Source organism: Aquabacterium sp. A7-Y (assembly GCF_026153205.1).
Classification (GTDB): Bacteria; Pseudomonadota; Gammaproteobacteria; order Burkholderiales; family Burkholderiaceae_C; genus Caldimonas.
In genome coordinates this window covers 56,483-114,153 of sequence record NZ_JAPFBW010000017.1, presented here as the reverse complement: position 1 = coordinate 114,153, position 57,671 = coordinate 56,483, and the positions used below count along the sequence as shown (strand labels likewise).

The following is a 57,671-nucleotide window of genomic DNA, read 5'->3' as shown; positions in this document are numbered from 1 at the left end:
CCAGCTCCGAGGTCGGCACCCGCTTGTGCGGATTGGACGGACCGGCCAGATTGCGCACCACCGTGGACAGGTCGAACCGGAGCACACGCTCGTACTCGGCCTGCTTCAGGCTGTCGGCCCAGAGGCCGGTGACCTTGGCATAGGTCTCCACCAGCTGGACCAGGCTGTCGTCGCGGCCCGTGAGCTTCAGGTAGTTGATAGTCTGCTCGTCGATGTAGAACATCGCCGCGGTCGCGCCGAACTCCGGCGCCATGTTGGAGATGGTGGCCCGGTCCCCCAAGGTCAGGGCCGACGCGCCCTCGCCGTAGAACTCAAGGTAGGCGGACACGACCTTTTCCTTGCGCAGGAACTCGGTCAGCGCCAGCACGACGTCGGTGGCGGTGATGCCCGGCCCCGGCCTGCCGGAGAGCTCCACACCGACGATGTCCGGCAGTCGCATCCAGGAGGCACGGCCCAGCATCACGGTTTCGGCTTCGAGACCGCCCACGCCGATCGCGATCACGCCCAGCGCGTCGACCATCGGCGTGTGGGAGTCGGTGCCGACCAGGGTGTCCGGGAAGGCCACACCGTCCTTCACCTGCACGACCGGCGACATGCGCTCGAGGTTGATCTGGTGGAGGATGCCGTTGCCCGGCGGGATCACGTCGACGTTCTTGAACGCCTTTTTGGTCCAGTTGATGAAATGGAAGCGGTCCTCGTTGCGGCGGTCTTCGATGGCGCGGTTCTTGGCGAATGCCTCCGGATCGAAGCCACCGCACTCCACCGCCAGCGAGTGGTCCACCACCAGCTGCGTCGGCACCACCGGATTGACCAGAGACGGGTCGCCGCCCTGGGCGGCGATCGCGTCCCGCAGCCCGGCGAGGTCGACCAGCGCGGTCTGGCCGAGGATGTCATGGCACACCACCCGGGCCGGGAACCACGGGAAGTCGAGATCGCGCTTGCGCTCGATCAGCTGCTTCAGCGAATCGGCCAGGGTCGCCGGATCGCAGCGGCGCACCAGGTTCTCCGCCAGCACGCGCGAGGTGTAGGGCAGCTTGTCGTAGGCGCCCGGCGTGATGGCGTCGACGGCGGCACGTGCATCGAAGTAGTCGAGCCGGGTGCCCGGAAGAGGTTTGCGGTTGGCGGTGTTCATCATGGTTGAGGAAACAACGGGGTCAGGATCCACCGGGGTCGCGGCCTTACGGGCGGTCCTTGATCGGCACGAAGCGGAGATCTTCCGGCCCGACGTAGTTCGCGGACGGGCGGATGATTTTGCCGTCGATGCGCTGCTCGATCACGTGGGCAGCCCAGCCGGATGTGCGGCTGATCACGAACAGGGGCGTGAACATCGCGGTCGGCACCCCCATCATGTGGTAACTCACCGCCGAGAACCAGTCGAGGTTGGGGAACATCTTCTTGATGTCCCACATCGTGCTTTCCAGCCGTTCGGCAATATTGAACATTTTCATGTTCTTCTGCTCGGCGCTGAGCTTGCGGGCCACTTCCTTGATGACCTTGTTGCGCGGGTCGCTCACGGTGTAGACGGGGTGGCCGAAGCCGATCACGACCTCCTTGTTCTCGACCCGGCGGCGGATGTCGGCCTCAGCCTCGTCGGGCGTCTCGTAGCGCTTCTGCACCTCGAAGGCCACCTCGTTGGCGCCGCCGTGCTTGGGACCACGCAGCGCGCCGATCGCGCCGGCGATGGCCGAGTACATGTCCGAGCCCGTGCCGGCGATGACACGGCCGGTGAAGGTGGAGGCGTTGAACTCGTGCTCGGCGTAGAGCACCAGCGAGGTGTGCATCGCCTGGACCCAGGCCTCGCTCGGCTTGCGGCCGTGCAGCAGGTGCAGGAAATGGCCGCCGATGGAGTCGTCGTCGGTCTCCACCTCGATGCGCCTGCCGTTGTGGCTCCAGTGGTACCAGTAGAGCAGCGCCGAGCCCAGGCTGGCCATCAGCTTGTCGGCGATGTCGCGCGCGCCGGGGTGGTTGTGGTCGTCCTTCTCCGGCGCGACGCAGCCGAGGGTGGAGACGGCGGTGCGCAGCACGTCCATCGGGTGGCTGGAGGCAGGCAGCTGCTCGAGCACGGTCTTCAGGGCCGCCGGCACGCCACGCAGGGACTGGAGCTTGGCCTTGTAGCTGGCGAGCTCGGCCTGGTTGGGCAGCTTGCCGTGCACCAGCAGATGGGCGATCTCTTCGAATTCGCAGGCGTCGGCGACATCGAGGATGTCGTAGCCGCGGTAATGCAAGTCGTTGCCGGTGCGGCCCACCGTGCACAGCGCGGTGTTGCCGGCGGCGGTGCCCGACAGGGCGACGGACTTCTTGGGCTTGAACGCGGGGGTTTCGGTCATGGTGTTCGTCTCCGGTGTCGTCTCACTTCTTGGCCGCGAACAGCGCGTCCAGGTGTTGTTCGTAGGCGTGGTAGCCGATGCGGTCGTACAGCTCCTCGCGGGTCTGCATCGTATCGAGCACGCCCTGTTGCGTGCCCTCGCGCCGGATCGCCTGGTAGACCGCTTCGGCGGCCTTGTTCATCGCGCGGAAGGCGCTCAGCGGATAGAGCACCATCGCGACGTTCACCGAGCGCAGCTCCTGCACGGTGAAGAGCGGGGTCTTGCCGAACTCGGTGATGTTGGCGAGCACCGGCACCTTCACGGCGTCGACGAAACGCCGGTAGGTGGGCAGGTCGTAGGCGGCCTCGGCGAAGATGCCGTCGGCGCCGGCCTCGACGCACTTCAAGGCGCGCTCGATGGCGGCATCCACACCCTCCACCGCGATCGCGTCGGTGCGGGCGATCAGGAAAAAGTCGGGATCGGTCTTGGCGTCGGCGGCGGCCTTGACGCGATCGGCCATCTCGGCGGCGGAGACGATTTCCTTGCCGGGCCGATGGCCGCAGCGTTTGGCGCCCACCTGGTCCTCGATGTGGCAGGCCGCGGCGCCGAACTTGATCAGGCTCTTGACGGTGCGCGCGATGTTGAACGCGCTGGGGCCGAAGCCCGTGTCGATGTCCACCATCAGGGGCAGATCGCAGACGTCGGTGATGCGGCGCACGTCGGTGAGCACATCGTCGAGGTTGTTGATGCCGAGGTCGGGCATGCCGAGGGAGCCGGCCGCGACGCCGCCGCCGGACAGGTAGATCGCCCGGTAGCCCGCTCGCTGGGCGAGCAGTGCGTGGTTGGCGTTGATCGCGCCGATCACCTGGAGCGGCGATTCGGCCTCGAGGGCAGCACGGAAGGCGGCGCCGGCACGGGTCATGGAAGTTCCTCGGTGTTCAAGAGAAGACACCTCGGCAGGCGCAAGGCACGTGCCAGCCGCGGATTCTCGCTCCGGGTGGATGCCAAGTGCTTGTCGGAATTCGCAAATCCGGACCTGCGGCAGGCGTGCCGGCAAGCAGCGTTGTTTCATTCATGAAACTTCCGTGTTCCAATTGGAAAACCATGGAACGCGTCACCAACCCCGCCCTCGTCCATCGGCAGCCCGGCATCGTGGCCGTCGGCCTGCACCGGCTCCGCAGCCTGCTGCGTGAACTCGCGCCCAGCTACGGCGACCGCGCCGCGGTGACGGTGCTCGACCTCGGTTTCGAGGAAGCCGTGCAGGCGATCGAGGCTTTGCGCCGCACCCAGCCGGTCGATGTGCTGGTTGCCGCGGGCTCCAACGGCGCCTTCCTGCGCCAGCACCTGGATATGCCGGTCGTGCTGGTGCGGGTCGGGGAGTTCGACGTGATGCGTGCGCTGGGCCGTGCGCGCGCGATCTCGTCGCGCATCGCGCTCGTCACCTATGGCGAGATCTCCGCCGAAGTGCAGCGCTTCAGCGAGCTGTTCCACCTGGGCATCGAGCAGCGCAGCTACCGGACCGAGCAGGAGGCCAGCGATGGCGTGCGCGAGCTGCGCGCCAAAGGCATCGAGGTGGTGGTCGCACCTGGCCTGGTGGCGGACCTGGCCGACCAGCTCGGCATGACCGGCGTTTTCCTCTATTCGCAGGACGCCGTGCGCGAAGCACTCGATGACGCGGTGGAGATCGCGCGCGTCGCCCGCATCGAGCTGAGCAAACGCGAGCGCCTCAACACCATCCTGGGCCAGTTGCGGGACGGCGTCGTCGCGGTCGACATGCAGGAGCGCATTGAGCTGTTGAATCCCTCCATGGCCAGGCTGCTCGATGCCGAAGCGGAGCCCCTGCTCGGCCGGCCCTTGAGCGAGGTCGCTCCCGAGCTGAGCCTGCGCGACACCTTGCGCGAGGCGCGGCCCGCGCTCGATGAAGCGCAGCGCTTCGGCACCCGCATGGTGGTCGTCAGCCGTCTGCCCATCGTCGAGCAGGGGGTGCAGACCGGCGCGGTCCTGACCTGCACGGACCCGGTCGCGATCGAGCGCATGGACCGCAGCCTGCGCACCCGGCAGCCGCGCCGGGCCGCCACCCGCTACCAGCTCGACCAGATCGTGGGCAGCAGCCCTGCCCTGCTCAAGACCAAGGCGCTCGCCGCACGCTGCGCTGCCGGTCACGCGACAGTGCTCATCATCGGCGAAAGCGGCACCGGCAAGGAGATGCTGGCGCAAGGCATCCACAATGCCGGGCCGCGACGACGCCAGCCTTTTATCGCCGTCAACTGCGCGGCCTTCCCGGAAGCCTTGCTCGAAAGCGAGCTGTTCGGTTACGAGGAAGGCGCTTTCACCGGTTCCCGGCGTGGCGGCAAGGCGGGACTGTTCGAGTCGGCCCACACCGGCACGATCTTTCTGGACGAAATCGGCGAGATGCCGCTGGCGCTGCAGACGCGGCTGCTGCGCGTGCTGCAGGAGCGTGAGGTTCAGCGCATCGGCGCCACCGAGCCGACGCCGATCGATGTGCGGGTCATTGCCGCCACCCACCGCAACCTGGCCGATGCCGTGGAAGCCGGCGAATTCCGGCGCGACCTCTACTACCGCCTGAACATCCTGCGGCTGGAAGTCCCGGCACTGCGTGAGCGGCTGGAGGACCTGCCTCTGCTGGTGGGCCACATGGTCGAGAGGCTGGCCTCCAGACCCGGCGGGCTGCCCCCCGCCATGACTCGTATGGTGGACGAGGTGCTGGCCCGCGGCCATCGCCATGCCTGGCCCGGCAATGTGCGCGAGCTGGACAACCTGATCGAGCGGCTTGCCGTCTACAGTGCGCAGGCTGAAGAGCCGGCGATGGCGCAACTGCGTCTGCGCGACCTGGCGCCGGAGCTGTACGGCGACGAAGAGCTGTCGCCCTCCGCGGGCTCACAGCCCGTGACGGCTCAGGACGCCGAACTGCAGCACATCGCCGCGGTGCTGCGCAGCTGCCAGGGCGATCGCGCCTTGGCCTGCGCCCGACTCGGCATCAGCCGCACCACGCTGTGGAGAAAGCTCAAGCAGCTTCGGCCCTGAGCGGTTGGAATCCCCTCAGGTTCGTATCCTCACCGTGCACGATCTGGCGTGTCCACAGCCCGAAGTCAAAACCCTACCGATCCGGGCGACGTCCGTAATTGAGCTGAGGACTTCGGCCCTCTGAAATGGAGGGTAGCGCCCTCCATTGATGGAAAATGGCAAACGTACAGGAATTAGAGGCAAAGCTCCGCTCTCACGGCTTTATGCCCCCGCAGGCAGGCGTCGTGCCAGGAGTCAATCCAAAGGTTTTCGCGGACTTCGAACAGGTGACGGGCAGCACGCTGCCGCTTGAGATCCAGAATTTTTATCTATACAGCTCTCGGCCGTTCCTCGACTGGCAGGATTCGCGTGGCGAGAGGATGCCCCACCTTATCGAGTCATACCACGCACCACTGCCATGGGATGAAGTCATCATCTATTGGGACATGCATCGCGAGTCCGAGAGGCACCAGTCAGACGCAGATTGGGGCGAAGAGGATTCGTCAAGCCTCTTTCGCGCTTGCTATTTCAATCGGCGCTGGCTGCCGATCGCGGCGGACATCAGTGGCTGTGCGACCTTCGTGGATCTTGACCCAGGACCTGCCGGCAAGGTGGGTCAGGTCTTCATTCACGTCAAGGGCATGGGGCCCACCACATTGCTGGGAAGCGCCCTCGGTGATTACTTCGATGATCTGATCTACTGCCTTGACTCGGGCATCATCTTCGCTGAGAACTCCGAGTGGATGAGCAGCCTGACAGGCGATCCTGCTTACCACCTGAAGGACGAGATCGAGAGGTTCAGGGCGCAGGCAGGTTGACTGCTGATCGACCCCGACCGCCGCAGCCGCAAGCTCCATCAACCGGTGTTGGACAGCTTTCGCTTGCTGCGCCAGGCGGGTCTCGTGCTTGCAGACTGACCCCCAGCGATCCAGCAAGGGTCGAAAGCGCCGGCAACGTTGTCCGTTTCCTTGGCGCGCAAGGCAAGCGGCATCGGCTTGTTTCACCCGTGAACAACTCGCCCCCCTAACTTTCAGGAAGGAGAAAAACGCGCGCCTGTCATACGCTCGCGCCCCGTGCAAGGCAAGCTTTCACCGAAAGGTGTAACAACATTCAAGTGCCTGTGCACACCACCTCGTTCGCTGATGTCTGCCTCTGTGTGAACGAACCCAGCGCCCGGGGCACGGGTGAAGATGCCAAGGAGTGTTGACATGAACCGCCTGCCGAAATGCTTCGGCGTCGTTCCCGCCGTCGTATCCATCGCGCTGCTCGCCGCCTGCGGCAATTTCGAAGCGCCGTACAGCACTCCCGCGCCGGTGCAAGCCGCGTCGGCCCCGACGCTGTACAGCACCGCCGACCCGGTGGCAGCTCCGCCCGCCGACCCCGCCCTGCCCGCCGAGGCCCGGCAGGTGCCCGAGGACCAGTTGCAGCCGCTGCACTTCGACGACGCGGTGGCACGCGCCGGCGAGCAGCTGTTCCGCGAAGCCCGACTGCGACTCGGCAAGGAGCCGCGCAAGCTCGTGGTGGATCCTTTGATCGATGCCAACACGGGTGCCCAGACCACCAGCACCGCGCGCATGGGCGCCCAGCTGGAGACGATCGCCAAGGCCGGCGAGCCGAGCTGGCAGGTGCAGCCCTTGACGCGCCAGGCGCTGGCCGACCAGCCCCTGCTGCTGATCGGTACCGTCACGCCGATCCACACGCGCGGCAGCGCCGACACCCCACCCGATGCCTTCCGCATCTGGGTCAGCCTGATCGACCTGCGCACCAAACGCATCATCGCCAAGCGGCTCGACCGGGCAAGCGCCGGATCGGTCAACGCCGAGCCCCTCGCCTACTACCGCGACAGCCCCACCTGGCACAAGGACAAGACGGTGCAGGCCTACATCAACTCCTGCCAGATGGACACCCGGGTGGGTGACCCGGCCGACCCCGAATACCTGGCGCGCCTGCCGGCAGCGGCGGTTCTCAATGAAGCCGCGATCGCCTACGGCGAGGGCCGCATCGACATCGCCAACGGCTTGTACAAGGAAGCCCGGCTGCTGGCCGAACCGGGCGACCTGCGGGTGCTGAACGGCCTCTACCTCACCAGCTGGAAGCTCGGCCACCGCGACGCCGCCGAGGCCGCCTTCTCCCGCCTCGTGGCCTCCGGCCTCGAGTCCAAGCGGCTGCCGATGAAACTGCTGTTCCAGCCGGGCCGCACGCAGTTCATCGAAGTGGGCGACCTGGTGCAGCAGTACCAGGTCTGGCTTGGCGCCTTGTCGAGCGAGGCGGCGTCGGTGCCGGCCTGCATCCAAGTCGTCGGGCATACCAGCCGCACCGGCAGCGCGCGGGTCAACGAAGAGCTGTCGCGGCGTCGCGCCGAGCAGATCGTGCGCCTGCTGGAGCAGCGCAATCGTGCGCTCGGTGCCCGGCTGAATGCCAAAGGCGCCGGCTCGCGCGAAGCCCTGGTGGGCCTGGGCACCGACGACCTGCGCGACGCGCTCGACCGCCGGGTCGAGTTCAGAGTGGTCGACTGCGTGTGAACCGGGCGGCCCGGGGGGCCGCGCTGAGGCGTCGCGAGCAAAAGAAGGGGCCGCTGAGGCCCCTTCTTTTGCTATCGCACATCCCGCTCGCGTCGCTCAGGGATAGCTGATCAGGTTCTGCGGGATGGTCTGCACACCCTGGGCGGTCCCGCCGACCTTGTTGACGATGTGCGTGATGCTGCCCACCCCGCCCAGCGAGACCGTGAACACGTTGTGCAGGCGCACGCCCGGCGTGTCCGGCACCTCGAAGCCATGGAACAGGTTCACGCTGGGATTGACGTTGAAGTAGCAGTACGAGCCCATGCCCCAGCCTTCGTGCGTCTTCACGTGATCGGCCACCTTGTACGCGGCATATCCGTTGCCGGCCGGGCTTCTCCACACCGACTGCTCCGGCACGTCGTACGGCTTCTCGTTCTGGAAAAAGATGGTCTTGCCGTTCTCGCCGTTCCAGATCACCTCGTACTTCTCGTAGTGCTCGACGAACAGGCCGGTGGCCAGCACGTGATCGCCGTTGACGATCACGCCGGTGTCCGCCGGATTCACGCTCCAGCCGGTCGGCGCGCTGCCATGGTCGGCGCGCCAGGCCCAGATGTGGTCGATGAGGGTGTCGTGGCTGTTGACGATCAGGCTGGTACTCGCTTTGCCGGCCACCGCGCCGCCGATCCGGAAAAACACGTCCTGGATGGTGGTGGGATTGCTCGCATGGCGCGTGGCTGCGCCCCGCGTGCCCACGGTGAGCAAGGAAGGGCTGTTGACCGTGCCGGCGTCGAACAGCAGGCCGGCGATCCTGACCCCGTCCACGTCCGCCACCGTCATCGCCGTCACCCCGTTTTCGGGCACCAGCGTCGCGAAGCCGATCCCCAGCACCACGGTGTTGGCGCGGGTCACCTTGATCGTCTCCTTGAGGCGGTAGGTGCCCGGCGTGAAAAACAGGTTCAGACCCTGGGCCAGGGCCTGGTTGAGCGTGGCCGCGCTGTCGCCCGGCTTGGCGACGTAAAACCGGCTCATCGGGATCGAACTGCCGGCGGTGGTGCCACTGGCCCAGCTGGCACCCGAGGCGTTGCTGCGCAGCGCGGGCACGAACACGCGGTACTTGCCAGCGCCGTCGACGTAGAGGAAGGGCTTCTCGCGCGACACCGGCGTGGTGGGCAGCGAGGTGTACGGAGGCGCCGAGCCCCACACCGCCGGGAAACTGGTGGCCGGCGCGCCAACCACTCCCGAGAACACCATGTTCCACACGCCGTCGTACCAGACGCCGATGTGGCTGTCGCGGGTGTACCACTGTTGCTGCGACCCGGAGGAAATCGAACCATCGACCTTGCTGTCCGCGAGATAACCCCCGCTGGAGTAGCCCTGGCCATGGTCCTGGTTGGAGGGCCCCAGGTGCAGGTTGCCGATGATGTGCACACGCCGCATCGGGGCGGCCTGCGACACCGCCCAGCGGTTCGTGCCGCCGGACGGCACCAGCGCGAAGTTCTCGGCCGAGCGCCAGAAGTTCTGGGTGGCATTGCCGGCATCGCCGTAGTTCCAGCCGCTGTCCACGTTGACACTACCCTGGATGGTCACGTCGTCCGGCTTTTGGCCCAGGCCCACGATGGAGGTGTAGAAACCCAGGTTGGCCCAGATGCCGCTGTACTTGCCCGGCTTGAACAGGAAGGCATGACGCTGGGCGCCGAACTGCGCGGTCGGGCTCAGGACCTGCGGGCTGAAGGCCGCGTCGAGACGCGACTGGATGGTGGAGGCCGGCGTGGAGGGGTCGAAGATGACCACGTTGGGACCGAAATCCGGCGTGTCGGAGGTGGGCAGGCCGGGCCCGCTCTTTTTCACCCGGAACGAGGAGACGACATTGTCGAAGTCGCCGAGGCTGCTGGCGTCCGCCGTCAACTTGCGGCTGCGGCCGCCGTAGTTGGCGTGCTCGAACAATTCGATCTCGTGGCCCGGCTGCAGCTTCAGCGAGGAGATTCTGTCGTTCCACGCAGCCCCGACAAAACCGCTGTCTGCGTCGGCGCAATAGGAGCCGCCGCCGTAAGACGCGTTGTCGTAAAAGCAGACCGTTCCGCTCGTCGTCGGCGGCGGCGGCTCGGCGGGATTGCTGCCGCCCACGGTGTAGCTCAAGGTCGGCGTGTCGTAGGCCGGGGTGCCATTGTTGTAGGTGAAGGAATAGCTGAGGACCTTGCCCGCCGAGACAGGCACCGCGTGCTCATAGCGCAGCGCCGAGGCGACGTAATTCATTCGCACGTTCTGCGGCACGCCGCCGCTCACCTGGTAGTGGGCATCGACCCAGCTGGTGTTGACCTTGGACTTGAACCAGATCGTGGCGGTGCTGCCGGACACTGCAACACCTTGCATGTAGTCGGCCGCTTGGAGCTGGGGGCTGGCAAAGGACAGGACGGCCAGCGCCCAGCCGCACAAGGGCGCGCGGAGTCGGGGGTAATGCATGAGTGCTCTGAAAGGTTGTGTTGTACGAATGTCTGCGTCTTTCCCCGCAAAAGCGCCGCACTGGAAACAGCCGGCCGGCACACGAAGGGGACGCCCGTAGAGTAAGCACCTTGAAAGCTCGCGCCAAACTCTCCTTAAGCGAGCGTTAAGGCTGGTGGATTTTCAAGGGGTCGATGAAACCGGCGACGGGGATCGAGTAACGAGCCTCTACGAGGCTGCTGCACAGCAACAGGGCCGACAATTGGTACCGGTTCCAAAGCGGATGCCACCGAGCGGGGCAGCGGCTCCGTTGCGACGCCGCAGAATTGCGGCGCCGCAGCGTTACGAAGCGCAAAGTCTTTACATCTGGTACCGCAGCCGGGCCTCAGGCCGCCAGCGCCTTGCTGCCCAGTTCGTACAGGTCCGCGTCCTTCAGGAAGGGGAACTGGCTGCGCACCTCTTCAAGCCGTCCCCGATCCAGCGTGGTCGTGTGGACCTCCTCGCCAGCTCGCCCGTGGTACAGGATCTCGCCCAAAGGATCGATGACGAGCGAGTCGCCGCTGTACTGAAGGCCGGTGCCGTCGACGCCGACACGGTTGACCCCCACCACATAACTCTGGTTCTCGATGGCGCGTGCCCGCAACAAGGCCTGCCAGTGCGCAGCGCGGCGTGCCGGCCAGCTGGCGATGTAGAGCGCGACGTCGTACTTGCCCTGCAGATTGCGCGACCACACCGGAAAACGCAGGTCGTAGCAGATAAAGGTGGCGATGCGCCAGCCGTTCAGGTGGACGATCAAGTCATCGCTGCCCGGGGTGTAGTGCTCGTGTTCCCCGGCGAAGGAGAACAGGTGCTTCTTGTCGTACAGATACAGGCTGCCGTCGGGCTTGGCCCAGACCAGCCGATTGAAATAACGTCCGCCGTCTTCGATGGCGACGCTCCCCACCACATCGGCCTGTCTCGCCGAGGCCGTCTCGCGCAGCCAGTTCACGGCCTTGCCGTCCATCGGTTCGGCAATGAGAGCCGGGCGCATGCTGAAGCCGGTCGTGAACATCTCCGGCAGCACGATCAGCTGGGTGTCGCCCACACGGCCCAGATGTTCCTGCATGCGGGCCAGGTTGTCGTCGATCGCCTCCCAGGCGACATCGGTCTGCACCAGGGTCAGCGTCAAATCATTCCGGTTCGTCATGTGTGTTCCCAATCGATCAGAAGAACTTCGTTCAAATCGCCCTTTTCCCGGCTCACTTCGCGCACCAGGACAAAGCCGCTGTCGTCCGGCACGTACCAGCCCCTGCCGGTGAGCCGGCGTTTTTTTGATTCGAAGGCCACGACACGCGTCGTGCGCTCGGTCCCGGCCACCGTGAGCGTCTCCCGGGGCAGCAGCCGGAATTGCAGCTCGTCGATGTCGAAATGGTCCAGGTCCAGCACCCGCAGGACGGACTGCGGTCGCTCGCTGCGCAGGAAGCAGGACACCGCATCCTCGCTGGTGGCGTCGATGTCGGTCAATGCGATGCGCTCGGTGTGAACGCGGTCCTCCTTGATATGCAGCATCAGCTGGCCGCCGTCGCGATCGATGGTGACGGCGACCTCGTCGCCGTCCTCGGTCGACACGCCGACATAGCGGCTCAGGCCTCGCCCGTCCAGGATCATTTCTTCTTCGGTGTCGAGCGCATAGTCCGACCAGAGACCGCGCGCTCGGATCGACATCTCGTTGCGGAGGATCAGGGCCGGTTCGTCTCCGCACTGGACCACCCGGCGTAACGCGAGGATGTGTCCGACTGCCTCCTCATCGCACAGCACGCGATACCGCAGCACCTGGCGGGCTTCGGCTTGCTCCTCGGCGAACATCTGAAAGGGGCCGGCCAACACGGTCGCCTCGGCTCATGCAGGCTGAGCGGTTTCGCTCAGGTTCGCGTCGTAGAGGCTTTCCATATAGCCGCCCCCCATGGCCGTGTCGCTGATCTCGGCCAGTGGACGCTGGGCCGACGGCGGCGGCAGGAAACCGACCTTCACGGCATAGTCCAGATAGCGCGACAACAAGGTCTGGTCCGATGCAGCACAGCGGATGCCGGTGTCGGCCAGCAGCGCCGTGATCTCGGTGGTGTCGTATCTTGCGTGTTCCTTGTAGTCGCTGCCGTCGTAGAAGACCGACATCAAGTCGGTGAAGGTCGATCGATAGGGTTTGCCGCCGCGCATCAGACGCCCTTCCTGCACCGCCTCGAAATAGCGCTGGGTCGGCTCTTCCCGCACCGTATAGCCGTGGCCGCGCACAGCCGCCACGATATCGTCGTAGGTGATCGGGTTCGGCTGGGTCAGGTTGAAGGTGCGCCGGTTGGTGACATGCAGGTTCATCACGGCGTTCAGTGCCGCCTTGGCGACGTAGTCCACCGGCGAGATGTCGAAGTCCTCGTTCGAGGGGAAGGTCATGCCGGTCTCCACCAGCGACTTGAGCATTTCGTAGTAGATGCCCTTCACCTTCGTCTGCTTGAGCGGATAGCAGCCGGTGACGCTGTCGCCCCAGATATTGCCCGGCCGCACGATCACCCAGTCCAGGCCACGCTGACCGGCTGCGTGGATCAGCCGTTCGGCCTCGAACTTGGATCGTTCGTAATCCATGTCCTCGAAGCCCTGGCCGACGTCCAGGTCGCATTCCTTCAGCACGAAGCCGTCGTGATAGAGCTTGTCGCCGACCATGCTGAAGCTGGAGGTGAACAGCAGCGGAATCTTGCCCTGGAGGCAGAACTCCACCATGTTGGCCACGCCACCGACGTTCACCGGCGCGATCTTGTTGTAAGACGCCACCAGGCTGACGTTGGCGGCGCAGTGCAATACCAGGTCGATGGAGCCGACCAGCTCGTCGTAGCTGTCCTCGCTCAATCCCAATCTGGGCTGGCTGACGTCGCCGAGCACCGGAACGATGCGCCAGGTCTCGTCCTTCAGCGTTTGCTGCTCGTCATAGCAGAACAGCACGTCCTCGATGCGGCGGCGTGCCGCATCGGGATTCTCCGCACGCACCACACAGTAGACCTGGGCGTCGGTGGCGCACAGGACTTCCTGCAACAGCCTGCCTCCCAGTACCCCGGTGGCGCCGGTCAATACGATATTGCCTACAGTCGACATGGCCCGGTAGTCCATCGCGAGCATCTCCTCAACAGAGTTCGTTCAACAACACAAAGCCGCCAGCCACAGCTACAGCGTCCCGACCCGCATGCCGCCGTCCATGGGAATCACGGTGGCATTCAGATAGTTGGTCTTGCAGGTGGCGAGGAAGGTCACCACTTCGGCAATGTCCTCCGGGACGCCCCAGCGCCCCACCGGCACGATCGACTTGACGATCTTCGCCTCGTCCACCGACATGGCGGCCTCCGAGTCGACAAACCGGTCCAGCATCTCGGTCTTGCAGATGCCGGGCGCGATCGCGGTCACGCTGATGTTCAGCGGCCCCAGTTCGCGCGCCCAGGACTCCGAGGCCTTGATCAGCCCGGCCTTGGAGGCCGCGTAGGCGGCACCGCCCGCGGCTCCCCACAGCCCCGCCACCGAGGCGATATTGATGATGCGGCCATACTTCAACCGCGCCATGTGGCGCGAGAACGCCGAAGTGCAGTTGAAAGCCCCGGTCAGGTTGACGTCGATCACCTGCCGCGACAGCAGCACGCTTTTCTCCGCCAGGCTGAAGCCGCGACCGATGATGCCGGCGTTGTTGACCAGCACCGTGATGTTCGGCCCCATCGACTCGGCGATGGCGGCAGCGCACTGTTCGACCTGATCCGGGTCGGTGACGTCCATCACGAAGGTCTTCAGGTCCTCGTGAGCGCCCAGTCGCTGGACCAGCCGCTCCAGCTTCGCGGCGTCCAGATCGGTGGCCGCCACCGCATACCCGACCTCCAGCAGAGATTTGCTGATGGCGGCACCAAAACCGCCGGCGGCCCCGGTGACGATGGCGATCTGGCGCTTCATGCCGCCTCCCCTTCCTTGAAGGTGATGTCGATCACCTTCTTCGCATTGGCCAGTGCATCGAAAATGCGCTCTTCGAAAAAGCGCACATCGTCCTGGCTCATCAGCAGGTTGGAGTAGATGCGCGACAAGGGCGAGAACTGGATGCCATACCGCTTGGCGATCTCACGGATGATGATGTCGCAGAATTTGACCTTGTCGGTGTAGCCCTCGGACCGGTCGACCATGGTGGTCTGGGAGTGATACACCAGGGCGGTCGGCATGCCCTGCACCACCAGCGGCAGATCGTTGGCATGAGCGGCGCGGATGAAGGCATCGGAGATCTGCGCGGTGAAGCCGGCCATGCGCTCGTAGCAGCCCGGATCCTTCTCGACCAGGTCGAAGGTGGCCTTCACGGCCGCCAGGCCCAGCGGGTAGCCGTTGAAGGTGCCGGCATGGATCACCTTGCCGCGGGTGTACATGTTCATGATGTCGCGACGGCCCGCGATGGCCGAGATCGGCATCGAGCCGCCGCCCAGCGCCTTGCCGAAGGTCGCCAGGTGCGGGGTGACGCCGAGAATGCCCTGCGCGCCGGACAGGCCCAGGCGAACACCGGTGATGATCTCGTCGAAGATCAGCACGATGTTGTGCTTCTCGCAGATCTCCTTGGCCCGCTCCAGATACCCTTCGCGCGGCAGGATGCCGCCGCCGTTGATGCAGATTGGCTCCATCAGCACCGCCGCGATCTCGCCGTGATAGCGTTCGATGGTCGCTTCAAGCACCTGGATGTCGTTCCAGGGCAGCACGAAGGACTGCGACTCCATCACGCCTTCGGCGCGGCCCAGGGTATCCAGCAGGTCACCCTTGAACTGCTCCGGCACCGGGAAGCTCAGGTCCTTCTTCTTGCGCCAGCCCATGATGTTGTCCGCGTTGCCGTGATAGTGGCCGTGGAAGCGGATGAAACGGTTCTTGCCGGTGAAACCGCGCGCCAGGCGCAGCGCGTTCTGAACCGCTTCGGTGCCGCTGAGGCAGAAGCGGATCATCTCGGCACACGGGATGTGGCTGATCAGCTGGCTGCAGACTTCGACCTCCAGGTCGCAGATGTCGACCGAGGTGACCTTCTGCATGTACTTGATCAAGGCTTCGTCGTAGGCCTCGTTGTGGTGGCCGACGAACAGGGCGCCGAACTTGCAGAACAGGTCCAGATGTTCGTTGCCGTCCAGGTCCCAGACGCGCGAGTTGCGACCGCGGTTGAACGGGATCACCAGCGGCCGCTCGGGATCGCCGAAGTTGTAGTGCGTCCCGCCCGGCATCAGCTCCCAGCATTGCTTGTAGAAATCCTTGGACTTGTTCAAGGGCAGTTTGGTGTCGGCTTCCATGATCTTGTGATCCTCTTGCTTGCGATGATGGGGTCGGTGTGAAGGTGATGGGGCTGCCGCCGGCTCGCCGTCGTCCGGATCGGCCTGGCGTGCGCTGCCGGGCGAATAGCGACGCCAGCGCTCGGGAACGGGCACGCCGAGTTGCTGCAAGGCGTTGACACGGTTGAGGTAGGCGGCTCCGGCCATCAGCTCGACGGCGATGTCCGCGACATGGCGCTGTTCCACGGGTTCGAGCGGGCTGCCTTTCAGCCACTCATTGGCCGCGCCCATGGCGGCGCCGCACCACACCTGGTACTCCACGGCGCGGTCCGGATCGCCGGCGATGGCCCAGCGGGACGACTGGCCCAGATACCACTGGAACAACAGCGCCATCTTCTTTTTGGGGCTGGAGCGGGCAGCAAGCGTGATGGCCTCGCTGTCCCGGGTCCTGAAAAACGCTTCGGTCTCGGCCCACACCTGGGCCAGCGGTCGTCTGAAGATGGACTGCTCGAGCTGCGCCACTTCGGCCGCTGGAATGGCCTCGATCGACTCGTACTGCTTGTAGAGGCTGTACAGCTTCTGGGCCCGCACGGCATACATGCTGCCGGCCGTCAGCACCTGCACCTTGGCGCCCAGCTCGAACATGTCGGCGGACGGAGCCATGGCCACGTCGCTCGTCTTCGCCTTGCCCAGCAGCTGCTTCACGCGCGGTGAGGTGCCGGCTTCGACGCACGCCTGGTTGATGGAGCCGGTGACGACATAGGCCGCACCCATTGCGAACGCGCCCAGCACCGCATGCGGGCTGCCCAGCCCGCCGGCGGCGCCGATACGCACCTTGAAAGGCGACGGGCAGGCCTCGGCCAGTTCGTCGCGCTGCTCGACGATGGAGCGGAAGATGCAGCTCAACACGCCGTTGTCGGTATGGCCGCCCGAGTCGCCTTCGACGGTGATGTCGTCCGCCATCGGCACGCGGGAGGCCAGCTGGGCCTGCTGCTCGGTGATGAGCCCCTCGGCCAACAGGCTGCGCACAATCTTGTCCGGCGCCGGGTTCAGAAAGTGCTGGGCCACCTCGCGACGCGACACCTTGGCGATGACACGGTGGCCGCGCAAGACGTTGCCGTCGACGTCCAGCGCCAGGCCTTTGACCCGGTAATAGACGATGGCCGGCGACAGCTTGATATAGGCCGAAGCCTCGACCACCTTCACGTCCTGCTCGATGAACAGCTTGACGCAAGCCATTTCCCAGTCCGGCCGGCTGGGGTTGTGCAGCAGATTGACGGCGTAGGGCCCGTTCGGCAGGGCCTCCTTGATGCGCCGCACCGCGGCGAGGATGCGCTCCGGCATCAGCCCGCCGGCCCCGAAGACGCCGAGGATGCGCCGGCTGCCGAGGGCAATGACCATCTCCTCGGAATTGATGCCGCCCGCCATCGCGCCCGCGCAATACGCAAAACGCACGCCATGGTCCTGCAGGAAGGAGGGATCGCCGAAACATTCAGGCAGGCACGCGGCAAGCACCGCCTGGCCGTCCGGCGCGGTCTGTCTGCCGGCCGCCTCCAGGACGATGCCGTCCTGCCGCCGCAGCACCTGCAGCGGCTGGGCCAGATCCAGCAGCAGGCCCTGGGCGCGCTCGAGCGGCTGGCCTATGCCGGGCCGGCCCTCGGGCGAACCGGGCAGGGACGCCGGACGCGCGACAACGCAGAGTTCTTCTCTGTTCACTTCACACCTCGATGGCTGGTTGAACCGTTTTCAATGACGGCGGGAGGCTGTCCTGGACGCTGTGGAACCCGGCCCCCAGGTTGTCGCAGAGGCCGATCACCTGGCCGCGGTAGAGGATCTCGGCGACGAACACCAGCGTCAGGCTGGCCAGCCCCTGGCCGTCGCTTCGCTCTCTGCGGTCGATGGACTTGCAGGTCAGGCGGTAGCGCAGCGTCTCCGGCTCGCACTTGACCTCGCCGCGGAACTTCGCGCTGTAGTGGTGGTTGACCAGCGAGTGCGGCACCAGATCGTTCTGGTGGTAGAGACCCAGGTAACACAGGTAGAACTTCACCAGCTGCTCGCAGCCTTCCACCAGCAGCGTGCCGGGCATCACCGGATCGTTCTTGAAGTGGGCCTTGAAGGCCCAGTGCGACGGGTCGATGTCGCGTTCGCCGACCACCTCGCCCAGGCCGAAGGCGCCACCGTCGGCACTGATGGACACGACACGGTCCACCATGCGGGCTGCCGGCGCGTACAGGCGCCCTGCCCGGACCCGGTGGTAGGCCGGGCCGAAGCAGCGTTCGAAGTCGCCGTTCTGCAGGGCGTCGATGTCCGCCGAGCTGAACGCCTGTTTGGTGCAGCGCAGCGGCGGCACGAAGGGCCGCTCCGGCCGCGGGCCTTTCAGGTGGGACTTGGATTCGATGCCTTTGGACTTCTCGATGTCCCTGGGCAGGAAAAAGCCGGAATTGGCCTCAAGCTTGAAGCAAAGCCGGTCGCCGACATAGCACAGATACTCGTAGGCGATCAGCACGTTCTTGCCGACCTTGAGGAAGGACTTGATGTTGACCCGGCCGCGCAAGACATCGCCGGCTTTCGGCATCTCGCTGTAGACCGTCGTCTGGCTGTCCACCGCGCGGTAGCGCAACTGCCCCTTGAACAGCTGGTCGCAGCCGATATAGGTGAAGGCCACGATCATTGCGTGAGACGATTCCAGCGACACGAAGGATCCCACCCGGCCGTCCGCGACAAACCAGGCGTCCTCCGGCAGGTCGCATTCCCATTCGACAAAACACGGCTCGAGCTTGCCCTTCTGTGCCGACATCGCGGTAATGCGCGACACGAACAGATAGGGCGGCGACGGCATGCGGGTGCGGATCGGGTAGGTGTCGGCCTCCGCGTAGTCAGGCCCCAGCACCTTGGCGACCGACCCGTCCGTCAGCTCGATCAGCTGGGTTTCGTCCAGCAGCACCGGGCGACGGGGAGCCGCCGGCGGCTTCGCCACCACAGCTTGCAGCACCGGGAGCGGCAAGGTGGGTACCGGCAGCCCGGCACCGGGCGCCTGTGCGTGCGCGTCGATCAGGCCCTGCATGCGGCGATAGAACTGCTGCTCCACCTGCAGGAAACGCAGCTGCGCCCGGATCGCGCGCAGGTACTGGCGCGCCAGCGGATCGTGGGCCGCGGCCGCAGGCCCGACGCGGGCTTCCGCAAGCGCCGCCGAAGCGGCTGCGGCCGGCGCCTGCGGCGAGCTGCCGAACAAGGCGCGGTTCGCCTCGCTCAGGATCATCTCGGCCACGGTGCGCTCGCGGCCAGTGAAAACGCGCGTCATCAGCCCGCCCGCCTGCGCCTGGTACGGCGCCGGGTGCCGGGCCGAGCGGCGCTGCGCGTCGTCCGGCTCCTGAAGGATCAGATGCGCGTAGGCACGGTCCACGCCCAGACTGTTCACCGCCGCCCGGCGCAAGCCCCCGGGCGGCCGCGCCCATTCCTGGGCGGACGGGCCGGTACACAGCGCGCGGCAGGCGGACCAGTCCGGATAGGCCCGCAGCCCGGCCGTCGGCGGCAGATACCGGTGGTACAGGCAGAGCGCCGTCTTGATGATGCCGAGCATGCCCTGCGCAGAGGCCAGATGCCCATAGTTGGCGCTGACCGAGCCCGCCACCACCGCTGTCGCACGGGTGCGTGCCCCATACACGCGGTCCAGCCCATCGATTTCGGTCCGGTTGTCCTGCAACTGGCTGCCGCCGCTCAGCTCGACATAGTCGATGTCGTCCGGCGTGCAAGCGGCCTGCTGCAGCGAAGCCGCCGCCGCATTCGCCACAGCGTCGGCGGACGGCGTGAATCGCGTGCTGCGTCCGCACTCGTGGGCGACGGCCAAGCCGCGCATCACCGCATAGATGCGGTCCTGGGCGACCACCGCCGCCTCTTCGTGCTTGAGCACGATCGCGCCCGCGCCCTCGCCCACCGGCAGGCCAGGATGGCGCCGCTGGGTCCACAGCACGTTTTCCAGGCTGCCGGCAAAGCTGCCGCCGGCCACGATCACGGCCTCCACCAGGCGATGCGACAACATGAACTGCGCCAGCTCGAGCGCCTTGAACGAGGCGTTTTCATGCGAGCCGAGCGAAAACGCCGGACCGTCCAGCTTCAGATGCGCCGCGATGCGGCTGGCCATCACATTGCCGATGCCGCCGGTGATGCCCTCCGGATAGGGCTCGGGGAACAGCGCGTCCTTGGCGATGGTCTCCAGCGCGGCGCTCTGCTCGGGCGTCAGGGTGATGCCGCACTGCGCCAGGCTGTCGTGCAGCTGCCACGCCACTTCGTTGCGGGCCTGGTAGCGCGAGCAGCTGTAGTCCACGTCGCCGGCCACGATCACCGCGATATTGCGCTTGCGCCCGTCGAGCGGGTAGCCGGCGTCGTGGAAGGCCCGCTCGGCGACCGGCATCAGGAACAGGTGCGAGAGCAGGTGGCTGCCGATCACCTTCGGCGGCAGCTTGAAGTGCTTGCAGTCGAAGTCCAGGGTCTCGATGTAGGCACCCACCGGCGCAGCGTCGAAACCACGCGGCTTCAGCACGTCCTCGCGGCCCTCCAGACCCAGCCAGCGCGTACGCGGCAAGGGCCCGAGGTGATGGCGGCCGTCACGCACGGTGCTCTCGAACTGCGGCACTGCCTCGGTCCCTGCCAGAGACAGACCCATACCGACGATCGCCATGGGGGCCAGCGCCAGCGGGGCGGCGTCGCCGGCCGGCTGTTGGTGCGGCACCGCTTCACGCAGCACCATGTGCGCGTTCACGCCGCCGAAACCGAAGGCGTTGATGCCGGCACGTTTCGGTCGGCCCTGCTGGGGCCAGGGCAGGGTCTGACGCACCACCTGCTCGATGCCGAGCTGTCCTTTCGGCGTGCCGACGAGTTCCTCCACGCCCAGGGTGGGTGGTATCACGCCGTGCCGGATCGCCAGCAGCACCTTGAGGATGCTGGCCATGCCGGAGGCGGTCAGCATGTGCCCGATATTGCCCTTGTTGGCCCCCACCAGCGGCAGCCGGCCGGCGTCGCCGAAAAACGCCTCGACCGATCCCAGCTCGACCTGGTCGCCGACCGGTGTGCCGGTGGCGTGGCATTCGAGATAGTCGATCTGCTTGTCGATGCCCTCGTAAGCGCGCTGCAGCGCCAGCAGCTGGCCGTTGATGTCCGGCACCAGGATGTGTTTGGCGCCACCGTCGTTGGAAAGCCCGATGGATTCGATGACGCCGTAGATCGTGTCCTTGTCGCGCACCGCATCGGCATACCGTTTCAGGGCGATCAGACCCGCGCCCTCGCCGGCTTTCAGCCCCTCCGAGCGACGGTCGAAGGGGATCGACTGGCCGTCGCGGGGGAAGGCCTGCAGCACGTTGAAGCCATGGTCGATATAGATGTGGTCCGCGTGGCAGACCGAGCCGGCCAGCATCAGGTCGGCCTTGCCGCTGTGCAGGTAGTCGCTGGCCACCTGGATCGCATACAAGGCCGAAGCGCAGGCCGCATCGATCGAGAAACAGGGGCCGCCCAATCCCAGCGCCTGCGCCGCGATGGTCGCGTTGTGGCTGCCCGTCATCAGGTTGAGTTCGGACAGTCCGTCGGTCTTCCAGGGCTGACCGAAGCGGAACTCCGGGCGGCCCATCAGAGCCTGCAGATAGGGCGTCAGGATCTGGTGATAAAAGCCGCTCAGCAGGCGTTTCCCGGCGTGCGTCGGCATGCCGATGTTGCCGATGATCAGGCCGCAGCGGCTGCGCAGGGTGTCGCTCGCTTCACCCTGGTGTGCATCTCGCAAGGCCTGCTCGGCGACATACAGCGTCCAGTGGAACAGCGGGTCGAGCGCGGCGAGTTCCTCCGCCGGCAGCCGGTAGCCGCCGGGGTCGAAGCGGAAGCCGCGCACATGGCCGTTCTTGTGGTAGTTGATCTTGTCCGCCGTGCCAGGTGTGGGGTGGTAATACAAAGCCGGGTCCACACCCAGTTCTTCACGGGACAAGGGGCTGGTGCAGTCGCGCTGGTCCAGCAGGTTCTGCCAGTATTGCGCCGGTGTCTCGGCGCCCGGGAACAGGCAGCCCAAACCGACGATCGCAATGTTGTCCATGTTGCATCCCAGTCTGAAGTTCGTGCCGACCGGCGCAGCCGCCCCGCAAGGCAGCGGCCGCGCCCGTCAGTTCGCTGCGGGTCCGAGCGTCAGGCCAGGGCCGCGGTCTGAGGACCGCACCACTGCTGCCGCAGCTTCCTGGACACCGTGTAGGTCAGGCCGGACAGTCGGCTGAAGATGCGCCCGGACTCGTCGTGCACCACGATGTCGACCACCATCGCCGCCGGGCTTCGCGACACCAGCTGCATCGACAGCTGGAAGGGCTGGTCGAAGGCCAGCGGAGCCCACTGCTCCCAGCGCCCGATCTGCGACGGCAGGCCGGCGTCGTCGGTTTGCAGCATCAGCCACAGCAGCGGCGCCTGGACGAACACGTCGGCCAGATACGGGTTGAAGCTGGTGACCCGGAACTGCCCTTGCCGCGCGTCCTCGAGGCGGGGCAGCCGGCCGCTGGCCCTCAGTCGCGTCTCGTCGGCGTGCAGCACCGCTTGCAGGCCACGGAACGCGGGTCCGTGGAACAGCAGGGCACCTCCTTGCATGTCGCCATAGACGACCGGACGCTCCTGGCTTCCGTCCGGCGCCTCGCCCGCATACACCGGCGGCGCCTCGGCACTCCCGCGGCTCATCACCAGGGTGGCCTGGTACCGCTGCAGCGGCGCGCCCTGCACCTCGTTGAACAGGCTGACCGACAGGGTGTGCCGATCGTGGCCCTTCTCGGCGCCGCCTTGCGGCCTGACCTCGGCAACGATGCGCCGCAGTTCACCGTCGTCGAACACCACGCCCTTCAAGACCTTGAAGTCGCTCAGTGTCTCGAGGCGATAGCCGGGCAGCAGGTCCTCGCACACCTGCACCATCCAGCCCGCAGCCGCCGTGGCCGGCAGCACCGGGTGCCCACCGATCACGTGATCGTTCAGGAAGGCGTTGTCGGCGAGATTCAGTTCGCGCATCACCCGGGTCGCCGCCGCCAGCCGCCGTCCCTTCGGAGCGACCTTGTAGCTGCCGCCGCCGATCAGCAGCTGCGGGCTCGCGGAAGCCCGGAACTCGTTGACGAAGTGGTGCACCCCGACCGGGCTCGGAATGATGGTCAGCCGGCGCTCGGCATACGCCTTCTTCAGCACGTCGTTGACCATGCCGGTGTCCCACGGGCCCCAGTTGATCGAGCGCACCCAGGCCTTCGGATGTTGCGACTGGAACTGCCATGCGAACTTGTTCAAGACCTCGTTGGCCATCGCATAGTCGGTCTGACCGGCATTGCCGAAGAATCCGGACACCGACGAGAACAGCACCACGTGCTGGAGTTGTTCCGCCTTCAGGACCGACATCAGGTGCTCCAGGCCCCTGACCTTGGTCAAGAACACGCTGTTGAAGTCGGCTTCGCTCTTTTTCTCGATGCGCTTGTCGGCCAGGTTGCCGGCACCGTGTATCAGGCCGGTGACCGGGCCCCACTCGCGCCGGATCAGGTCCACCGCCCGGGCAAGGTCCTCGCGGTCGCCGATGTCGCACGCCACATACAGGGCCCGGCCGCCCGCCTCCACCACGCGGGCGATGGTCTGCTTGACCTCGGCGATATGGAGCACGTCCTTGAGCATGCGGTCGACCTTGACCGGGGTCGGCTGCTCACCCTGTTCCTGCAACTGCTTGATCGCGCCGGCTTTCAGGGCCTTGATCTCGCTGAGGCCCTCCGCCCAGGCCGGCACCGGCGTGTCGATGCGGGTGCGGCCCAGCAGCGCAAAACGAGCCGGGTATTGCCGGGCAAGGCCGATCACGCACTCGGCGGTGATGCCCCGTGCGCCTCCGGTCACGACAAACACCGACTGCGCGTTGATGTCACTCAGCGCTGGCTCGGCGTCGACCGGCACCGCCTCGAAGCCGAGGCCGAAACGTTCGCCCTTGGCACCGCGGCCCACCTCGGCGATCTCGGTCTGCGCATCACCCAGTTCTTCGAGGATCATCGCGGCGGCGACCGCCTTGCTGACCCGGGGGGCGATGTCGACCGTGCGGCAAAAGCTGTGCTCCCATTCGATGTTCAAGGACTTGGTCAGGCCCGTCAGCCCCGAGCTGGGCAAGGGGAACTGCGTTCGTCCCGCGGTGCCCAACTCGCCGTCCATCTGGGTGACCACAAAAAAGAAGCTGCGTCCCTCGCCGATCTGGCTGAAGCCGGGTTGCAGCAGCTTGGCCAGCGTGAACGCGGTCCGCGCGCTGTCGTAGGCGGCGTCGCTGAAGGCCTCGTCCAGCGATTTGGGCGCGTCGGCAGCCGGCTGCAGATAAACCAGGCCCGCGACCGGGCCGTCGGCCTGGACGATCTTGTCCACCACGGCCCTCAGCTCGGCCTCGCCGTTGCCGCCCAGCACATGGTCGCGCACCCCCTTGATGCCCTTGCGCGCCCCCTCGCCCTGATGGGAACGATGCACCAGCCGCACCACACGCTGTTGTCGGGCCACCAGGCCTTTGGCCAGCTCGTCGCTCAGTCCCTTGCCGTCATCCGTGACCAGCCACAGGTGGCCCGGTGCCAGATCGAAGGCCCGCTGGTCGGGCCGGGGCAGCGCCAGCCTGCGCGGCTGGTAGCGCTGGACGGAGCTGTTCACTTCTGTATCGGCATCACTTGTCATCAAGCGCCGAGCCGGGGCAGATGCGCCCTCCCGCGGCTCAGCTGAGGATTTTTTTGCGGCGGATTCCTTCTCCGCTTCGCTGCCGGCCAGCTTGCGCGTGGTGGCGACGAAACCCAGGGTTCGGATCGGTGGCGCCTCTGACAGGGGGGTCTCGACGATCTCCGGCAGCTTCGCTTCCACCACCGGCGCGGCCTCGGTCGCAGGCGCGCTCGGCGGCTCGGCGGCAGGCGCGCTTGGCGGCTCGGCGGCAGCCGCGGCCGGCACCTCACCTTTCAAGTTCGCCAGCAGCTCGGCAATGGTGTCCTTGAAGAACACGGCCATCTTGCGGATGCTGCTGAACGCATCGATGTCGAAGGTCTCCGCGTCCTTGTACTGCTCGGTGTCCTGGAAGTAGGGCACGTTGGCGGTCAGCTGATCGAACATCGCGCCGAAGATCTCGAGACGCTTGATCGAGTCGATCCCGAGGTCGGCTTCCAGATCCATCTCCTCATGGATCATGTCGGCCGGATAGCCGGTGCGCTCGCTGACGATGGCCACCACCTGCTTCACCAGATCGGCTTCCGTGATGGCTTCGAATCGCCGGATCAAGGCCTCGTCTTCCGCGCTCACTGCGCGGGCGGGAGCGGGGGCCGGAACGGACGCCGCGCTGGCCGGTGCCGGTGCATCGGACGCCAGCGGGGAGGCCGGAACCGGCGTGAGCTCCGGGATGGAGGGCTTGGGCGCCTGAACCGGCGCCATCGGTGCCGGCTCCGCAGCCCGAACCACCGCAGGCGCTGCCACCGCCACCTCACGGACCGGAGCGGCTGCCACGGGAGCCGCCACCGGCAGGCTCATCGGCACGCGCTGCGCGGCCAGAGCCGCGACCCGGCTGCTGCGCACCGCCTCGCCACCCAGCATCGCTTGCTGATTGTCGAAGTAGTGTTCATGGTTGACGTGGTACAGCTCCTGGTTCTTGTCCAGCAGCTGCAAGCTCTGGCCCAGGCTGCCCACCACATCGCCAAGCTGCGGGCTGCCCTGGAACTTCTCCAGCAGGGAGCACTGCTTGCTCATCAGCGAATTCAGGAGCTGGATGTACTCGCGCTGGTTCAGCTGGAACTGCAGATGCACCTGACTCAATGCGCTCTGGGCCTGGATCTGTGCATCCAGCACGCTGAGCATTTCATTTTCTGGATTACCGCTTTTCATCATCTCGTCTCCGTTGAGGGCAGGGAGGCGGCCCAGCCGCTTCATGCCGTCGTTGTCCACAACCGGGGTAAACATCGCCAATGCGGTCTCGGGGCGCCGCATCGGCCACTCGACAGGTTCCGCTTCCACGACGGGTAAAGCGGCGGCCGGCGCCAGGGCCTGCAGGTGTTCCTTGATCAGGGCGTCGAGCACGCGGGTGTCCGTGCGCAGCGCACGCTCGCGCTTCTTGCGCGCCTTGTCGGACAGGAAAAAGCCGCCGCCCAGGGAGTAGACCGTCGACTTCTTTCTGGTCACCGGGGCCGGCTGCGGCAAAGCTTGCGGGTCCAGGCTGCTGAACGGCAGGCCCTCCACCACCAGCTTGGCCAGGGCTCGCTTGAACTGCAGGGCGGGGTCGCCGTTGTGGCTGGGATTGACCGACACCACGCTGTGCGGCCTGCCCTTCAGGATGTCGGCCACCAGCTTGCCGAGGATGCCTTTCGGGCCGATCTCGATGAACAGGTCACCGCCCTGCTGGTGGATGCGCTCGATGGTCTGCCGGAAGCGCACCGGGCTGACCAGTTGCTGGATCAGCGTCTCCTTGATGGCCGCCGGGTCCGGGCGGTGCGGTTCGCCGGTGGCCGTGGAGAACACCGGGCATTGCGGCACCCGGAAGGGGATGTCGGCCAGGCTCGCGCGGAAGGGCTCGCAGGCGTGCTCGACATACGGCGTGTGGAAGGCCGCCGAGACGGGCAGCATCTGGCAGCGCAGGTTGCGCTCCGTCAGGAAGGCATGGGCCTGCCGGATCGAGTCGGTGCACCCTCCCAGCACCAGTTGCTCGGGCGAGTTGTCGTTGGCGACGATCAGGTCCTCGAAGCGGTCCAGCAGCTCCTGCAAGGGCGCCTCGCCGATCGAAGCCGCCAGCATCGCTCCCATGTCGCCACCGGAATGCTGCGACGGCGCCTCGACAGCAGCCCCTCGTGCCAGCGACACGCGATAGAAGTCCTCGTCCGACCAGACGCCCGCCGCCCACAGGGCCGTCACCTCTCCATAACTGTGCCCGGCCATGAAATCGGCCTTGAGGCCGAGGCCTTGCAGCAGCTTGTAGTAGCCGGCGCTGACGGCGCCGATGGCCGGCTGCGCGCGGCTGGTCTGGGTCAGGGCCTGCATCTGCCGGGCAACGGCCTGCTCGCTGAACGCCGGCGGCGGGAAGATGACGCCGGACAGGGGGGTGCCGCCTGCCGCATGGGCCACGACGTCCAGGCCCTCGAGGGCTTGTCGCACCACCGGGTAGTCATTGACGATCTCGCGCGCCATGTTCAGGTACTGCGCCCCCTGCCCCGGGAACAGAACCACCACACGGCCGGACGTCGGCGCAGCCCGCGGCTTGTAGTAGATGCCGAGCGGATGCTCCCAGTCCGAGTCCGCCTTGGTCTCCAGCTGCCTGAGCGCCTCTGCCAGCAGTTGCTGCGCCTGCGTCACGCCCTCGGCCGCGAAAGCCAGCCGCGCTGCCGAGGGCGGAACCGCCTTTGCACCGGCGGCCTGATGGTGGTGGAACAGCGCCGCGCCCTCGGCGGACTGCCAGCCCGTCAGCACGTCCCGGCCGAGCGCCAGCAGCTGCGCCGGCGACTCGGCCTGGAGCAGCACCACTTCCGGCCGCCGGTTCAGGCGATAGGCGCCGCCCGGTTCCGGCTGGTGCTCTTCGAGAATCGCGTGATAGTTGGTGCCACCGAAGCCGAAGGCGCTCAGCGCACCCCGGCGCGGCGCACCGGTGAGCGGACGGAACCAGGGCCGGCTTTCGACGTTGACATAAAAGGGGCCGCCATCGAGCATCAGTTCCTTGCTGGGCCGCTTGACATTGATGGTCGGGGGCAGCACCTTGTGGAACAGCCCCAGCGCCACCTTCATCATCGAGGCCGCTCCGGCGGCGCACCGGGTATGACCGATCTGCGACTTGATGCTGCCGATCGCGATGGAAGCTTCCGGGATCTGGCAGGCGTCGAACACGGCCCGCAGGCTCTTGACCTCGGTGTGGTCGCCGGACTGGGTGCCGGTGCCGTGCGCCTCCACCAGCTGGATATCGGCCGGCGACACGCCGGCGCGCTCATAGGCGCGCCGCAAGGCCTTGACCTGGCCCTCGTGGCGCGGCGCGAAGATGCTTTTTGCACGACCGTCGCTCGACGCCTGCAGCGACTTGATCACCGCGTAGATGCGATCGCCATCGCGTTCCGCATCTTCCAGCCGCTTCAGCACCAGAAAGCCGACGCCGTCGCCCAGCATCATGCCGTCGGAGTCGGCGTCGAAGGGGCGCGAGATGTTGCTCTTGGACAGCGCCGGCGTCTTGCTGAAGCACAGGAAGGAGAACACAGAGTTCTCCAGGTTGACCCCGCCGGTCAGCACCGCATCGCAGCTGCCGTCGACCAGCTCGCCGATCGCGGCCTTCATGGCGGCGAGGCTGCTGGCACAGGCGGCATCGACCATGTAGGAGGTGCCGCCCAGATCGAAGTAGCTCGCGATCCGCCCGCAAGCCACGTTGCCGAGGAAACCGGGGAAACTGTCTTCGTTCCACTCCAGGTACAGATCGGTGACACGGCCGATCACCTCCTCTGCCACGGGCTCCGGCAGGCCCGCGTTGATCATGATCTTTTTCAGGTAGGGCGCCTGCTGGCGGGATGCCAGCGAAAACGAGGTGTTGCCGTTGCCGGCCCCGCCCAGGATCACGCCCACCCGGTCACGATCGATCGGCAGAGGGTTGTCGCCGACCAGCCGTGCATCCTGCATCGCCTGCCGGGCCACATAAAGCGCAAAGATCTGCGCCGTGCTGATGGACTCCATCATCAGCGGCGGCAGCTTGAATTCCACCGGGTCGAATTCGATGCGGGGGACGAAGCCCGCCTTGTAGCCATAGGTCTTGTCCGCGACGCTGGGGTCCGGATCATAGAAATCCGTCTTGCGCCAGTATTCGTCCCCGTCCACCTGGTCCACGTCGACAATCGAGTCCTTGCGATTGACGATGTTGGTCCAGAAATCGTACAGCGTCGCAGCGTCCGGAAAGTGACTCGCCATGCCGACGATTGCTATGTCCAGTGCTCCCTGTTTCACTCGCTTCTCCACCACGTCGTTCTGACAGTGGTCTAAGGTGCCACAGGCGTCTTAGCGTTTCCTTAGCCTCACACCAGTGAACCGAGTCGTGAAGGTGAGTAGCGATTCCTCAAGTTCGCGAAGGAATGGTCAGACTCGACCGGCGACGCATGGGTCTCGGCGCAGACTTCCCGCAAGGCCTGCCCAGGAAGCGACAACTCGGTCGGCGCAGACCTGCCCTTAGGGGCAGCAGCGTGTCGGTCGAGCCGGCTCTCCCGGGCGCGCTTGACGTCGGTGCGCAGCCTCCTTAAACTGCGACGAACTACTCCGTTTATTTTTCATCCGATGGCCAGAACCAAGGACGAACAGCTGCATCAGCAGCGTCGCAGGTCCATCCTGAGTGCCGCTGCACGGGTCTTCAAGGCCAAGGGCTTCCATCTGGCACGCACCGAAGACATCTGCACGGAAGCCGGCATGAGCGCCGGCACCGTCTTCAGGTATTTCACGACCAAGCAAGAGATGATTGCGGCCATCGCACAACTCGAGTTCGACAGCTACAAGGCCGATCTGGAGTTTCTGGCGAGCAAGGCCGGTCTCGAATGGCTCAGTCAACTGACCGACACCGACTTCGAAGAGCTGCTGCGACCGACCGAGTTCGATCTCGGCGCGGACAGCTGGCTGGAACTGGCGCGGGACCCGGTGGGGCGCGCCCGCATTCTGGAGCTGGACCGGCAGTCGAGAACCACCCTGACGCAAGAACTGCGGCGCGGCCAGGAAGCCGGGTGGGTTCGCCCCGGGCTCGACTGTGCCGGCGCCAGCCACCTGCTTCTGTCCATCATTTCGGGGCTGCAGTTCGAGGCCGAGATCGGGGTCCGGCTTGACGCCGCGTCCACCGCGAAAGCGTTGGCGGATCTGGTCGGCAGCTACTTTCTGAAGAAGGAGTAAGACCTTATGCCATCCAGCTTGCAAGCGAAAGCATTTATGCGACGGAGTACTCCGTTTTTCGTCTCGATGCTGTGGGCTCTTGGGGCCGCACCGGCCTTGGCGGCGATGTCGGGACCCTGGCAGTTCGTGAGCGACGGCACGGTCGTCGACATCCGCGCCTGCCCCGGCGCCAGCGACACGCTTTGCGCGGCCATCGTGGGCTTGCCGCGTGAACCCGAGGTCGCCGATCCCGAGGTTCGAGGCCTGCTGTGCGGCTTTCGCGTGATGGGGGACCTGCGCCGGTCCGGCGCGGCATCCGAGCGTCCGGCGCAGTGGAAAGGCTGGGTGGCCGATCCGGAAGAAAAGCTCGACGGGAAGGAGCCCGAACACCACACGGCAACCCTGACGCACGTCTCCGAGAACCAGGCGCGTCTCGACGTTCTGGGCCCGCTGGGCGTGCTCGTCGAGACCCATTGGCTGCTGCGCGTGATCACCCCCGTGACGACGGGCTGCCGGTGAGACAGGCATGGTCTCGATCGCCCGTGCCAACCTGATCTACGAATGGCGGCGCTACCTGGCCGCCGTGCTGGCGATCACCTTCGCCGGCCTGCTCGTTGTCGTGCAATTGGCCCTTCTCCTCGGCCTGTTCGGCACGGTCTCGGTCATCGTCGACAAGTCGGCGGCCCATCTATGGATCGGATTCCGCAATACCGAAAGTGTCGACCTCGGTCGCCCGATCAGCCCGACCAGCGATGCTGCCGCATGGACGCATCCGGGGGTCGAACGCATCGAACGGTATGTCAGCGCCTACGGCGACCTTCGGCGCGCCGACGGGGTGCCGGTGTCGGTCCTCATCAATGCCATTGACGCCGGGGACCAGGCTTTGGCCTTCCGCCAGCTGCTCACGCGCTCGGAACGAGCCCTGCTCAGGGAGCCGGGTGCCATTCTGGTCGACGGTGCCGACGTGGCGAAGCTCGGCGCCGAAGTCGGCAAGGCCATCGAGATCAATGGCAAGCGCGCCTACATCGCGGGTGTCGTCGAGGGCCTGCGCGCCGTAGGCGGTGTCAACATCCTGACGTCCTTCGCGACAGCCCGCTCGCTGGCACCGGAAACCGCCGAGCAGGTCACCTTCTATCTGGTGCGCCTGCGCCCCGGCTTCGACACCGAGGACGTCGCGCAGCAGCTCGCCGATCCAGGTCCCCTGCCGCGCTACAGCGTCTGGCCGGCGCACGAGCTCTCGGTGCGGTCGCAGAGCTACTGGCTGCTCGAATCCGGCTCGGGCATAGGCTCGGGTTTCGCGTCGCTGCTGGCGCTGATCGTCGGCATCGCGATCACGAGCCAGACCCTGGCGGGGGCCGTCATCGCGTCGGTGAAGGAGTTCGCGGCCTTGCGAGCACTCGGCGTGTCGCAGCGCTCCTTGCGCCAGGTCGTGATCGAGCAGTCGCTGTGGGTGGGTGCGGTGGGCCTGGCCGTGACGGCGGTTCTCACGCTGGCCATCGCCTGGGTGGGCGAGCAGTTTCGCATCGCGATGGACTTTCCCTGGTGGATGCTGGCGACTGTGGCCTGCCTCATGGCGGGTATCGCCGTCCTCTCGGGCTTGCTGGCGCTGCGCCCGCTGTTGAACGCAGAGCCTGCGTCCTTGCTTCGCTAGTCCATGACAGCCACTCCCAGCCTGTACAGCCGCGGCATCTCGAAGGCCTTTGTCACCGGAAAGGTCACGCAGCAGGTCATCAAGGACAGCTCGCTCGACATCTTCCCGGGCGAGCTGACCTTGATTGTCGGTCCCTCCGGCTCCGGAAAAAGCACCCTGCTTTCGATGCTGTCCGGCCTGCTGCGGCCCGACACGGGCAGTGTCCGAGCGCTGGAACAGGATCTCTGGGCGCTCGGCGAAAAGGACTTGGATCGCTTCCGGCTGGAGCATTGCGGATTTGTCTTCCAGGGTTTCAACCTCTTCAGCTCCCTGAGCGCCCTCGACAACGTCATCCTGCCGCTCCAATACCTCGGTGTGCACGGCGCCCCGGCGCGGCAACGCGCCCAGTCCGCCCTCGACGAAGTGGGTTTGCACGACCGCAGCCACCTGCGCCCGGCCGAGCTGTCCGGCGGCGAAAAGCAACGTGTCGCGATCGCGCGCGCCCTGGTGAAACGTCCACAACTGCTGTTCGCCGACGAACCGACCTCGGCACTCGACAAGAACAACGGCCAGATCGTCATCGATCTGCTCAAGCGCATCGCCACCGGACATGGCGCGACCGTTCTCGGCGTGACACACGACCCGCGCCTGCTGTCGCATGCCGACCGCGTGATCCACCTGGAAGACGGCGTGGTCACCCGGGATGAGCGCGCTGCAGGACCCTCCCCCTCATGACGGACCCCTCAGCATGCAAACACTCCGAACCCCAAGCGCTTCCGACCCGCCCGGCTTTCCGGCTCTGCGCATCGCGCTGCTGCTGCTCGCGCTGTGCGGGCTGACGGCGTGCGAAGAAAAAACCGCCGAGGGCCCGCCGGACTCCCCGCAACAAGCGGAACAGCTCTCCCGGGCTGCGGTGGCGAGCGCCAAGGGACGCGTCGATCTGGACGGCGGCATCATCCGGCTGTCGGCGAGCCAGGACGGCGTGATCGCCAGCGTGCATGTCGAGGAAGGCGCCCGCGTCAAGGCGGGGCAGGTCCTCGCCCGCCTCGACGACACCTTGGCGATCCGCCAACTCGCGCTGGCCGATCGCGAAGCGGCTCAAGCCCGGCAGGAACTGAAAAAGGCCGAGGTCGAACGGCAGGCCGCCGCTCGTGAGGTGAACCGCCTGCAGGCGATCGCGCAGGATGACACGGTCCCGCGCCAGGACCTGGACCGCGCGCGTGACGCGCACTTGCTCGCCGTCATCGCCGAGCAGGCCGCCCGTGCGGCGATCGACACCGCGCAAGCGCGCGCCGCGGTCGCCGCACGTGAAGTCGAAGAGCGGCGCATCATCGCGCCGCTCGACGGACAAATCATCCAGCGCCAGGTGCGGCCGGGCCATGGCGTCAGCACGCTCAACCTGACGCCCTTGTTTCTTTTTGCCCCCGACGAAGCCCGCATCGTGCGTGCCGAACTGGAGGAGCAGTACCTGGCTGCGGTCAAGCCCGGCCAGAACACCGAGATCGTGCTGGAGGCGGACCCTTCGAGGCGCTGGCAAGGCAAGGTGGTTCGGCTCGGCAAGGTGGTGGGACAGCGGACGCCCAGCGAGGACCCGGCGGAGCGACAGGACAGCCGGGTGGTGGAGGCGGTCATCGCGCTCGACACGAAGGAGCTGTTGATCGGCCAGCGAGTCATCGTTCGTTTCTTCAAGACCTGAGCCCGCCCATGTCCCGCCTCACCTTGATCCTTGCTGCAGCCGCCCTGGCCCTGGCCCTGGGCGCTTGCGCAACGCCCCCGGTGGCGCTCCCGGAAGCCACCGTGCTGCCGGCCAGCTCGGCCTGTGCAGCGGACGCACCCGGCGGCGACGCCGTGCCAGCCGACCGGCCTGCATCGCAGGGATGGTGGAAAACACTGGCCGACCCGGAGCTCGAGGCGCTGCTCACCCGCAGCCGGGCGGGCAACCTGGATGTGGCCGTGGCGCTGGCACGCCTGGAGCAGGCACGCGCCGGTGTCGCCGAATCGTCGGCAGCCCGCGCGCCGCGCGTGGACGCCGTCGGCGCCGTGTCGCGCGAGCGGGTTCCGCGCAGCTCGGTGCGCGACAGCGAGGGCCTGCGTGCCGAGACGCCCCCGTTCCGGCAGTCGCGGTTTGCAGCGCAGGTGGAGGCCAGCTATGAGATCGATCTCCTCGGGCGCTTGAAGTCCGGGCAGCAAGCCGCCGAGCTGGAACAGGCGGCGAGCGAATGCGACCTCGAGGCGGCCCGGCGCTGGCTGGTCCGCGAAGTGGTGCTGGCCTATGCCGACATTCGGTCACTCGATGACCAGCTGCAGGACCACCGGCGCGCTGTGGCGCTTCAGCACGCCATCCTGCAAGCCGAAACGTCCCGCCTCGAGGCAGGTGTGGGCACACGGGCTGAAGTCCTCGAGGCACAAAGCGACTTATCGCAGCTGCAGGATGCCGACGTGGTCCTGCAGCGCGACCGTGCTTCCGCGCTCACGCGGCTGGCGGTGTTGACCGGCAGCTCTGCGGCGGACCTGAAGCTGCCACCGGTCGAGGGCTACTTCTCCCGCACCCCGCTTTCCGGTGCGGTCCCGGCGGGCCTGTCGGCCTCCGCCGTGGCCGAGCGCCCCGATGTCGCGGCCGCGTGGCAACGGGTCGTCGCGGCCGGCGTCGAGGCCCGACGGACGCAACTGGAGCGCTATCCGGCGCTGACCCTGACCGGCAGTACAGGGTATGTGAGCGAAGCACTGCGCCGCTGGCTCACACGCGACGCGCTGGTCTGGGTGGCGCAGGCAGCGCTTCAGCTGCCTTTGCTCGACGGTGGACGCAGGGAAGCAAGGACGAAGCTCGCGACAGCCACCCTGGCCGAACAAAACGCCCTCTACCGCAAGACCGTGCTGGAGGCCCTCGCCGAGATCGACAACGCGCTCCACGAAACCCAGGCAGCCGGCCAGCGACTCCAGATCGCCGAACAACAGCGGCAGCGCCGCGCTGCCGATCGCGACGCCCTGCGGGCTGCCGTGCGGGCAGGCGTTTCCGGCCGGCCGGCGCTCCTGCGTTCGGAACGGGCCTTGCTCGACGCGACCACTGGGCACCACCTGCGTCGCCATGAACTGATGACGGCGTGGGTGGCCGCTCAGAAGGCACTGGGCCGGTAACTGCCATGGCCCATCCTGCCGAATACAGAAGCGCCGCGACCGCCTACCCGATCCGGGCATTGCGCGCGGCGGTGGTGGTGCCGGGGTCCTTTGTCGAGGGTGTGCTCGCGGTGCTGCTGCCCTGGTCCGTCACGCAGGCCGCCCTCGGGACGGCGTGGCTGGGGATGGCATCGGCGCTGATCGTCGCGGCCGCCATCGTCGGCAACCTGCTGGCCCCGCCCGCAAGCCGCTGGGCCGGTCCCCGGCGCATGACCGTGGCAGCAGCGTTCGCAGCCGTCCTGTGTCTGGCAGGAGCCACCGTCCTGTGGCTGCTGGGGTTCACGCTCAGCGCCTTCGGGCTCGTCCTGACCGCGCTGGTGGCCGACGGCATGGCGGATGTCGGTTTTTCGGCACGCGTTCCTCTCATCGCGCGCCTGTGTCGACAGCCGCTGGTCGGGTTCTCGGGGGCCAACTGGCTCTGGGGCATCGTGGGGGTGGTGTTCGGAAGCCTGTGCGCGGGTTGGGGCATCGAGGCCGGATGGGTGACGCTGCTGCTGCTTGCGAGCAGCGCCATCTCCCTGGTGGTGGCGATCGCACTCGCGGCGCTGCTGCCTCGCGACGGCCGCCGCCCGCCCGGTCCGGCACCGGGCCTCAAGAGCCTCTTCGCGGCCGGCCCCTGGCCGCCGCAAGTGGTCATCGTGGTGTCGCTCACGGTGTGCTTGAATTTCGTCTTCGGCCCCTTGGACAACCTGCTGGTTCCGGCTCATCTGACCAGCCATCAACGCAGTGCGGATGTATTCGGCGCCCTGATCGCCGCTGGCGGGATGGGTCTGGCCGCCGGGCTCGTTCTGGTCCAAACCGAACACGCGCAGCCGGCAACCCGGCAGTTCATGCTCATCCTGCTGGGTCTCGTCGGTGCCGTCCTTCAGGTCGGTCTCGTAGGGTGGTTGCCAGAGACCTGGGTCCTGACCCTGGGGATCCTGCTCACCTCAGCGATGCTGGCCCCGCTGTTGCCGCTCCTGGAAAGCCTGATGCTGCTGGCCGTCGCGGCGCCGATGCGCACCCTGTTCCTGGCTCTGGTCGGCTCGCTCGGAAGTGCCGCTGACGTGGCCGGGACCGCCGCTTTCGGCTGGGTGGTCAGCCAGGCCGGGACGGACATCGCGCTCGCGGCCTGCACTTTCATGATGCTGCCCATGCCGGTGCTTGTCTTGCTTTTCAGAAAGCGGTGGCGGGTCCGGACGTCGCGATAGACCTTTCGCCCTGGGCAGTGGCCTTCATCTGTCCCGGCAACCCCTGCAAGATCAATCAGTCCTGTCGAACACTCCAGGACCCAGGATGGGGTCCCCACCCTTCCCATCACGTATGATTGACACGGCCCTTACGCGCGCCACTGCCGCCGGGACAAGGTCAAGGTGGAAGAAGTTCGAACACTTCTGAACAGTGGTTCGACACGACGCGCAAAGACGCCACTCTCCCTGAACCGGAAGTTCCTTGAAGCAGGCTTCCCGCCGCTCAAGTTCCGGCGTTTCATCGACCGACCTCCGGTTCAGGACATTGGCGTGGCTCGGTGGAAAACTGTTGCCTCGGACCGGCTGAAAGGTGCATCCTGTCGACAAACGCCGCAGCCTGGGCCAAGCCGCACACCCGGGTCGGCGCCCAGAGCGCACACCTCGACGACGAATGCGCGCGTTTCTCGGCAGGTTTCATCAACGAACTTTCAGTTCAGGACAACAGCCGTGCATGCATTACTGGTCGAAGATGATTTGGCACTCGGTGCCGCGCTGGCGCAAGGACTGCGCCATGCGGGCTGGCATATGGTGTGGGTGCGTCGATTGAAAGAAGCCAGGGACTTTCTGAGGGAGGAGCAGCAGGACAGCATGCTGCTGGATCTCGGCTTGCCCGACGGTGAGGGGCTCATGCTATTGCGCGAACTTCGCAGTCAAGGGGAGACGATGCCCATCGTCGTGTTATCCGCGCAGCACGCCCTCGACACCCGCGTGTCGGCCTTGCTCGAAGGAGCCGACGACTATCTGGTGAAGCCCTTTGCGATCACCGAAATGCTCGCGCGCCTGCAAGCCGTCACGCGGCGCAGCAGCGGTTTTGCTTCGTCGCGCTGGCAGATCGGCAGCTTGTGCATCGACACTCATTCACGCGAGGTCCAGGTCCGCGACACGCCCGTCCCGCTGTCCCCCTCGGAGTTCTCCTTATTGCTCGAGCTGGTTCGCAAGGCCGGCCGAGTGATCCAGCGGGAGTACCTGGTCGAATATCTGCGCTGCGGCTCCTTCAATGCACTGGAAGTCCACATCCACAACCTGCGGCGCAAGCTGGGCAGCCAGTGGGTTCGTACCGTGCGCGGCGTCGGCTATCTTTTGTCGACCCAATAAGCACCTCGCGCGCCGCGCGAGAAACCAGGCCGGATGAAGACAGCGGTATGACAAACCACTGCGGCGAGTCGCGGGGCGCAGGCGAGCAGCCCCGGACTATCACCCATTGACCGACGCCGGATCCTGACCGTACCCGGAGTTTTTCCGCAAGGCTGCTGCTTTGGCTGGCCTTGACCGCCGCTGATGAGGTCAGCATCCTTTCGGGCAATCCCCCTTCTGTCGTGCTTCCCCAAGCCGGCCGGCCTTGAGAAGATGGCGCCATGAGAGAGTCGCCACAGTTTTCCCCGGGCGTTCGTGAACGCACGGCGCGTGTCCTGTTCGGACACCGCAGTGCCGATGAATCACCCTGGGCCCTGATCGTCGCGATGGCGGCGGGGGTGCTAAGGCGGGCAACGTGCGGCAACGCCGCGCGCACCGGCAAGAGCCTGGACCTGGATCGGCAAACACGAGCTCATACCAAAGCGCGATCGTTGTATCGCCGCCTGCTCTATTTCACACTGGTGTCATTCATCGGGGTCTGGCTGCTGCTCTTCCTGTGGTTTCTCTGGGAAGTGACTCGAGTCGGCTCAGGCTATTTCGATCGCGACCTGGTGGACTTGGCCGAAGGCCATGCCGATCTCGTCAGCCTCGACCTCAGCGAGCCGGAGCGTCACCGGATGCTCGCACGCCGGGTCGGGCAATTCAGTCGCGCCTATGCTGAATCGTCCCTGCGCGAGCACGAGTTCTGTTATCGCATCACCGACTGGAAAGGCAGAGTGCTGGGGCGGTCGGCCTGCTGGCCAGAATTGTCCAGGCCGGTTCTCGGTGCGGCGCCGGTGAGCGAAGGACTTTGGCGGACAGTGCTGGTGGAAAGTCGCGACCACTCGGTACAGATCCAGGTCGCGGTCGCCCATTCGTTTCTGCAGCGGGCAAGAACCGAGATGTTGATGTTCTTCCTGTTCCCGCTGCTGGCCCTGCTGCCGATTCTCGCCATCCTGCTGCGCATCGGCATCCACCATGCGTTGATGCCGATGGAGAATCTGACACGAGAGATCGTCCGCCACGCGCCGCAATCGACCTCCCCGCTCAAATGCCCGGATGCCGGGTACCGGGAACTGGCGCCGGTCCAGAATTCGGTCAACCAGTTGCTCGCGCGTATTGCCAACCACCGCGAGAACGAACGTCGTTTTATCGCCGACGCCACCCATGAACTGCGCACGCCGCTGGCCGCGATCGGGGCCCAGGTTCATCTGTTGGTGAAGGCGGAATCGGCAGACCAACGGGCAGAACTGGCGGAAATGCTGATCGCCAGCATCGATCGCAGCGCGGCCCTGGTGGGCAACCTGTTGACGCTGTCACGGCTCGAAGCCGAATCGTCCGGCCACCTGGCGTTGAAGTCCGTCGACGTGACGCAACTCGCGCGCGACGTCATCGCGCGACATGCACCTCGCGCGATCGTCAAGAACATGGACCTCGCCTACGAGGGCCCTGACGCGGCATCCGTCCTGGGCGACGCCGCGCTCCTGGAAAGCGCAATGGACAGCATGGTGGACAACGCCATCGTGTATTGCCCTTCGGGCGCGACCGTCTGTCTCGAGGTCAGGCAGGAACCGCAACTCATCCGACTGGCCGTTTCGGACAACGGGGTCGGCATACCGGAGGACATGCGCAACGGTGTGCTGAAGCGTTTTGTTCGTCTGCCGGGGACCGTGGCGCCCGGCAGCGGGCTGGGCCTGTCGATTGTCAAGAAGGTCGCCGAGCTGCACGAAGGCAGCGTGTTTCTCACCGAGGGGCTCAACGGCCGAGGCTTGAGAGTCGAAGTCCGTCTCCCGTCGCCGGGGTGAGGCGCTCCTTTGTTGAAGGCGCCACGACCTGACGCAGCCCCCCGAAGGCGTGCGGCAGGCCCTGGTCGACTGAATCGGATCGCGACCTCGCTGCGCGGGATGCCGCCCGATGTCGAGGACGCGGTGCGGATCGAGTCTCAGCCGGCCGTCCGGGCCGGCGCACGAGGCCGGTTCAAGGCATCCTGCGGCACCTCGCCGCGCAGGGCCTGGAGGATGTTGTGCGCCGCGCGCCGCTCGATCGCCAGGCGCACCGTGCCGACCGCCGAACCGATGTGGGGTGTCAGCAGGCTGCGGGGGTGGGCCAGCAGTTCGGGATCGATGCGGCGCGGACGGTCGGGCCGGGCCCAGTCTTCCATCTCGAAGACATCGGCCGCATAACCTGCCAGTCGGCCGGAACGCAATGCATCGAGCACGGCCGCCTCGTCGACCACCGAGCCCCGGCAGGGATTGACCAGGAAGGCGCCCGGTTTCATCCGCTGCAGGCGCGTCGCGTTCAGCAGGTGCAGGGTGCCGGGATGGAGCGTCAAGGCCAGCAGGACCAGGTCGGCTTCGGTCAGCAGGTGGTCCAGTGTGGTGTGCTGCACACCGAGCGCCTGCTCCTGCGCGTCGGGCAGCGGGTGGCGGTCGGTGTACAGCAGCTGCGCGTCCCAGCCCTTCAGGCGCTGCGCCAAGGCCTGGCCGATCGCCCCCATGCCGACGATGCCGACGGTCGAGTTGGCCAGGCCGGTGCCGTAAAACTCGGGCCGCCAGCCCGCGAAGCGACCACTGCGCACCCAGGCTCCGGCTTCGCCGACACGGCGCATCAGCCCGATGCACAGCCCGATGGCGAGTTCGGCGGTCGGCACCGTCAGCAGGTCCGGCACGAAACTCAGCCAGACGCCACGTGCGCTGCAGGCATCCACATCGAAGTTGTCGTAGCCCTTCAGCGCGGCCCCGATGATCTTCAAGCGCGGGCATCGCGCGAGAAAGGCCGCGTCGATGCGGTCCGGCATGAAGGCCATCAGCGCGTCAGCGCTCTGCGCGCGGCGCAGCACCTCGTCGGCGGGCCAGGTGTCGGCCGAATCATTGACCACCAGCTCGCAATGCGGCGACAGCAGGTCGATGATTTCCGGATGCACGCGATGCGTGATGACGAGCCTGGGCTTCAAGGCAGCCTCCTTGTAGTTGTCCTTTGTCCACGGTCGGCGACTGCGTCGGCCTTTCCAAGGCAACGGGGGGTCAGCTCCGGCGTTGCGGCACCTTAAGGGGGCTGGGTGACGCCGCCGTGTCGGCGCCGTGACGAGCCCGTGACGATGGCGAGGCGACCGATTCGATGACCCCGCACAGCCACTGCAGCGCCGGGTCCTTGTCCCGGGTCGCGTGATGCGCAATCGACACGGTGAAGGGCGGCAGGTCCAGCGGCAGGCGGTGCGAGACGAGACCAAAATCGCGCTCCCAGACCGGTGCCAGCACCTCGGGGACCGTCGCGAGGGCCGGCACCTGCTGAAGCACCCTGGGCAGCGATGAAAAACGCGGGCTGGTGTAGGCGACCTTGCGTTCTTGACCGAGCTTTTCCAAGGCCTCGTCGACCGTGCCCTGGAAGGCACCGCGGTAACTGACGAGAAGATGCGGCAGTTCGGTGTACTGCTTCACCGTGAGCCGCGCTCGCTCGCGCAGGACGCCGGGCCGGTGCACGCAGCAGAACCGCATCGAGCACAAGGGCCGCTGGCGTTGCCAGCTGGGCCCCCCGGCGAAGGCCCCGACGGCGAGGTCCATGTCTTCGCGCATCAGCATGTCGGAGACGCGGAACGGATCCGTGGCCACCACGGCGACGCGCACCCCCGGCGCTTCCCGGTGCAGGATGGCGAGCAGCGGGGACAACAGCCAGATGTCGACCCAATCCGGGAGGCCGAGCAGGAAGGTGCGCGTCGCGGTCGCGGGGTCGAACACCGGGGTGTCGGACACGACCGCCTGGATGAGCTCCAGGGCGGGGGCAAGCGCGGCCTGCAGTTCCAGCGCCCTCGGCGTCGGCTGCATGCCGCCCTGGCTGCGGACCAGCAGCTCGTCCTTGAACAAGGCCCTCAGCCGGCTCAGCGCGCCGCTGATGGCGGGCTGTCCAAGATGCAGGCAGGCGGCCGCCTTGGAGACGCTTTTCTCGCGCAGCAGGACGAGCAGGGTCACCAGCAGGTTCAGGTCCATGCCCCGGAAATCGCGCTCTCTGATATGGCTCATCAAATCAATCGATTTGCGTGATGTGAACCGCGATTGGATCATCCGCCCGACTCCCTTCGCAACCCACCTCCACGGAACCCGCTCCATGACCACACCCCGTCTTACCGCACGCACCCGGCTGAGCAGCGTCCTCCTCGCCGCAGCCACGGCGCTGTCCGCCGCATGGGCGCTGTCCGGCTCGGGCGCTGCCCACGCAGCCGCGCCCCAGGTCCGCACGCAGGCGCCCGGCTACTACCGGATGATGTTGGGCGACTTCGAGATCACCGCGCTCTCGGACGGTACCGCCACCATCCCTCTGGACAAGCTGTTGAAGCGGACCACCCCTCGAGAGCTCGAACGCCTGCTGGGCGAGGCCTACCTCAAGCCCCAGATCGAGACCTCGATCAACGCCTACCTGATCAATACCGGCTCCCGGCTGGTGCTGGTCGACACCGGTGCCGGCGCGCTCTTCGGGCCGACGGCCGGCGGCCGGCTGCTGAAAAACATCAAGGCCGCCGGCTACAAGCCCGAGGACGTGGACCTGGTGCTGCTGACCCACATCCATGGCGACCACTCGGGCGGCCTGAGCATCGACGGCCAGCCGGCTTTCCCGAACGCGGTGGTGCGGGTCGACCGGCATGACAGCGACTTCTGGTTGAACCCGCGAAACATCGACCGGGTGGCACAGAGCGAACGCCACAGTTTCGCCGAGGCCGCGGCCTCGCTAGGCCCCTACCAGGCGGCCGGCCGCCTGCTAACGTTCGAGCCCGGTGCCGAGATCCTGCCGGGCGTCAAGGCCGTTGCCGCCCATGGCCACACGCCGGGGCACTCCCTGTTCGAGATCCAGAGCCGCGGCGAACGCCTGCTCATCTGGGGCGACCTCATCCATGCCAAGGACGTGCAGTTCCCGCGTCCCGGCATCACGATTCGCTTCGATGTGGACGACGCAGCGGCGGCTTCGCAGCGGCAGACCGCGATGCGTTCCGCCGCCCGGGAAGGCACTCTGATCGCGGCAGCCCACATCGCCTTCCCCGGCCTCGGCCGCGTGCGCGCGGCCGGCAAGGGTTTTGTCTGGATCCCGGTCAACTATTCCCGGGCCGGCCTCACCGACTGAGCGCCTTGAGCCTCTGGCGCCCTCGAACGCTGGGGCGGCCAGCACGGCGCGCAACGACCGCTCAATCCCCGTAGCGGCTCCGGAACTCGCCGGGCGTCAAGCCGGTGACCCGTTTGAATGCGCGTCGGAAGCTGGATTCATCGACAAAACCCAGGGCGTGGCCCACCTGCCCCACCGACTGCTGGGTGTGCAGCAGTCGATCGCCGGCCTGGTGCAGCTTGATCAAGCGAACGTGTTCCCCCACGGTGTGCCCGGCGGCCGCCCTCACCTTGCGCGCCAGGGTGCGCGGCGAGGTGGCGAGCGCCGCGGCCAGGCGCGCCAGCCGCGCTTCGCTGGCGGGCCACTGCTCCACGAGCAGCCGCAGCCGATGCATCAGGGCGTTGCCGTGCTGGACCTGCTCGAGCCGCTGGAACACCGGCGATGCGGGCTGCGGCCGGGGCAGCACCGCGAAACGCGCGACGTCGCGCCACACCTCGGCGCTCAGTGCCCGCTCGACCTGCTCGCTGACGATGGCCTGGTAGCCGTGCGTGCCGGAGGCCGTGGCGTTGCGACGACCGTTGACACAGGCCTGTTGCCATTGCCACGCCACCTGTGGATGGCGCGCTTCCAGCCAGGGCGCCATCCACCAGGTGCCGGTGGCCGGCTCTCCGCGCAGGCGGCCGGTCTCGGCCAGCAGGGCCACACCGGTGCAATAGGCCCACAGGTGAACGCGTGCCGGCAGGCTGCGTAGCGCCTCGACCAGAGGCCGATGCCGGGCCAGCAGCGCCGGCAACTGCGGCTCGGCATGGGCCCAGAAGCCGGGCACCAGCAGCGCCTGACACCCGGCCGTGTCCAGCGCCTGCTCGGCACGCAGCGTGACGCCGTGCGCACAGGTCACCGTGCCTGCGCGCAGCCCCAGCCATTGCACCGCAAAGCGCGCCTGGCCGCTGCGCAGATTGGCCGCCTGCATCAGGTCGGCCGCCGCCAGCAGGCCGGCCGGCAGACAGCCCGGATACAGCAGCAGGCCGACGTGATGGGTTGGCATGAAATGCACCAAGTATGTCAATACTCGCCATGTTAACCGGCGGCCGGTGCGCCGACCATGTCGCTCATGCCAAACCGGCTCCTGCCATGACGCCATGAAGATCACCCAGCTGCGCAATGCCACCGTGCTCGTCGAGTACGCCGAGCTCCGCCTTCTCGTCGACCCCATGCTGGCGCCCCGGGGAGCGCTGCCCGCGCTCAAATACCTCGGCGCGCCGCGGCGGCGCAATCCGCTCGTCGACCTGCCCGAGGTCACGCCGGCCCTGCTGGAGGGTGTGACGCATGCGCTGATCACCCACTGTCGCAAAGGCCACTTCGACCACCTCGACCGCGCCGGCAAGCGCTGGCTGCGCGAGCGCCGCATTCCGGTGCTGTGCATGCCGGAGGACGCCGACCACCTGCGGCAGCGCGGGCTGAACGTGCAGCCGCTCGCCGGCCAGGGGGCGACGGCTTTCGGCGCAGGCCAGATCCAGCCCATCGCCTGCCTGCATGGCGAGGGCTGGATCGGGCGCCTGATGGCCCACGGGCACGGCTACGTCATCGAACAGGCCGGCGAGCCCAGCCTCTACATCGCGGGGGACACCGTGCTCACCGACGAGGTGGTGCGGTGCGTGCAAGAGCGCCGCCCGGCGGTGAGCATCGTGCCGGCCGGGGGCGCGGCATTCGACCTCGGCGGCGAGATCATCATGGACGCAGAGCAGGCGCTCGCGCTGGCCGAGCGGGGCGACGGCGTTTTTCTGGCCAACCACCTGGAGGCGCTGGATCACTGCCCCACCCGGCGCGCCGATCTGCGGGCGGCTGCGGCGGCACGCGGCCTGGCCCACCGATTCCTGGTGCCCGAGGATGGGCAGACGCTGGAGTTCCGGGGCGGGGACCGGCACACCGGCCCGGTCACCCGTCCTGGTGCAACTTCCGCAGCGCCTTTGTCGCGGCGCTGAGCAGCACATCGAGCTTGACGGGCTTGGGCACCACACCGTCGAACCCGGCGGCGAGCATGCCCTCGGCGCCGCGATCGCGGGAGAACGGTGCCAGTGCCACCGCCGGGATCGACGCGGTGCGCGGATTCGATCTCAAGGACTGGATCAGCCCCCAGCCATCCATCTTCGGCATGCCGAGATCCGAGATGATCAGGTCGTACGACACCGCGCCGCTGGCCTTCTCCAGCCCCTGCAGTCCATCGCAGGCGGTGTCGACGACATAACCTTCCAGCTCCAGCAACTGCTGCAGCACCTTCGCCGTCTCCGGATCGTCCTGGACCAGCAGCAGGCGTTTGGTGTCCGAGCGCGGCTCGCCGAGGGGACCTGCCGCGGCGACGGTGGCGAGCGGCAGAAAGACACGGAACGCCGCGCCGTGCCCCTTGCCGTGTGAATCGGCTTCGGCCCGGCCGCCATGCAGGGCGGCGATCTGCTGGACCAGGGCCAGGCCGATCCCCAGACCGCCCTTGTCGCGGGTGGTCGACGAGTCCTCCTGCACGAAGATGTCGAAGATCCGGGGCAGCACCTCCGGATCGATGCCTCGGCCACTGTCGCGGACTTCCAGCACGGCCTCCGTCCCCTGCCTCCTCAGCGCCACCGTGATGCGACCGCCCGGAGGTGTGAACTTCAAGGCGTTGGAGAGGAGGTTCCACGTCACCTGCTCGAGACGGTCGGGATCGGCCCGGACCAGCACGGGAGGATCGATCTCGGCCGAGATCTGGATGCACTTCGCCTTCGCCTCGTGTTCGACCGCGGCAACGATCGCCGCCACCGAGGGTCCCAGGTCGAAGACAGTGGGCGTGAGGGAGAGCTTGTTCGTTTTCACGAGAGCGAGGTCGAGCAGGTCGTCGACCAGGTGGCTCAGGCGGTCCACGGTCCTGCGCAGCGTTGCCGCCGTGTCGGACAAGGCCGGCTGCGTGCGCGCTTCCGGCAGCCTGGACAGCAGATCGATCTGGAGGTGGATCAGGTTGAGCGGATTTTTCAGTTCGTGCGACACCACCGCGAGGAAGTTGTCCTTTGCCTTGTCCGCTTCCCGCAGGGCTTCGCGGATGTGGACCTGGTTCGAGATGTCGCGGAAATAGCAGACCACCCCCTGCCCCCCGTCCCGCAGCGCGATCCTTTCGATGCGCCATTCGAAGTACTCGGTCACGCTGCCATCCGCGCGCAGCTGTGCCCGTTCCGCCGAGACATAGGGCTGGCCGGTGTCCAGCGTGTGCCGGACCAGGCGCATGAGCGCCTCGGCATCGTCCTGCTCCCAGAGGACGCGGATCACCTCCTCGAAGCGCTGGCCCAGAACGTCGCCGGGCAGGACTTCGAACACCGGCCGCGCCACCGGGTTGATCTCGCAGACGCGCAGGTCGCCATCGAGGAGACAGACCCCGAGCGGGGCACGGTTCAGCAGCGTCTCGAACTGCTCGCTGCGCAAGCGTAGCGCTTCATTCGCGGTGCGTCGCACGCGGGCCATCTTGACGTGGGTTTCGACTCTCGCGAGCAGCTCGCGCGCGCTGAAGGGTTTGATCAGGTAGTCGTCGGCGCCCGCCGCCATGCCCTCGATGCGGCTCTCCTCGCCGGCGCGCGCGGACAGCAGGATGATCGGCACCTCCCGGGTTGCCGGGTCGGCGCGCAGCTCCCTCAGCAGGTCCACCCCGTGCAGGCGCGGCATCATGATGTCGCTCAGCACGAGATCGGGCGGATCGCGGCGGGCAGACTGCAGCGCCGCCGCTCCGTCGGCCACGGCTTCGACGACGAAACGCGTCTGCAGCAGCTTGCTCACATACTCGCGCATGTCGGCGTTGTCGTCGGCCCACAGGATGCGCGCCCGCGCCGCGCCGGGAACCGCGGCGCCGGGCGCAGGCACCAGGACGTCGAGCGGCGCCGCCTCCGACACGCCACCGGCATCGGTCGACGCGGCGGGCAGCCAGCGCAAGGCCTCTTCGACAAACGCCAGCGGGCCGGTCGACGTCGACGACAGCCCGGTGTCGGCACCGATGCTGCTGGCATCGAGATGCGAGCAGCCGAAGGGGATGGCCACGACGAAGGTGCTGCCCTCGCCCAGCACACTCTCGACCCGGACCTGGCCGCCGTGCAGCCGGGCCAGCTCCTGCACCAGCGCAAGCCCGATGCCGGTGCCCTCGTGCGTGCGCCCGCGCGTCTGCTTGACACGGTGGAAACGGTCGAACATGCGGGGCAGCTCCTCGGCCGGTATGCCAACGCCGCTGTCGCGCACCGTCAGCCGTGCACAGCCCTCGCGCGCGTCGAGGACCACCGTGATGCCCCCGTCCAGCGTGAACTTGAACGCGTTGCTCAGCAGGTTGAGGACGATCTTCTCCCACATGTCCCGGTCGACGTACACGACATCGGGCAGCGGTGGGCAGGCGACGTCGAGTGTCAGGCCGGCGCGCTCGCAGGCCGACCGGAAGGAGCTGGCCAGGTCGGCGGTGAACACCGCCAGGTCGGTGGCCTGGTAGTTCGCCCGCGCACGCCCCGCCTCGATGCGCGCGAAATCGAGCAGCGTGTTGACCAACTTCAGCAACCGCAGGCTGTTGCGATGGACGATCTCGAGTTGCCCCTTGTTGGAGGGCGACCACTCTGCGCTGCCGTCGGCGAGCAGGTCCGCGACGGGGCCCAGTATCAAGGTGAGGGGAGTCCGGAACTCGTGGCTGACATTGCTGAAGAAGGTCGTCTTGGCCCGGTCCAGCTCGGCCAGCGCCTCGGCACGGCGCCGCTCGTCTTCGCGGGCCCGGACCGCGGCGAGTGCCACGGAGACCGTGACGTTCAGAAGCTCGTAGAAGCTGCGGTAGGCATCGGTCATCGGCAAGCGCGACGAGGCCCCCGCCACCACCACCGCCGGCGCCGGTCCGGCCCCCGGCACGCTGACGGGCAGGACGAAGGCCCGGCTCGGGGCCTCCGGGTAGGGTCCGCACGCTTCTCGGCGCAGGATGGGCGCAAGGTGGTCCACTTCGACGATCCCCGAGGCTTCCAGCGCTTCTGCGAAGGGCCAGGGGTGCCGCGCGTCGACCGCGAGTTGAACAGGTGCCGCGCAAGCCTCGGCCCGGAGCCCGTGGTGGGCGGCCAGGCGGTAGTCCTTGCACTCCGGATCGAAGCGGTAGAACAGCAGGAAAGGAAGGTCCCAGTCGAAGCGCGACAGCACCGCCACCGCCTTGCGGGCGACATCCGCCTCGTCGCACGCCAGGCCGAGCGCTGTGCCGAGGTCGCGCAGCGCACGGGTTCGGCGCTCCGACAGCATGGTGGCGGTGGTTTCGGTGACGGGGTGGAACAGGCCCCCGATCCCGCCGCTCTCGTCCCGTATGGGTGAGGTCGAAAAGGTGAAGAAGGTTTCCTCGAGATAGCCGTTGCGGTTGAGGAACATGCGCTGGTTCTCGAGATAGCTCGTGTTGCCGGCCAAGGCCCGCTCGAAGGGTTCGCCGATCGCCGGCCAGGCGCTGGCCCAGGTGACGCGGTAGTTTTCCCCCAGCGCCCGCGGGTGCGCCTCGCCGCAGCAATCGCGGTACCCGTCGTTGTAGATCTGGGTGTGCTCGGGCCCCCAGACAATGTTGATCGGGAAGTTCGACGCCAGGCACAGGCTGACCGTGGTGCGCAGACTTTGCGGCCAGGTCTCGGGGGGGCCGATCGGGGTCTGCGACCAGGCCTTGGCGCGGATCAGCGCCCCCAGTTCACCGCCGCCCTGCAGGAACTCGGCATCGGCGCCCTGCGGCTGTTTTTTCCTCGTGTCAGACCTCACTTTCACCCCCTGGGATCGCGGTGGCCGGCAGGCTGCGGGCATAGGGCCTCGACAACAGAGGCGAGGCGGATCCGCCCGTCGCCGACACCACGGCGAAGAGAACTGCTTGCGCAAGACGTCTTCGATGCTCCCGGAGCCGATCGAGCTGGCGCAGCCGGCGAGGCATGGCGCGGGAATCTTTGCCACTCGGCACCGTCGGGAGGCCAAGTCGATCTGCCTGCGTCCACCCTGGCCTTCGTTGCGCGGCTCCGAGTTCCGAACAAAACAAGCCGCGACGCGACACGCGGGCACGGCCCTGATGCTCTTGTACCCGATTCGTGGTGCCACATCTGTTCGCCATGCGCGAAGAACGGAAACGCTGCGAAGGGAGATCCATGGACGACGGCTCGTCCCCCGGTCGGCGCTGGCTCTCTGCCGCTGCCTCCAGAGAGAGGCCGGCGGGAGCTCGGCAGGCGCGTCAGCCCGCGTGCGAGGGGGCGATCTGCAGCGGCTGCAAGCTCGCGCCGACTGCGTGATCGACGCGGTAAAGCCAGGATCCGTCCGGCTGACGCCGCACGATCTCGGCGGAACTGCCGACTGGAGCGGTTCAGCAAGAAGGACCTGAATGCCGCAGCCAGCCCACGCGCGTTGCCGGTCGCGAATTGAACGAAGGTGGTTAAAGTGGCGGTCGGAATCCGACCCCTACAGCGTCCCCGTCGCATGCCTATCACTGCCCTCGCCGTGCAAGTCCCCGAAGCAGAGCCGCTCGTGGCCAGCTTGCGTGAACGCTACGATCCGACCGTGCGCCTCGGTGTGCCCGCCCATATCACCTTGCTGGTGCCCTTCATGGCACCCGCACTCGTCACGCCACAGGTCCAAGGCCGGATCGAAGAGGCCCTGAAGCTTGTTCAGCCCTTCGACTTCGAGCTCGCACGCGTCGGCCGCTTTCCCGGCGTGGCTTACCTCGCCCCGCAACCCGCCGCGCCGTTCATTGCCTTGACCGAGTCGCTGGTCCGATCCTTCCCGGCTTATCCGCCTTACGAAGGACAGTTTTCGACCGTCATTCCCCACCTCACGGTAGCTCACGGCGAAGAGTCGGACGCGGTGAGGGCCGCCGCCGAGCTGGAGGCCCGACTCGATGTCCACGGCCCGCTCCGCTGCCATTGCAAGGCTGTCGTCCTGCTGGAGAACTCCACGGGACTGTGGACACAGTTGCGCCGCTTCGAGCTGGCTCACGGCTAGCCGCTGGTGCGTTGATTCCGTCGCGGAGAGAGCTCTGCGGATCGCCTCCATGATCGCGGCTGGCTCCACGCCGCCTCGAGTTCTGCCCTGACACCCTGCACCTCACCAGGGCAAGCCTGTCGCCCCGAACTTCCGCCTCGATCAGCGGTATTCGCCACACCATCCCCCGATTCGCCGGCTGGTCGCGCAAACCGCAGCGGGTCTGTTTCGAGAGCAGAATTGGCTCATGGACTACCCAACACCACGGGCCGACATCAAGGCGCGCATCCGTGCTGCGCAGACCCGTGCGGTCTCGGCTGTCAACTCGGAGTTGTTGCGCCTGTACTGGGAAATCGGTCGCGTCCTGGATGATCGGTCCGAAAAGGAAGGCTGGGGCGCCGCCGTCATTCCTCGCTTGGCGCGCGACATCAAAAATGCCCTGCCCGAGCAGAAGGGGTTTTCCGAGCCCTTCAACGCCCTCCCAGAACTTCCTCATCGCCTTCATACGCTGCTTTTGTCAGGTAGTCACGTACACCGTTGTGGTGGCCAGCGAGGCATGCCCTAAGTTCTGTTGGGCCATGGCCCTAACTGACGTTCCAGACCACCTCAAGCTCCAGGCGCGTGGACCGGGCCAAGCCTTCCAGGTCGGGAAACAGGGACGCATGGGTCACATTCATGCGATAGAGCATGCTCAAACCCTCCTGCCTGAGGCCCGCCGACAGAACGATCTTCTTGATCAGGCTCCCGCCCGAGGGATAGCCCGCGAGGATCTCGTCGACCGTCTTGTCCAACACACTGGGGATCACAAAGGTCCCTGATTGGGCCACGAGCCGAAGATCCATCTGATTGGGTTCGCCCGCCCACACGAAGCTGTGATCTCCGGAGAAGAAATACTGGTCGAGATTGCCTTTGACCTTGGGATCCACGGTGCTGCGCACGAGACCGTTCTCCGAAATCGGCGCCAGCGTCCAGAGGCTGGGGGTGTCCACGGCGAACACCGCGCTGTCGCCGCTTGCCGCTTCGAGGGCGAAAAAGGCGGCGACGAAAGGGGACTTCGTGAAGTCAAGCAGCCGCGTCGGTCCGCCGTGATGCTGGATCATGGCCAGACATCTCAGCTCGTCATCCAAAGACCGTGCGTCACTGATGTAGTTGTGCGCCTTCCGGCGAAAAATCCTGATGGCTCGCTCTTCTCTGGAGCGCCAAAGGGAGGTGTCCGGCACGAAAGAAAGCAGGTGCCTCGACAGAGAGCTGTAGAGGGGCCACTCGGTGCGCTGCTGACCACGAAACGCCCATCCATCCAACTCGCGAACGATGTGCACGTAGTCATCCCACTTGTCGATGAAGATGGTTTCCATGGCGGGTGTGCTGAATTTCTTGAAGAGGTGTCGGCGGAGGCTGGGGTGCAGCGAATCAATGAACTTCCAATTCAGCACACCCAGACCGCAGGTTCATGGGCTGGCGCGCAAGGCGCGGTAGAGCATTGTGGTGCCTGCCACGACGAGCAACGATGAAAATGCCAGACGCAGCTTCTTTTCGGACAGGGCGTGCGCCAGTTTGACGCCATGCGGAACGCCGACGATGCCGCCGAGCGCCAGGACGGCCCCTTCAGTCCAATTGACCTCCGACGCGCTGCCATAGTAGAAGAGGCTGACGGCACAACCGGGGAAGGCCAGCGCCAGGCCCATCCCTTGCGCCTCGACCTGGCTGCGGCCGAAAAACATCACCAACAAGGGAACGGCCAGCATGGCGCCGCCGACGCCGAACAGTCCGAGTGCCACGCCTCCGACCAGCCCCGGCATCACGACCCAAAGGTCGCGCATCGGCTGTTCAAGCGCTGCCCGCTTCTGCACGACACCAAAAAAGAGCGCCAAGGCCACCAGAAAACAGCCGTACATCAGCTGCAGTTGGCTGTTGCTCAGCGACTTGAGGGCCCACGCCGCGGACAGTGCGGCGGACAGGAAGCCCGCGAGGGCGATGGTCGCGGAGGCCCGCACATCCACACTGCCTTTGCCGTAGTACTTCATCAAGGCAAAGACGACGTTGACGACCACCATCACGAGCGCGGTGCCCTGCGCCAGCTTCTGGTTGTAGCCGAGCAGGAGCACCAGGGCCGGAATGGCGAAGGTTCCGCCGCCGGTCCCCAGAAAGCCTCCCAGCCAACCCATCACCGCACCGAGCAGGGCCAAGACCGCAAGCGAAGACCCGACAGGCAAGGCATCCATCATCAGGCCAGCTCTCTGGTTTCCAGGGACACGGCCGGCGGCGGGATCACCGTGGGCTGCGTCAGCAGATCCTGGGAGAGCCAATCCACGTTGTAGTGACAACCTCGACTCTCCTTTCGCCGCCGGGCCGACTCGACGACCAGCTTCGACACGATGATCATCGATCTCAGCTCTTCGAGTCCGGAATCGGTCGAGATCATGTTCGAGGGTATCCCCGCTTCGGCTTCGATCCGGCAAAGGCGAACGCCGGCCTCGGCAAGGGACAGATCACTCCGTTCTATCCCTACCAGTTCCCACATCAATTGCCGGACCTGAAGTTTCGCCGCTTCGACCCGCTGCGCGGTCCCGGTCCGGGCCGCGCCGTCGTCGACGCCGACCTCGACAGCCTCGACAACGCGGGACGGGGTCTGCTGGATGCTGCTCGCTGCACTGAGCGCCGTGACCACACACTCGAGCAGTGAATTGGAGGCCAATCTGTTGGCGCCGTGCAAGCCCGTGCAAGCCGCCTCCCCGATGCAATACAGATGCGCGACATCGGTCTCACCGCTCGTCGAAGCCACCACGCCACCGCAGGTGTAGTGCGCCGCCGGTGTCACCGGGATGGGATCCTTGGTGATGTCGATGCCGCGTTCCAGGCAAACGCGATAGATGTTGGGAAAGTGCTCGACCACAAAACCGGCGGGCTTGTGGGCAATGCTCAGGAAGACCGCCGGCACATCGTGTTTTCGCATTTCGTTGAAGATGGCGCGCGCGACCACATCGCGAGGCGCCAGCTCCGCAGCCGGGTGGTAGGCGTCCATGAACCGGCTGCCGTCCGGCAGCAGCAGAAGGCCGCCTTCACCCCGGACCGCTTCGGTGATGAGAAACGGCGAACCCTGCGGGTAGTACATGCAGGTCGGATGGAACTGCATGAACTCCATGTTGGCAATGCGGCACCCGATGTCCCAGGCGAGGGCAATGCCGTCACCGGTGGAAGCTCCCGGCGCTGTCGCGTGCAGAAAGATCTGGCCGGCCCCTCCGGTCGCGAGCACCGTGTCACTTGCAATGATGCGTATGGGCTCCTTGTTGGCATCCAGTGCGATGGCGCCGGCGCAGCCCGTGGTGGAGCCTTGCCCGCGCAGCAGTTTGATGACGCGGTGATGGTCGAGCACGCGGAGGCGATCGTTCGCCTGTGCACAGGCTTCCAGGGTCTGGACGATGGCAGCACCGGTCGAGTCGTCTTTGTGAAGAATGCGTCGCTCGCTGTGACCGCCTTCGCGAGTCAGATGAAAGCCCGCACCATCTCGCGTGAAATCGACCCCTTGAGCCAGCAGCCATTCAATCGCATCCCGGCCTTGTTCAATGATGGTTCTCGAGGCCCTGACGTCGTTCAGATAGGCACCCGCGACTATCGTGTCCTGAATGTGTTTGTCATGGGTGTCCGTATCGGAATACACCGCGGAGATGCCGCCTTGCGCCCGCTGTGAGGCGGAAGCTCCCGCTGCGTCCTTGCGCACCAGCGTCACTCGGCGCGTCTTCGACAGTTCGAGCGCGACCGTCAGACCCGCCAATCCGCCCCCGACCACCAGAACATCTGCTTCAATTGTTTTCATACCATTCGACCGACGTTGAGAATAGGGTTCGGCAGTCCCCGGTGCAGAGACTGCCTGACTGCCTGAACCAGCTGGTTGAGAGCGTCGTGATCCGCCGACCATTTCCGCAGCACGAGTCTGCGATGGACGCACAACCCGGCGGTGGACGCCGGGATGCACGGAGCGGTCGAACATCGATGGAAGGGAGTCCTTGTCAAGACCGACGGTGCGCAGTGGGCCCTGCGCCGACTCCCAGGATGCGCCGGCACAGCGCACTTTCAGTGCACTGCCCAAAGGCAACATCGCTCATGATCCCTCACCTGGCTAGTTATGGCTTGTCGACCGGTAGTCGACAACTTGTATGCGAAGCAGTTTATGCGTGCCCTCGCATCTCTAACAATCTGTCGAAGTAAACAGGTACCAGGCTTGGGAAGGAAAAGGAACCGACCTTTCGGGTCGCCCTTTCATCAAGGGGTCATGCGAAGACCCTGAGGCAGCGGCCGACACCTCGGCACATTGCGGCCGGCGCGACCGGCCAGCCGCGTCACACTCAGCCCGCCGCCACGCGGTCCACCACCACGACCGGGTGGCCCAGAGAACAGCGCTCGACCCGGCCTTCCACGCCATAGGTGTGGCGCAGCACCGTCTCGTCGAACACCTCGCCGGGAGCGCCGCAGACCAGCAGGCGGCCGGCGGCCAGTACGGCGATGCGATCGCAGAAGCGCAGCGCCAGATTGAGGTCGTGCAGGGCCACCAGCGCGATGCCGCCGTGGTGCTGGACCTCCTCGCGCACCACCTGCAGCACCTTGATCTGCCAGCGCAGATCCAGTGCACTGGTCGGCTCGTCCAGCAGCAGGAGGCCGGGCTGGCGCACCAGCACCTGCGCCAGCCCCACCATCTGGCGTTGCCCGCCCGACAGCTCGTCGAGCCGGCGCAGCGCCAGCGGCCGCAGCTCCAGCCGCTCGACCACGGCTTCGATGCGGGCCTCCGCATGGGGGCGCCCCCAGCTCGGGCGGCCCGCGCGCACCGAGGCCAGCAGCGATTCGTAGACCACCAGCGGCGTCGGCTGCGGCAAGGCCTGCGGCAGGTAGCCGATGCGCTGCAGCCGCTCGGCGGGACGCAGCCGGGTGATGTCCTCGCCGTCGAGGCGCAGTGTGCCGCCGGCCCGGCAGAGGCCGGCGACACCGCGCATCAGCGTGGACTTGCCGGCGCCGTTCGGCCCGACCAGCGCCACCACGGAGGCCGGCGGCACCGGGCCCAGGGCCAGACCCTCGATCACTGCCCGGCCGCGGTAGCCGACACGCAGGTCCTGCAACACCAATCCGGCGTGCGCGGCAGCACGGGTATCGATCGCTGTCCCGTGACGGCTCATCGCCCCCTCCTGCGCGCCAGCACCAGCACCATGAACATCGGCACGCCGACCAGGGCCGTGACGATGCCGATCGGCAGCACCACCCCCGGGAGAATGGACTTGCTGAGGATGGAGGCCAGCGAGAGCATCAGCGCGCCGGCCAGTGCACTGGCCGGCAGGTAGACGCGGTGGTCCTCGCCAACCAGCAGCCGCGCGATGTGCGGGCCGACCAGCGCGACGAAACCGATGATGCCGACAAAGGCCAGCGCCGCGGCGCTCAGCGCGCTGACACGCAGCAGCGTGTGCAGCCGCAGCGACTCCACCGCGACGCCGAAGCTGCGGGCCTGCTCCTCGCCGGCGCGCAGCGCCGTCAGCGCCCAGGTGTGGCGCACCAGATCGACCGAGCAGACCGCCAGTACCCCCGCCACCAGCGCGATCTTGCTCCAGGTCGATGGACTCAGGCTGCCCATGGTCCAGAACACGATCTGCTGCAGCGCGTCGCTGTCGGCGATGAACTGCAGCAGCCACAGCAGCGCCTCGAAGGTGAACAGCAGCCCGATGCCGAACAGCAGCACGGTGTCGGCCGTGGCGCCGAAACGGCGTGACAGGGCCTGGATCAGCAGGGTCGCCCCCGCCGCGCAGGCGAAGGCGCCGCCGGGGATCGCGACGTTCTCGCCGAGCAGCGTGAAGGACCCGCCGAGCACGATGACCAGGGAGGCGCCGACTGCACCCGCTGTGGAGACGCCGAGGGTGAAGGGTTCGGCCAGCGGGTTGTCGAGCACGGTCTGCATCTGCGCTCCGGCCAGCCCCAGGCAGGCCCCGACCACCAGGGCCATCACGGCCGCCGGCGCCCTCACCTCCCACAGGATCACGCGCCGGGCCTCGGTCAGCGAGTCCGGGTTCCAGAGGCCGCCCAGCACCTCGGCCAGCGGGAAGGCCGACGGCCCGGTGGCCAGGTCGCCGGCCACCGACAGCAGCACCGCCAGCGCCAATCCGGCCAGCAGCAGCCAGCGCCGCCACACGAAACGCGCGTAACGCCGGGCCAGCGGCGTGGCTTCGAAGGCAAGGCCTTGCGCCATGCTGTTCATCGCAGGCTCACCCAGTACTGCCCGTCGAGCGGTACCGGCTGGAAGCGGCGGTACAGCGTCTCCAGCGTCGCGCGCGGGTCCAGCGTGGCAAAGGTCTGCGGGTGCAGCCACTGGGCAAACACCTGCAGCGCCGCGACGTTGAAGGGCGAGTTGTAGAAGTGGTGCCAGATCGCGTAAGCCCGGCCCGCCTGCACGGCCTGCAGCTGGGCAATGCCGCGGCGCTGCAAGGCGCGCCGCAGCGAGGCCCGGGCGGCCGGCTCGTCGACCCCGGCGCCGAGCGCCACGCGCATCGAACCCGCTTGCGCCGTCGCGGCGCCGCCGATGGCCGTGCCGATGTAGCACTGCGGCTGCGCCGACAGCAGGTACTCCAGACTCAGGGTGCCGTCCTCGCCCGGCACCCGGCCGCGTGCGATGTTGCGGCCGCCGGCGGCATCGAGCAGCTTGCCCATCAGCCCCACCATGGTGTCGCAGCAGCCTTCCCCCAGGCCGACCCGGTTCTCCAGGAAAACGGCAGGCGCTGGCGGCCGGCGGGTCTTGAGCACCTCGGTCACGCGAGCCGCTTCCTGCCGGTAGTAGCCGACGAATTCGGCCGCCTCGCGCGGCCGGCCCAGGGCCTGCCCCAGCAGGCTGACGCTGCGTGGCGTGTTGAGCAGCGGGTCCTGGCGCAGGTCGATGAAAAGGATGGCGCAACCGGCCGCCTGCAGCCGCGCGAGGGTCTCGCGGTCCTGCGGTGCCGGGCCATGGCCTTCTAGGCCGAACACCGCCAGCTGCGGCCGCAGCGCGATGGCCTGCTCCACGCTGAAGCTGCCGCCCGTCGCACGGCCCACCCGCGGCACCGCGTCGAGCCGCGGGAAGCGGCTGCGCCACTGCCCATAGCCGGGCGCATCGAGCCGCTCGAACTCGCCCATCATGCCGGCCAGCCGGGCCAGCGGGTCCTCGCGGTCGAGCAGCGCAAGCGTGGGCAGGAAACGCCCTTCGCCGAGCAGCACACGTTCGACGCGCGCCGGCACGGCGACCCGGCGCCCGGCCAGGTCGGTCAGCTCGACCTCGGCCGCCGCCCGCGAGGTACCGGGCAGGCCGAGGCAGGCCACCGAGGCGGCGGTGCCACGCAGCAGCAGATCACGACGCCGCATCTCAGGCTCCCAGGGTGGCGCCGCCGTCCACCCGCAAGTCGTGCATCGTGATGTGGCGCGCGCGCGAGCTGGCGAGGAAGGCCACCGCTTCGACGATGTCCTGCGGGTCCGCGATGCGGCCCAGCGGGATGCCCAGCCGCCAGCTGTCCAGCGTGCCGCGAATCACCTCCGCCTCACTCTCCGGACCGCGCCACAGCTGACGCTGCATCGGCGTATCGGTCGAGCCGGGCGAGACCATGTTGCAGCGGATCCCGTGCGGTGCCAGCTCCAGGGCCAGGCAGCGCATCATGTGCGCCGCCGCGGCCTTGGACGCGGCGTAAGCCGCCATGCCGACACGCGGCACGGCCGCCGCGTTGGAGCCGATCGCGACGATGGTGCCGCGCCGGCGCGGCCGCATGCGCCGCGCCACCGCGGCGCAGCTGCGCCACAAGCCCCCGGCATTGGTGTCCAGGGTCAGCTGCCAGTCGTCCTCGTTCATCTCCAGCGCGTCGCCGGTGCGCAGCACGCCGGCCGCGTGCACCAGGATGTCGATGGGCCCCAGCTGGGTCTCGGCGAGCTCCACCGCCCATTCCAGCACCGCCCCATCGCGCACGTCGGCCTGCAGCGGCAGGGTCGCCGCGCCGCCCACCGCCAGTGTCGCCGCAGCGTCGCGCACGGCACCCGAGCGGTCGAGCAGCGCCACCCGCGCGCCGCTGTCCGCGAAGTGCCTTGCGACGGCCGCGCCTATGCCCTGGGCGGCTCCCGTGACCAGGACCACCTGGTCGCCGAACTCGTTCATCTGCTTGTCCTCCAGCGGCCGCACCTCAGGCGACCTCGTCCATCAAGCGGTGGCGTTCCTCGTGGTAGGCCTCCTCGGTGTGGCGATCCTTCCAGTAGGGCACCGCGTACATGTCGCCGCGCGCGACACCGCGCTCGACCAGCAGGTGGTCGCGGATCGCGACCACCTGGGTGCTCTCGCCGGCCAGCGACACCGACAGGCGTCCGTGCAGCCAGGGCAGCCGCTGCACCGCGTGCAGCAGCAGGCGGCTGTCGCCCGCCGGCGCACCTTCGCGCGACAGCCAGCGCAACTCCAGGCTGCCGGGCACCGCGAGCGGGCGGATCTCGTGGCGGTTGGGCACTTCGAGCAAGGCATAACCGCGCGCCGTGGGCGGCAGCGCATCGAGTACGCTCTGCACCATCGCGAGCGAACTGGGGTCGCCGATCACGAGGTGCCAGTCAGCCCCGGGGCAGAAGCGCGCCGGGCCGCCCGGCCCGGCGAGGCCGATCGCGTCGCCCGAACGGGCCCGCGCGGCCCAGCGCGACGCCACGCCTTCATCGCCGTGCAGCACGAAGTCGACGTCCAGCTCGCCGGCGGCGGCATCGTAGCGGGCCACGGTGTAGGTGCGCAGGATGGGCTTGAGAGGCGCCGGCGGCCACACCGGGCCGTCAGGACCGAGCGTGGGCAGGACCGGCTCGGCCTGCCCCTGGCGCGGGAACATCAGCTTGATGTGGGCGCCCGCGCTGTCCTCGGGAAAACCGGCGAGCGCCGGCCCGGCGAGCGTCACACGCTGCATCTCGGGGGTCACGCGCTCGCTGCGGCGCACGCGCAGCAGACGCGGCGGCGTGCGGCCTGGGGCGGGAGGGGTCATGGTCAGCGTTACTCCTGGGTCTCGGGGTCGTGTCTGGCGTCCGCGCTGCGCCGCCCCCGCACTGTCACGTTCAGCCGGTGG

Annotated in this window: 40 protein-coding genes (2 of these 40 running past the window's edge); 16 read left to right on the top strand and 24 right to left on the bottom strand. The window is 67.1% G+C overall.

The window, feature by feature from the left end:
• The 3 genes in view from acnD to prpB are tightly spaced (at most 46 nt apart) and all read right to left on the bottom strand, a layout consistent with a single transcriptional unit that may run on beyond the window.
• Nucleotides 1–1,132: the start of a Fe/S-dependent 2-methylisocitrate dehydratase AcnD gene (acnD, locus tag OOT46_RS16685; RefSeq protein WP_265404754.1), read on the bottom strand. It extends 1,463 nt beyond the left edge of the window; the window shows 1,132 of its 2,595 coding nt (coding positions 1–1,132); the start codon lies at nucleotides 1,130–1,132; the stop codon falls past the left edge of the window.
• Between the two features lie 46 nt (nucleotides 1,133–1,178).
• The gene (gene prpC / locus OOT46_RS16680; protein ID WP_265404753.1) at nucleotides 1,179–2,327 is read right to left on the bottom strand and encodes a 2-methylcitrate synthase; all 1,149 of its coding nucleotides are present in this window, start codon (nucleotides 2,325–2,327) and stop codon (nucleotides 1,179–1,181) included.
• A gap of 22 nt (nucleotides 2,328–2,349) precedes the next feature.
• Nucleotides 2,350–3,228, bottom strand: coding sequence for a methylisocitrate lyase (gene prpB, locus OOT46_RS16675; protein WP_265404752.1), 879 nt, complete (start codon nucleotides 3,226–3,228; stop codon nucleotides 2,350–2,352).
• A 182-nt stretch (nucleotides 3,229–3,410) separates the two neighbouring features.
• Between prpB and prpR the strand changes: the two genes are divergently transcribed.
• The 3 genes from prpR to OOT46_RS16660 all read left to right on the top strand — a co-directional run bounded on the left by prpR (nucleotide 3,411) and on the right by OOT46_RS16660 (nucleotide 7,852).
• Nucleotides 3,411–5,351 carry a propionate catabolism operon regulatory protein PrpR gene (gene prpR, locus OOT46_RS16670; RefSeq protein ID WP_265404751.1) on the top strand — a complete coding sequence of 647 codons (1,941 nt, stop codon included), beginning with the start codon at nucleotides 3,411–3,413 and terminating at the stop codon, nucleotides 5,349–5,351.
• Nucleotides 5,352–5,506: 155 nt separating this feature from the next.
• Nucleotides 5,507–6,148, top strand: a complete 642-nt coding sequence (locus tag OOT46_RS16665) for an SMI1/KNR4 family protein (protein WP_265404750.1) — start codon at nucleotides 5,507–5,509, stop codon at nucleotides 6,146–6,148.
• Nucleotides 6,149–6,538: 390 nt separating this feature from the next.
• The gene (locus OOT46_RS16660) at nucleotides 6,539–7,852 is read left to right on the top strand and encodes an OmpA family protein (protein ID WP_265404749.1); all 1,314 of its coding nucleotides are present in this window, start codon (nucleotides 6,539–6,541) and stop codon (nucleotides 7,850–7,852) included.
• Nucleotides 7,853–7,948: 96 nt separating this feature from the next.
• Here the strand turns inward: OOT46_RS16660 and OOT46_RS16655 are convergent, their stop codons facing one another.
• From OOT46_RS16655 to OOT46_RS16620, 8 genes are all read right to left on the bottom strand, one after another.
• Nucleotides 7,949–10,291 (bottom strand): peptidase inhibitor family I36 protein, encoded by a 2,343-nt coding sequence (locus OOT46_RS16655; RefSeq protein WP_265404748.1) that lies wholly within the window; start codon nucleotides 10,289–10,291, stop codon nucleotides 7,949–7,951.
• 364 nt (nucleotides 10,292–10,655) lie between these two features.
• Nucleotides 10,656–11,456, bottom strand: a complete 801-nt coding sequence (locus OOT46_RS16650) for an amidohydrolase (protein ID WP_265404747.1) — start codon at nucleotides 11,454–11,456, stop codon at nucleotides 10,656–10,658.
• Nucleotides 11,453–12,115, bottom strand: a complete 663-nt coding sequence (locus tag OOT46_RS16645) for a hypothetical protein (RefSeq protein ID WP_265404746.1) — start codon at nucleotides 12,113–12,115, stop codon at nucleotides 11,453–11,455. The genes OOT46_RS16650 and OOT46_RS16645 overlap by 4 nt, the downstream gene beginning before the upstream one ends.
• Nucleotides 12,116–12,148: 33 nt before the next feature.
• Nucleotides 12,149–13,387, bottom strand: coding sequence for a thioester reductase domain-containing protein (locus tag OOT46_RS16640; protein ID WP_265404745.1), 1,239 nt, complete (start codon nucleotides 13,385–13,387; stop codon nucleotides 12,149–12,151).
• Between the two features lie 69 nt (nucleotides 13,388–13,456).
• Nucleotides 13,457–14,224 carry an SDR family NAD(P)-dependent oxidoreductase gene (locus OOT46_RS16635; protein ID WP_265404744.1) on the bottom strand — a complete coding sequence of 256 codons (768 nt, stop codon included), beginning with the start codon at nucleotides 14,222–14,224 and terminating at the stop codon, nucleotides 13,457–13,459.
• Nucleotides 14,221–17,274: a PfaD family polyunsaturated fatty acid/polyketide biosynthesis protein gene (locus OOT46_RS16630; protein ID WP_265404743.1), complete on the bottom strand. Its 3,054-nt coding sequence runs from the start codon at nucleotides 17,272–17,274 to the stop codon at nucleotides 14,221–14,223. The genes OOT46_RS16635 and OOT46_RS16630 overlap by 4 nt, the downstream gene beginning before the upstream one ends.
• A 1-nt stretch (nucleotide 17,275) precedes the next feature.
• Nucleotides 17,276–21,631: a beta-ketoacyl synthase N-terminal-like domain-containing protein gene (locus OOT46_RS16625; RefSeq protein WP_265404742.1), complete on the bottom strand. Its 4,356-nt coding sequence runs from the start codon at nucleotides 21,629–21,631 to the stop codon at nucleotides 17,276–17,278.
• Nucleotides 21,632–21,720: 89 nt separating this feature from the next.
• Nucleotides 21,721–28,500: a type I polyketide synthase gene (locus tag OOT46_RS16620; RefSeq protein ID WP_265404741.1), complete on the bottom strand. Its 6,780-nt coding sequence runs from the start codon at nucleotides 28,498–28,500 to the stop codon at nucleotides 21,721–21,723.
• Between the two features lie 273 nt (nucleotides 28,501–28,773).
• Here OOT46_RS16620 and OOT46_RS16615 point away from each other — a divergent pair, with 273 nt between their 5' ends.
• The 9 genes from OOT46_RS16615 (at nucleotide 28,774) to OOT46_RS16575 (ending at nucleotide 38,354) form a co-directional block, all read left to right on the top strand.
• Nucleotides 28,774–29,424, top strand: coding sequence for a TetR/AcrR family transcriptional regulator (locus tag OOT46_RS16615; protein WP_265404778.1), 651 nt, complete (start codon nucleotides 28,774–28,776; stop codon nucleotides 29,422–29,424).
• A 105-nt stretch (nucleotides 29,425–29,529) separates the two neighbouring features.
• On the top strand, nucleotides 29,530–29,922 hold the full coding sequence (locus tag OOT46_RS16610; RefSeq protein WP_265404740.1) for a hypothetical protein: 393 nt from the start codon (nucleotides 29,530–29,532) through the stop codon (nucleotides 29,920–29,922).
• A 7-nt stretch (nucleotides 29,923–29,929) separates the two neighbouring features.
• Nucleotides 29,930–31,054 carry an ABC transporter permease gene (locus OOT46_RS16605; RefSeq protein WP_265404739.1) on the top strand — a complete coding sequence of 375 codons (1,125 nt, stop codon included), beginning with the start codon at nucleotides 29,930–29,932 and terminating at the stop codon, nucleotides 31,052–31,054.
• Nucleotides 31,055–31,057: 3 nt separating this feature from the next.
• Complete coding sequence (locus OOT46_RS16600; protein WP_265404738.1) at nucleotides 31,058–31,768, top strand: ABC transporter ATP-binding protein; 711 nt, start codon at nucleotides 31,058–31,060, stop codon at nucleotides 31,766–31,768.
• A 13-nt stretch (nucleotides 31,769–31,781) separates the two neighbouring features.
• Entirely contained in the window at nucleotides 31,782–32,729 is a 948-nt protein-coding gene (locus OOT46_RS16595) for an HlyD family secretion protein (RefSeq protein ID WP_265404737.1), read from the top strand.
• Nucleotides 32,730–32,737: 8 nt separating this feature from the next.
• A complete protein-coding gene (locus tag OOT46_RS16590; RefSeq protein WP_265404736.1) occupies nucleotides 32,738–34,168 on the top strand; it encodes an efflux transporter outer membrane subunit in 1,431 nt (476 codons plus the stop codon).
• A gap of 5 nt (nucleotides 34,169–34,173) precedes the next feature.
• A complete protein-coding gene (locus tag OOT46_RS16585) occupies nucleotides 34,174–35,397 on the top strand; it encodes a hypothetical protein (RefSeq protein WP_265404735.1) in 1,224 nt (407 codons plus the stop codon).
• A 486-nt stretch (nucleotides 35,398–35,883) separates the two neighbouring features.
• A complete protein-coding gene (locus tag OOT46_RS16580) occupies nucleotides 35,884–36,531 on the top strand; it encodes a response regulator (protein ID WP_265404734.1) in 648 nt (215 codons plus the stop codon).
• A 260-nt stretch (nucleotides 36,532–36,791) separates the two neighbouring features.
• Nucleotides 36,792–38,354, top strand: coding sequence for a sensor histidine kinase (locus tag OOT46_RS16575; RefSeq protein ID WP_265404733.1), 1,563 nt, complete (start codon nucleotides 36,792–36,794; stop codon nucleotides 38,352–38,354).
• A 137-nt stretch (nucleotides 38,355–38,491) separates the two neighbouring features.
• Here the strand turns inward: OOT46_RS16575 and OOT46_RS16570 are convergent, their stop codons facing one another.
• Nucleotides 38,492–39,502, bottom strand: a complete 1,011-nt coding sequence (locus OOT46_RS16570; RefSeq protein ID WP_265404732.1) for a phosphonate dehydrogenase — start codon at nucleotides 39,500–39,502, stop codon at nucleotides 38,492–38,494.
• Nucleotides 39,503–39,572: 70 nt separating this feature from the next.
• Entirely contained in the window at nucleotides 39,573–40,652 is a 1,080-nt protein-coding gene (locus tag OOT46_RS16565) for a LysR family transcriptional regulator (RefSeq protein WP_265404731.1), read from the bottom strand.
• Here OOT46_RS16565 and OOT46_RS16560 point away from each other — a divergent pair.
• The gene (locus OOT46_RS16560) at nucleotides 40,651–41,658 is read left to right on the top strand and encodes an MBL fold metallo-hydrolase (protein WP_265404730.1); all 1,008 of its coding nucleotides are present in this window, start codon (nucleotides 40,651–40,653) and stop codon (nucleotides 41,656–41,658) included. The genes OOT46_RS16565 and OOT46_RS16560 overlap by 2 nt on opposite strands.
• A 61-nt stretch (nucleotides 41,659–41,719) precedes the next feature.
• Here the strand turns inward: OOT46_RS16560 and OOT46_RS16555 are convergent, their stop codons facing one another.
• Nucleotides 41,720–42,682, bottom strand: a complete 963-nt coding sequence (locus OOT46_RS16555; RefSeq protein WP_265404729.1) for a GlxA family transcriptional regulator — start codon at nucleotides 42,680–42,682, stop codon at nucleotides 41,720–41,722.
• Between the two features lie 94 nt (nucleotides 42,683–42,776).
• Here OOT46_RS16555 and OOT46_RS16550 point away from each other — a divergent pair, with 94 nt between their 5' ends.
• Nucleotides 42,777–43,619, top strand: a complete 843-nt coding sequence (locus OOT46_RS16550) for an MBL fold metallo-hydrolase (RefSeq protein ID WP_265404728.1) — start codon at nucleotides 42,777–42,779, stop codon at nucleotides 43,617–43,619.
• On the opposite strand, the gene OOT46_RS16545 is transcribed toward OOT46_RS16550, so the two are convergent.
• The gene (locus tag OOT46_RS16545; protein WP_265404727.1) at nucleotides 43,573–47,397 is read right to left on the bottom strand and encodes an ATP-binding protein; all 3,825 of its coding nucleotides are present in this window, start codon (nucleotides 47,395–47,397) and stop codon (nucleotides 43,573–43,575) included. The genes OOT46_RS16550 and OOT46_RS16545 overlap by 47 nt on opposite strands.
• A 699-nt stretch (nucleotides 47,398–48,096) precedes the next feature.
• Between OOT46_RS16545 and OOT46_RS16540 the strand changes: the two genes are divergently transcribed.
• On the top strand, nucleotides 48,097–48,618 hold the full coding sequence (locus OOT46_RS16540) for a 2'-5' RNA ligase family protein (RefSeq protein WP_265404726.1): 522 nt from the start codon (nucleotides 48,097–48,099) through the stop codon (nucleotides 48,616–48,618).
• A 226-nt stretch (nucleotides 48,619–48,844) separates the two neighbouring features.
• A complete protein-coding gene (locus OOT46_RS16535) occupies nucleotides 48,845–49,162 on the top strand; it encodes a DUF1016 N-terminal domain-containing protein (RefSeq protein ID WP_265404725.1) in 318 nt (105 codons plus the stop codon).
• Nucleotides 49,163–49,181: 19 nt separating this feature from the next.
• Here the strand turns inward: OOT46_RS16535 and OOT46_RS16530 are convergent, their stop codons facing one another.
• From OOT46_RS16530 to OOT46_RS16490, 9 genes are all read right to left on the bottom strand, one after another.
• The gene (locus tag OOT46_RS16530) at nucleotides 49,182–49,952 is read right to left on the bottom strand and encodes an FRG domain-containing protein (RefSeq protein ID WP_265404724.1); all 771 of its coding nucleotides are present in this window, start codon (nucleotides 49,950–49,952) and stop codon (nucleotides 49,182–49,184) included.
• A gap of 93 nt (nucleotides 49,953–50,045) precedes the next feature.
• Complete coding sequence (locus OOT46_RS16525; protein WP_265404723.1) at nucleotides 50,046–50,822, bottom strand: sulfite exporter TauE/SafE family protein; 777 nt, start codon at nucleotides 50,820–50,822, stop codon at nucleotides 50,046–50,048.
• Nucleotides 50,822–52,411, bottom strand: coding sequence for an L-aspartate oxidase (gene nadB / locus OOT46_RS16520; protein ID WP_265404722.1), 1,590 nt, complete (start codon nucleotides 52,409–52,411; stop codon nucleotides 50,822–50,824). The genes OOT46_RS16525 and nadB overlap by 1 nt, the downstream gene beginning before the upstream one ends.
• A 529-nt stretch (nucleotides 52,412–52,940) precedes the next feature.
• The gene (locus OOT46_RS16515) at nucleotides 52,941–53,762 is read right to left on the bottom strand and encodes an ABC transporter ATP-binding protein (protein ID WP_265404721.1); all 822 of its coding nucleotides are present in this window, start codon (nucleotides 53,760–53,762) and stop codon (nucleotides 52,941–52,943) included.
• Nucleotides 53,759–54,820: a FecCD family ABC transporter permease gene (locus OOT46_RS16510; protein WP_265404720.1), complete on the bottom strand. Its 1,062-nt coding sequence runs from the start codon at nucleotides 54,818–54,820 to the stop codon at nucleotides 53,759–53,761. The genes OOT46_RS16515 and OOT46_RS16510 overlap by 4 nt, the downstream gene beginning before the upstream one ends.
• Nucleotides 54,821–54,825: 5 nt before the next feature.
• The gene (locus OOT46_RS16505; RefSeq protein ID WP_265404719.1) at nucleotides 54,826–55,962 is read right to left on the bottom strand and encodes an ABC transporter substrate-binding protein; all 1,137 of its coding nucleotides are present in this window, start codon (nucleotides 55,960–55,962) and stop codon (nucleotides 54,826–54,828) included.
• 1 nt (nucleotide 55,963) lies between these two features.
• Nucleotides 55,964–56,740: a 2,3-dihydro-2,3-dihydroxybenzoate dehydrogenase gene (locus OOT46_RS16500; RefSeq protein WP_265404718.1), complete on the bottom strand. Its 777-nt coding sequence runs from the start codon at nucleotides 56,738–56,740 to the stop codon at nucleotides 55,964–55,966.
• 25 nt (nucleotides 56,741–56,765) lie between these two features.
• The gene (locus tag OOT46_RS16495; RefSeq protein ID WP_265404717.1) at nucleotides 56,766–57,590 is read right to left on the bottom strand and encodes a siderophore-interacting protein; all 825 of its coding nucleotides are present in this window, start codon (nucleotides 57,588–57,590) and stop codon (nucleotides 56,766–56,768) included.
• Nucleotides 57,591–57,598: 8 nt separating this feature from the next.
• Nucleotides 57,599–57,671: the final stretch of an amino acid adenylation domain-containing protein gene (locus OOT46_RS16490; protein ID WP_265404716.1), read on the bottom strand. The gene runs 3,890 nt beyond the window's last position; 73 of the gene's 3,963 nt are visible here — the last part of the coding sequence; its start codon lies beyond the right edge, outside the window; its stop codon occupies nucleotides 57,599–57,601.

Coding starts and splice junctions, on each gene's coding strand:
- OOT46_RS16585 (WP_265404735.1), top strand. CDS start 34,174: ATGGCCCATCCTGCCGAATACAGAAGCGCCGCGACCGCCTACCCGATC.
- OOT46_RS16645 (WP_265404746.1), bottom strand. CDS start 12,115: ATGTTCGCCGAGGAGCAAGCCGAAGCCCGCCAGGTGCTGCGGTATCGC.
- prpB (WP_265404752.1), bottom strand. CDS start 3,228: ATGACCCGTGCCGGCGCCGCCTTCCGTGCTGCCCTCGAGGCCGAATCG.
- OOT46_RS16605 (WP_265404739.1), top strand. CDS start 29,930: ATGGTCTCGATCGCCCGTGCCAACCTGATCTACGAATGGCGGCGCTAC.
- OOT46_RS16590 (WP_265404736.1), top strand. CDS start 32,738: ATGTCCCGCCTCACCTTGATCCTTGCTGCAGCCGCCCTGGCCCTGGCC.
- OOT46_RS16560 (WP_265404730.1), top strand. CDS start 40,651: ATGACCACACCCCGTCTTACCGCACGCACCCGGCTGAGCAGCGTCCTC.
- OOT46_RS16505 (WP_265404719.1), bottom strand. CDS start 55,962: ATGCGGCGTCGTGATCTGCTGCTGCGTGGCACCGCCGCCTCGGTGGCC.
- OOT46_RS16650 (WP_265404747.1), bottom strand. CDS start 11,456: ATGACGAACCGGAATGATTTGACGCTGACCCTGGTGCAGACCGATGTC.
- OOT46_RS16495 (WP_265404717.1), bottom strand. CDS start 57,590: ATGACCCCTCCCGCCCCAGGCCGCACGCCGCCGCGTCTGCTGCGCGTG.
- OOT46_RS16500 (WP_265404718.1), bottom strand. CDS start 56,740: ATGAACGAGTTCGGCGACCAGGTGGTCCTGGTCACGGGAGCCGCCCAG.
- prpC (WP_265404753.1), bottom strand. CDS start 2,327: ATGACCGAAACCCCCGCGTTCAAGCCCAAGAAGTCCGTCGCCCTGTCG.
- OOT46_RS16565 (WP_265404731.1), bottom strand. CDS start 40,652: ATGGAGCGGGTTCCGTGGAGGTGGGTTGCGAAGGGAGTCGGGCGGATG.
- OOT46_RS16555 (WP_265404729.1), bottom strand. CDS start 42,682: ATGCCAACCCATCACGTCGGCCTGCTGCTGTATCCGGGCTGTCTGCCG.
- OOT46_RS16510 (WP_265404720.1), bottom strand. CDS start 54,820: ATGGCGCAAGGCCTTGCCTTCGAAGCCACGCCGCTGGCCCGGCGTTAC.
- OOT46_RS16535 (WP_265404725.1), top strand. CDS start 48,845: ATGGACTACCCAACACCACGGGCCGACATCAAGGCGCGCATCCGTGCT.
- OOT46_RS16540 (WP_265404726.1), top strand. CDS start 48,097: ATGCCTATCACTGCCCTCGCCGTGCAAGTCCCCGAAGCAGAGCCGCTC.
- OOT46_RS16600 (WP_265404738.1), top strand. CDS start 31,058: ATGACAGCCACTCCCAGCCTGTACAGCCGCGGCATCTCGAAGGCCTTT.
- OOT46_RS16660 (WP_265404749.1), top strand. CDS start 6,539: ATGAACCGCCTGCCGAAATGCTTCGGCGTCGTTCCCGCCGTCGTATCC.
- OOT46_RS16515 (WP_265404721.1), bottom strand. CDS start 53,762: ATGAGCCGTCACGGGACAGCGATCGATACCCGTGCTGCCGCGCACGCC.
- OOT46_RS16575 (WP_265404733.1), top strand. CDS start 36,792: ATGAGAGAGTCGCCACAGTTTTCCCCGGGCGTTCGTGAACGCACGGCG.
- prpR (WP_265404751.1), top strand. CDS start 3,411: ATGGAACGCGTCACCAACCCCGCCCTCGTCCATCGGCAGCCCGGCATC.
- nadB (WP_265404722.1), bottom strand. CDS start 52,411: ATGAAAACAATTGAAGCAGATGTTCTGGTGGTCGGGGGCGGATTGGCG.
- OOT46_RS16635 (WP_265404744.1), bottom strand. CDS start 14,224: ATGAAGCGCCAGATCGCCATCGTCACCGGGGCCGCCGGCGGTTTTGGT.
- OOT46_RS16530 (WP_265404724.1), bottom strand. CDS start 49,952: ATGGAAACCATCTTCATCGACAAGTGGGATGACTACGTGCACATCGTT.
- OOT46_RS16655 (WP_265404748.1), bottom strand. CDS start 10,291: ATGCATTACCCCCGACTCCGCGCGCCCTTGTGCGGCTGGGCGCTGGCC.
- OOT46_RS16640 (WP_265404745.1), bottom strand. CDS start 13,387: ATGTCGACTGTAGGCAATATCGTATTGACCGGCGCCACCGGGGTACTG.
- OOT46_RS16625 (WP_265404742.1), bottom strand. CDS start 21,631: ATGGACAACATTGCGATCGTCGGTTTGGGCTGCCTGTTCCCGGGCGCC.
- OOT46_RS16595 (WP_265404737.1), top strand. CDS start 31,782: ATGCAAACACTCCGAACCCCAAGCGCTTCCGACCCGCCCGGCTTTCCG.
- OOT46_RS16525 (WP_265404723.1), bottom strand. CDS start 50,822: ATGATGGATGCCTTGCCTGTCGGGTCTTCGCTTGCGGTCTTGGCCCTG.
- OOT46_RS16550 (WP_265404728.1), top strand. CDS start 42,777: ATGAAGATCACCCAGCTGCGCAATGCCACCGTGCTCGTCGAGTACGCC.
- OOT46_RS16665 (WP_265404750.1), top strand. CDS start 5,507: ATGGCAAACGTACAGGAATTAGAGGCAAAGCTCCGCTCTCACGGCTTT.
- OOT46_RS16610 (WP_265404740.1), top strand. CDS start 29,530: ATGTCGGGACCCTGGCAGTTCGTGAGCGACGGCACGGTCGTCGACATC.